Annotated in this window: 22 protein-coding genes and 2 pseudogenes (1 of these 24 running past the window's edge); 3 read left to right on the top strand and 21 right to left on the bottom strand. The window is 73.7% G+C overall.

The features are described 5' to 3' along the window. The 8 genes and pseudogenes from ACWCQK_RS33695 to ACWCQK_RS33660 form a co-directional block, all read right to left on the bottom strand. Positions 1 to 2140: the 5' portion of a non-ribosomal peptide synthetase gene (locus ACWCQK_RS33695; RefSeq protein ID WP_451161598.1), read on the bottom strand. It extends 1106 nt beyond the left edge of the window; only the first 2140 of its 3246 coding nucleotides appear in the window; it begins with the start codon at positions 2138 to 2140; the stop codon falls past the left edge of the window. 186 nt (positions 2141 to 2326) lie between these two features. Next, a complete protein-coding gene (locus ACWCQK_RS33690; RefSeq protein ID WP_451161596.1) occupies positions 2327 to 5476 on the bottom strand; it encodes a type I polyketide synthase in 3150 nt (1049 codons plus the stop codon). A 5-nt stretch (positions 5477 to 5481) separates the two neighbouring features. Continuing rightward, a complete protein-coding gene (locus tag ACWCQK_RS33685) occupies positions 5482 to 12153 on the bottom strand; it encodes a type I polyketide synthase (RefSeq protein ID WP_451161594.1) in 6672 nt (2223 codons plus the stop codon). A gap of 9 nt (positions 12154 to 12162) precedes the next feature. Then, positions 12163 to 17913 (bottom strand): annotated as a pseudogene (locus ACWCQK_RS33680) (SDR family NAD(P)-dependent oxidoreductase); the annotation flags it as partial. Between the two features lie 84 nt (positions 17914 to 17997). Then, the gene (locus ACWCQK_RS33675; protein ID WP_451161592.1) at positions 17998 to 21105 is read right to left on the bottom strand and encodes a type I polyketide synthase; all 3108 of its coding nucleotides are present in this window, start codon (positions 21103 to 21105) and stop codon (positions 17998 to 18000) included. Between the two features lie 58 nt (positions 21106 to 21163). Then, positions 21164 to 21898, bottom strand: coding sequence for a thioesterase II family protein (locus ACWCQK_RS33670; protein ID WP_451161590.1), 735 nt, complete (start codon positions 21896 to 21898; stop codon positions 21164 to 21166). Beyond that, entirely contained in the window at positions 21895 to 23145 is a 1251-nt protein-coding gene (locus tag ACWCQK_RS33665; protein ID WP_451161588.1) for a cytochrome P450, read from the bottom strand. The genes ACWCQK_RS33670 and ACWCQK_RS33665 overlap by 4 nt, the downstream gene beginning before the upstream one ends. Then, on the bottom strand, positions 23142 to 23453 hold the full coding sequence (locus ACWCQK_RS33660) for a phosphopantetheine-binding protein (RefSeq protein ID WP_451161586.1): 312 nt from the start codon (positions 23451 to 23453) through the stop codon (positions 23142 to 23144). The genes ACWCQK_RS33665 and ACWCQK_RS33660 overlap by 4 nt, the downstream gene beginning before the upstream one ends. Before the next feature lie 406 nt (positions 23454 to 23859). Between ACWCQK_RS33660 and ACWCQK_RS33655 the strand changes: the two genes are divergently transcribed. Continuing rightward, positions 23860 to 25392 (top strand): FAD-dependent monooxygenase, encoded by a 1533-nt coding sequence (locus ACWCQK_RS33655; protein WP_451161584.1) that lies wholly within the window; start codon positions 23860 to 23862, stop codon positions 25390 to 25392. Positions 25393 to 25815: 423 nt separating this feature from the next. Here ACWCQK_RS33655 and ACWCQK_RS33650 read toward each other — a convergent pair whose 3' ends face one another. The 11 genes from ACWCQK_RS33650 to ACWCQK_RS33600 all read right to left on the bottom strand — a co-directional run bounded on the left by ACWCQK_RS33650 (position 25816) and on the right by ACWCQK_RS33600 (position 52906). Then, entirely contained in the window at positions 25816 to 26577 is a 762-nt protein-coding gene (locus tag ACWCQK_RS33650; RefSeq protein ID WP_451161582.1) for an ABC transporter permease, read from the bottom strand. Then, positions 26574 to 27587, bottom strand: a complete 1014-nt coding sequence (locus ACWCQK_RS33645) for an ATP-binding cassette domain-containing protein (RefSeq protein WP_451161580.1) — start codon at positions 27585 to 27587, stop codon at positions 26574 to 26576. Before ACWCQK_RS33645 ends, ACWCQK_RS33650 begins: the two co-directional genes overlap by 4 nt. 120 nt (positions 27588 to 27707) lie before the next feature. Beyond that, complete coding sequence (locus ACWCQK_RS33640; protein ID WP_451161578.1) at positions 27708 to 28385, bottom strand: thioesterase II family protein; 678 nt, start codon at positions 28383 to 28385, stop codon at positions 27708 to 27710. Positions 28386 to 28536: 151 nt separating this feature from the next. Then, on the bottom strand, positions 28537 to 32439 hold the full coding sequence (locus ACWCQK_RS33635) for a non-ribosomal peptide synthetase (RefSeq protein WP_451161576.1): 3903 nt from the start codon (positions 32437 to 32439) through the stop codon (positions 28537 to 28539). Between the two features lie 4 nt (positions 32440 to 32443). Then, complete coding sequence (locus tag ACWCQK_RS33630) at positions 32444 to 40273, bottom strand: amino acid adenylation domain-containing protein (protein ID WP_451161574.1); 7830 nt, start codon at positions 40271 to 40273, stop codon at positions 32444 to 32446. Between the two features lie 10 nt (positions 40274 to 40283). Further along, positions 40284 to 48035 (bottom strand): amino acid adenylation domain-containing protein, encoded by a 7752-nt coding sequence (locus ACWCQK_RS33625; protein WP_451161572.1) that lies wholly within the window; start codon positions 48033 to 48035, stop codon positions 40284 to 40286. Between the two features lie 41 nt (positions 48036 to 48076). After that, the gene (locus ACWCQK_RS33620; protein WP_451161570.1) at positions 48077 to 49264 is read right to left on the bottom strand and encodes an NAD(P)/FAD-dependent oxidoreductase; all 1188 of its coding nucleotides are present in this window, start codon (positions 49262 to 49264) and stop codon (positions 48077 to 48079) included. A gap of 232 nt (positions 49265 to 49496) precedes the next feature. Further along, a complete protein-coding gene (locus ACWCQK_RS33615) occupies positions 49497 to 49727 on the bottom strand; it encodes a phosphopantetheine-binding protein (protein ID WP_451161568.1) in 231 nt (76 codons plus the stop codon). 49 nt (positions 49728 to 49776) lie between these two features. Then, positions 49777 to 51363, bottom strand: a complete 1587-nt coding sequence (locus ACWCQK_RS33610; RefSeq protein ID WP_451161566.1) for an amino acid adenylation domain-containing protein — start codon at positions 51361 to 51363, stop codon at positions 49777 to 49779. A 362-nt stretch (positions 51364 to 51725) separates the two neighbouring features. Continuing rightward, positions 51726 to 52481 (bottom strand): LmbU family transcriptional regulator, encoded by a 756-nt coding sequence (locus ACWCQK_RS33605; RefSeq protein WP_451161564.1) that lies wholly within the window; start codon positions 52479 to 52481, stop codon positions 51726 to 51728. A 209-nt stretch (positions 52482 to 52690) separates the two neighbouring features. Next, complete coding sequence (locus ACWCQK_RS33600) at positions 52691 to 52906, bottom strand: MbtH family protein (RefSeq protein ID WP_451161562.1); 216 nt, start codon at positions 52904 to 52906, stop codon at positions 52691 to 52693. 752 nt (positions 52907 to 53658) lie between these two features. Here ACWCQK_RS33600 and ACWCQK_RS33595 point away from each other — a divergent pair. Both ACWCQK_RS33595 and ACWCQK_RS33590 read left to right on the top strand, forming a co-directional pair. Further along, positions 53659 to 54405 (top strand): thioesterase II family protein, encoded by a 747-nt coding sequence (locus tag ACWCQK_RS33595; protein WP_451161560.1) that lies wholly within the window; start codon positions 53659 to 53661, stop codon positions 54403 to 54405. Between the two features lie 794 nt (positions 54406 to 55199). Continuing rightward, positions 55200 to 56405: a serine hydrolase domain-containing protein gene (locus tag ACWCQK_RS33590; RefSeq protein WP_451161558.1), complete on the top strand. Its 1206-nt coding sequence runs from the start codon at positions 55200 to 55202 to the stop codon at positions 56403 to 56405. 31 nt (positions 56406 to 56436) lie between these two features. Here the strand turns inward: ACWCQK_RS33590 and argB are convergent, their stop codons facing one another. Both argB and ACWCQK_RS33580 read right to left on the bottom strand, forming a co-directional pair. Next, positions 56437 to 57408 carry an acetylglutamate kinase gene (argB, locus tag ACWCQK_RS33585; protein WP_451161556.1) on the bottom strand — a complete coding sequence of 324 codons (972 nt, stop codon included), beginning with the start codon at positions 57406 to 57408 and terminating at the stop codon, positions 56437 to 56439. Positions 57409 to 57467: 59 nt separating this feature from the next. Further along, a pseudogene (locus tag ACWCQK_RS33580) lies at positions 57468 to 57596 on the bottom strand (bifunctional glutamate N-acetyltransferase/amino-acid acetyltransferase ArgJ); the annotation flags it as partial. Positions 57597 to 57671 lie beyond the last annotated feature (75 nt).

Below are 57671 nucleotides of genomic sequence, written 5' to 3'. Positions count from 1 at the left end.
CCGTGTGTGCCTCGGCGAGGGTGGCGGTGTCCAGGTCGCCCGCGGGGGCGACGATCACCCGGCCGCCGCCCAGCAGCGGCGCCCACAGTTCGAGGGCGAGCGTGTCGCCGGTGGGCGGGGTGTGCCACAGCACGGTGTGGGGGCCGTGCTCCTGCCAGTGGCGGTCCATGACGAAGCGCTCCATGGCGCGGTGGGTCACGGCGACGGGCGTATCGGCCGGCGCACCGGGCGCGCCCGGTGCGGGGCGGTGCAGGACGGCCAGCAGGCTGTCCGGCCGGGCCTGCGGCGCACCGGTGAGGTCGGCGCCGTCGGTGGTGTCGGCGTCGGTGGTGTGGGTGGGGAGGTCGTCGAAGACGGTCACCGGGATGTCCAGGTCACCGCAGAGCGCGTCGGCGGTGGCCGCGTCGGTGAGCAGGGCGCGTGCCGCGCTGTCGGCGATCCGTGAGCGGATCCGCTGGGCGGGGAGGGCGGGGTCGAGGGGCAGGTAGGCGGCGCCGGCCTTGACGACTGCGAGCAGGGCGGCGGCCAGGTCGGCCGAGCGGGGCAGTGCGAGTGCCACGACCGTCTCGGGCCCGATGTCCCGCCGTCGCAGCGCCCGGGCCAGGTGGCCGGAGCGTTCGTCGAGTTCCCGGTAGGTGAGCGTCGTGCCGTCCGACACGAGGGCGACGGCGTCGGGGGTGCGCCGTGCCTGGCGGGTGAACAGCTGCCCGAGTGTCAGTCCCGGCAGGGGTGCGCGGGTGTCGTTCGGCGCGGTGAGCACCCGCTCGCGTTCGGAGGCGTCCAGTACGTCCAGCGCGCCGACCGGGCGGCCGGCGTCGGCGATCACGGCGCGGATGTGGGCGATCAGTTCGGTGCCGATGAAGCGCAGTTCGGCGCGGGAGTACAGGGCGGCGGGGGCGTCGAGGCGGATGAACAGGTCGCTGTCGGGGCTGCCGTCGGTGTAGACGCCGATGGCCAGTTCGTCGAAGGCGCCGGTCGTGCCGCCGAGGTAGCGCGCGGGGCTGTCGGCGAAGTGGAGCTGCTGGACGAACTCGACGACGTTCATGACGGCGCCGAAACTGCCGCGCTCGCTCAGGACGGTGCCGCTCGCGCGCTGGATGTCGGAGTAGTGGCAGGCGGTGTGGCCGAAGACCTCGTACGTCTCGTCGACGAGCGTGTCGGCGATCTCGGTGAAGGTCGCGCCCAGCGGCACGGCCACGCGCAGCGGCACCACGTTGACCGCGAGGCCGGGGGTCCTGCTCGCGACGCCGACCCGGTTGCCGACGGCCAGCGACAGCAGGAACTCCGGGCGGTCGCAGCGGTGCCGCAGGAAGACCGCGGTGGCCGCGGTGAGCAGGGTGGACATCCACACGCCCAGGGACTTCGCGGTCTCGGTCCAGGTGTCCGCCTCGGCGCGCGCGACGGTCAGTGTCCGGCTGACCATGCCGATGGGTTCGGTCAGCTCGCCCCAGCGGTCGGCGCTGTTCATCGGTTCGCTCAGCGCGGCGCGCATCGTCTCGGTCAGGGCGACGCGCGGGATCCGCGCGGGTGCGGGCGCGTCGGCGAGGTAGTCGCGCCAGAACGCGGTGTCCTCGGTGAACGCCGGGGAAGCCTGGTAGCCGGTGGCCTCGGCCGCGAAGGACTCGGCGTCCCACGGGTGCGGCAGGTGCGCCGGCCGCTCGCCCCGCGTGAGCGCCGTGTACACCTCGGCGAGGCGGCGCGAGAGCAGGCCGCCGGTGCCGAACCCGTCCGAGATGAGGTGGTGGTAGGCGATCACCACGAGGGAGCGGGCCGGGGCGAGTTTGACGACGCCCATGCGGAACAGCAGGTCGCGCTTGAGGTCGAAGGGGGTGCGCACCATGGCGGCGAGCGCTTCGCGGGCCGCCTGCTCGGGGTCTGTCTCGGTGCTGAAGTCCCATGAGAACGGGCGCCAGTCGCCCAGTTCGCGCGGGGTCAGGCGCAGTCCGCCGCCGTCGTCGGCGAAGGTGACGCGCAGTACCTCCGCTTCGTCCATGACGTGCAGGAACGCGGACTCCATGACGGCCGCGTCCAGTTCGCCGTCCACATCCCACATGGTCAGCGCATGGTTCAGCGTGTCCGCGGAGACTTCCTCCGCCAGCCACAGTCCTTGATGCGCAGACGACGCGCCGAACGAACGCACACGGATCAACCCCTCGAATGAACAGGTCCGGAAATCGGAGGAATTCGCAGATCGCCCCACCGTCACGGACGGTGGATCAGCCGGTCAAGACAGGTCGGTGCCGGGGCGGGACGGGCCGTTGTGGGGCTTGCGGTGTCCTGCCGGCGGGACATTCCCGGGCCGCGAGAGCGCCCGGGACAGGTGGGTTCAGTGCGCGCCGCGCGGGGGGAACGAGGACGTGATGTGCGCGGCGACCAGGCGGGGTGAGGGGTGGCGCAGGACCAGGTTCGCCCGCAGTTTCAGTCCGCTCGACGCGGTCAGGCGTTTGCTCAGCTCGACCGACAGCAGCGAGTCGAATCCGAGTTCCTTGAAGCCGTGGTCGGGGTTGATGGACGCGGTGGAGGGGTGTCCGAGGACGACGGCGACCTTCTCCAGGACGTGCTGGAGGACGAGGGCCCGGGCGTCGTCGTCGGGGAGGCCGGCGAGCCGCTCCGCCAGCGGGACGAGGGTGTCGTCGTCGGCCGGCGGGCCGGCCTGCGGCAGTTGCGCCTCGGCGGCGGTGTGCGTCGAGTTCAGCCAGTACCGCCGGCGCTGGAAGGCGTACGTCGGCAGGTCCACCCGCCGGCGCGTGGTGAACAGGGCGTCCCAGTCCACCGTCCCGCCCTGGACGTGGAGTTGGGCCAGTGAGCCGAGTACGGCCTGTGCCTCGCCCCGGTCGCGCCGTGCCGAGGACAGGACCAGCGCGCCGTCCACGTCCTCGGTGATCTCCTGTACCGGGACGGTCAGCACGGGGTGCGGGCTCATCTCGATGAACACGCGCAGGCCGTCCTCGGCCAGCCGGCGCACGGTCGGTTCGAAGAGGACCTTCTCGCGCAGGTTGGTGTACCAGTAGTCGCCGTCGAGCCGTGCGGTGTCGATGATCTCGCCGTACAGGGTGGAGTAGAAGGGCAGTGCCGAGGTGGTGGGGCGCAGGTCGGACAGCGCGCCGATGACCTGGTCGCGGACCCGGGCCACCTGGTGGGAGTGGGAGGCGTAGTCGACGGAGATCCTGCGGGCCTGGGCGCCGTCGGCCTTCATCTTCTCGACGAATTCGTCGAGTGCGTCGGGTTCACCGGACACCACCACGGAGCGGGGGCCGTTGACGACGGCGACGCTCACCCGTTCGCTCCACGGCAGCAGGCGCTGCGTCACGACGTCCGCGGACTCCGCGACCGAGGCCATCCCGCCGTGGCCGATCAGGTCCACCAGGGCCTTGCTGCGCAGTGCCACGGTCTTGGCGGCGTCCCTGAGCGAGAGTGCGCCGCAGACGTGGGCGGCGGCTATCTCGCCCTGGCTGTGTCCGATCACCGCGGCCGGCTGCACGCCCCAGGAGCGCCACAGGGCGGCCAGGGACACCATCACCGAGAACAGTGCCGGCTGGACCACGTCCACCCGGTCCAGGGTGGGCGCTCCCTCGGTGCCGCGCACCACGTCGAGCAGCGACCAGTCGACCCACTCGGCGAGGGCGGCCGCGCACGCCTCCAGGCTGTGCGCGAAGGCGGGGAAGGTGTCATACAGCTGCCGGCCCATGCCGACCCACTGCGAGCCCTGGCCGGGGAACATGAAGACGCAGCCGCCGAGGCCGGCGGCGGTGGCGCGCACCACGGCGGCGGAGTCGGTGCCCTGGCTCAGCGCGCTCAGGCCGTCCAGCAGTTCGTCGCGGCCGCGGCCCAGGACGACCGCGCGGTGCTCGAACCGTGACCGGCTGGAGACCAGCGACCAGCCGATGTCGGCCGCGTCGGTGTCCGGGTCGGCGGCGGCGAAGTCGCGCAGTCGGGCCGCCTGTTCGCGCAGGGCTGCCTCGCTCTTGCCCGACACCAGCCACGGCACCAGGCCGCCGGCCACAGCGGGGGCGGGGGTGGGGGCGGGGGCGGGGATGGGGGTGGGGGTGGGCGGGCCGGCCGGTTCCTGGGGGGGCTGCTCCTCGAGGATGACGTGTGCGTTGGTGCCGCTGACGCCGAAGGACGACACCCCGGCCCGGCGCGGGCCCTCCGCGGGGCTCCAGGGGCGTCCTTGCACCAGCAGTTCGATGCCGCCCGAGGACCAGTCCACGTGCGGGGAGGGTGTGTCCACGTGCAGGGTCTTGGGCAGGTAGCCGTGGCGCAGGGCCAGCACGGCCTTGATGACCCCGGCGACGCCGGCGGCGGCCTGGGCGTGGCCGATGTTCGACTTCATGGAGCCCAGCCACAGCGGCCGGTCCTGGGCGCGGTCCCTGCCGTAGGTCGCCAGCAGGGCGCCCGCCTCGATGGGGTCGCCCAGCACGGTTCCGGTGCCGTGGGCCTCGACCAGGTCGACGTCGCGGGCCGCGACGCCCGCGTTCGCCAGCGCCTTCAGGATCACCTTCTCCTGGGCGCGGCCGTTGGGGGCGGTCAGTCCGTTGCTGGCGCCGTCCTGGTTGACGGCGCTGCCGCGCACGACGGCCAGCACCGGGTGGCCGTTGCGGCGGGCGTCGGACAGGCGCTCCAGGAGCAGCACGCCGACGCCTTCGGCCCAGCCGGTGCCGTCGGCGGCCCGGGCGAAGGACTTGCAGCGGCCGTCGGCGGCCAGGCCGCGCTGGCGGGAGAACTCCACGAACAGTTCGGGCGTCGACATCACCAGCGCGCCGCCCGCGAGTGCGAGCGAGGACTCCCCCGCGCGCAGCGACTGCACCGCCAGGTGCAGGGCGACCAGCGACGACGAGCACGCGGTGTCCACCGACACCGCCGGTCCGGTCAGGCCCAGTTCGTAGGCCACCCGGCCGGAGGCGACGCTCAGCGTGCTGCCGTGCAGCAGGTAGCCCTCCAGCTCGTTCTTGGCGCCGTCCAGGAAACGCGAGCCGTACTCGGTGGAGCTCACCCCGGTGAACACGCCGACGTCGCTGCCGCGCACGGTGGCGGGCACGATGCCCGCCCGTTCGAAGACCTCCCAGGACGTCTCCAGCAGCAGGCGCTGCTGCGGATCGACCGCCAGTGCCTCACGCGGGCTGATGCCGAAGAAGTCCGCGTCGAAGCCGGCCACGTCGGTGAGGAACCCGCCGTGCCGTACGTACGAGCTGCCGGCGGTGTCGGGGTCGGGGTCGTAGACGTCCCGCCATCCGCGGTCCGCCGGGAAGGTGTCCACGGCGTCGCGGCCCTCGCGCAGCATGTCCCACAGGTCCTCGGGCGTGGTGACGCCGCCCGGGTAGCGGCAGGCCATGGCCACCACGGCGACCGGTTCGCCGCGGCCGGCCTTGAGGGCGTCGTTCTCCTGCCGGAGGCGGTCGCGTTCCTCCAGCAGGGTGCGCAGCGCCCGCTGGACGCGTTGTGCGCCGTCCGCCGTGTGGTCCGCGGAGTTGCTCACGCCGCTCACCTCTCCTCCAGAGCCAGGTCGACCAGTGCTTCCAGGTCCATGTCCGACAGTTCGTCCGCACCGGTGTCCGTGTCCGTGGTCTGGGCCGCGGGGCCGGGCTGCGCTGGGGCGGCGCAGGCCAGGACCAGTTCCAGCAGGCCCGCCTCGCGCAGGCGGTCGACCGAGACGGTGTGCAGCAGTTCCCGGATGTGTGTGTCCTGGTCCGGGCCGGTGTCCGGGGCGGGTGCGGGGCGCAGCAGGCCGGCGAGGTGTGCGCCGAGTTCGGCCGGTGTGGGGTAGCTGAAGACGAGGGTGGTGGGCAGGCGCAGTCCGGTCGCGGCGGCCAGCCGGTTGCACAGTTCGACGGAGGTCAGCGAGTCGAATCCGAGCTGGGTGAAGGCCTGTTCGGCGTCGACGGCCGTGCCGGAGGGGTGCCCCAGGACGATGGCGACCTGGTCGCGGACCCAGTCGAGGACGGCGGCTTGTGCCTCGTCCGGTGCGAGGGCGGCCAGTCGGGCGGACAGGGCGGGTGCGCCGGCGTCGCCGGCGGCGGGGGCCCGGCCGCGGCGGGGGCGGGCGCTGTCGGCGAGGTCGCGCAGGAGCAGCGGCAGTTCGCCGGCGGCTGTGGTGCGCAGTGTGGTGGCGTCCACCCGGGCCGGGATGAGGACCGGGCCGCCGTTCGCGCACGCGGCGTCGAACAGGGCCAGTGCCTCGGCGGTGGGCATCGCGGCGATGCCCATCCGCCGCAGCCGGGACAGGTCGGCGCGGTCGAGGTCCTCGGTCATGCCGCTGCTCTGCTCCCACCAGCCCCAGCACAGCGAGGTGCCGGGCAGGCCGGAGGCGGTGCGCTGGGCCGCGTGTGCGTCCAGGAAGGCGTTCGCCGCGGCGTAGTTGGCCTGTCCTGCGGTGCCGAGCGTGCCGGCGAGGGCGGAGAAGTGGATGAACGCCGACAGGGTGTGTTTCCTGGTCAGTTCGTGCAGGTTGAGGGCTCCGCCGACCTTGGCGCGCAGTACCTGTTCGAGGCTTTGCGCGGTGAGGGACTCGACGGTGGCGTCCGCCAGTACGCCCGCCGCGTGCACGACCGCGGTCAGCGGGTGGCGGGGCGCTATGCCGGCGAGCAGGTCCGCGACGGCCGCCCGGTCGGCGACGTCGCAGGCCGCCACCTGGACGTGCGCGCCCGCGGCTTCCAGGTCCGCCACCAGTTCGGCGACCCCGTCGGCTCCCGGCCCGCGGCGGCCGGCCAGCAGCAGGCTGCGCACGCCGTGTTCGGCGACGAGGTGGCGGGCCAGGAGTGATCCCACTCCCCCGGTGCCGCCGGTGACCAGCACGGTGCCGCCGCCGAAGCCGCCGCCGACGTCGAGGACGATTTTGCCGGTGTGGCGGCCCTGGCTCATCTCGCGGAACGCCTTGCGCGCGTCACGGATGTCGCGCACGGAGACCGGGTTCAGCCGCAGCGGGCCGTCGGTGAACAGCCGCATGACGTTCTTGAACATGTCGTGGATCGCGTCCGGGCCCGCCTCGTAGAGGTCGAAGGCCTGGTAGTCGACGCCGGGGTGGTCGGCCGCGACCTGGCGGGGATCGCGGATGTCGGTCTTGCCCATCTCGATGAAGTGTCCGCCCTCGGGCAGCAGCGTCAGCGAGGCGTCGACGAAGGTGTGGGCGAGGGAGTTCAGTACGACGTCGACACCGCGGCCGCCGGAGGAGCCGAGGAACTTGCCGGCGAAGTCCAGATCGCGGGAGGAGGCCAGGTGCGCGTCGTCCAGGCCCAGCGCGCGCAGGGCGGGCCACTTGGCCGGGCTCGCGGTGGCGTAGATCTCGGCGCCTACGTGCCGGGCGAGCTGTACGGCGGCCATCCCGACGCCGCCCGCCGCGGCGTGGATGAGGATGCGCTGCCCCTTGCGGAGTTGGTGGACGTGGAAGAGCGCGTGGTAGGCGGTGAGGAAGGTGCTGGGGACCGACGCCGCCTCGGCGTGGTTCCAGCCGTCGGGGACGGGCATGAGCAGGCGGTGGTCGGCGACGGCGACGCGGCCGAAGGCGCCGGTGAAGATGCCGGTCACCCGGTCGCCCGGTGCCAGGCGGGTCACGTCGTCGGCGACCTCGAGGACCACTCCGGCGCCCTCGCTGCCGAGTCCGGCGTCGATCGCGGTGCGCTGCACCAGTCCCAGGGCGATCGTGACGTCCCGGAAGTTCAGGCCGGCGGCCTGGACGGCGATGCGGACCTGTCCGCTCGTCAGGGGTGCCTGCACCTGCGGGCACGGCACCCAGGTCAGGTTCTCCAGCGTTCCCCGGGTCACGATGCCCAGCCGGTGCGGGCCGGGCGCCGGCGGCTCCAGGCGGTGTGCGGCCGGTGCGGCGGGCGCCATGCGCGGGACGAGGAAGGCGCCGGCGCGCAGGGCCAGCTGGTCCTCGCCGGTGGCCAGCGCCTGCGGCAGGCGCGCCCAGGAGGTGTCCTCGTCGTCGAGGTCCACCAGCCGCAGCCTGCCGGGGTGTTCGGTCTGCGCGGAGCGGATCAGGCCCCACACGGACGCGCCGGGCAGGCTCTCGACGCTGTCCCCGCCTCCGGTGTCCAGGGCCAGGCGGGTGAGGACCACCAGTGTGGACGCGGCGAGTGCCTCCTCGGCGAGGAAGCGCTGCACCTGCTCCAGTACGTAGGTGTCCGCGCCGCCGACGGCGGCGAGCGTGCCGGTGCCCGGGGCGGCGGCGTCGTCCGGGCACAGCACGAGGTGGCGGGGGGCCTGTTGCGCGGGGACGGCGTCCGGGGCGGCGTAGCACTCGGCGCTCTCCTTGGCCGCCTCGCACAGCCGGGCGGCCAGGCCGTGGCGGGCGCCCAGAACGGCCCACTGTCCGCGGGCGGTGTCCGTCGCGTCGTGTTCGAGGGGCCGCCAGCGCAGTGCGTACAGCGACTGCGGCCGGCCGTGTGCCGAGCGGACCTGTTCGGCGCTCGCCGGGCGGAACGTCAGCGTCTCGACGTGCGCGACCGGGCGGCCGTGTCCGTCGGCGACGCTCACGGACACGACGCCTTCGCCGGCCGGGGTCAGCCGGACCCGGGCGGTCGCACCGCACGCGCCCGTGCGGTGCGCGCCGGCCCAGGAGAAGGGCATCCAGCCCTGCTCGCCCGTCACGTCGATGACACCGCCGGCCACCACCGCGTGCAGCACGGTGTCGAGCAGTGCCGGGTGCAGGGCGAAGGTGGCGCCGGCCGGGTCCTGGGCGCTGTCGGGCAGGGTGGCGAGGGCGAAGAGGTCCTCGCCGCGCCGCCACACTTCGCGCAGTCCGCGAAAGGCCGGCCCGTAGTCGAAGCCGCCGTCGGCGAGGGAGTCGTACAGGGTGTCGATGGCGATCGGGGTGGCCCCGGCCGGGGGCCACACGGCGAGCGGGCGGCTGTCGTCGTCCCGTGCGGCCGTCCGCGCGGTGGCCGGGGACAGGGTGCCGCGGGCGTGACGCGTCCAGCCGGCCGCGCCCGGGCCGTCCTCGCCGGGACGCGCGTACACGTCCAGGCCGCGGCGTCCGCTCTCGTCGGGCGCGCCGGCCACGACCCGTATCCGCACGTCGCCGGTGTCGGGCAGGATCAGGGGGACTTCCAGGGAGAGTTCCTCGAGCGCGGCGCACCCGACGTGTTCGCCCGCCGCCAGCGCGAGGTCCAGGTAGGCCGTCGCCGGTACGACCGCCGCGCCGAACACCGTGTGGTCGGCGAGCCAGCCGTGGGTGTTCAGCGACCACAGGCCGCTGAACGAGACCTCGTCGGTGGCCGGGTGGTCCACCACGGCGCCCAGCAGCGGGTGCCGGGGGGCCGACAGGCCGGTGCGGGAGAGGTCCGTCGTGCGCATCGCGGCCAGGAAGTCCAGCCAGTACCGCTGCCGCTGGAACGCGTAGGTGGGCAGGTCCACCCGCTCGCGTGTCCCGAACAGGGCGTCCCAGCGCACCGACTGGCCCCGCACGTGCAGGTGGGCGAGCGCGTCGAGCAGTGCCCGCGGGCCTTCGCGGTCGCGCCGTGACGCCGACAGGACGAGCGCGCTGTGGCCGCCCGCGCCGGCGAAGGCCTCCTGGGTGATGCTCGCGAGGGTCGATCCCGGGCCCACTTCGAGGAAGACGTCCGCGCCGGCCGTGCGGGCGTGCTCGACCGCGTCGAAGAAGCGGACGGGTTCGCGCACGTGCTGCACCCAGTGCGCGGCGGACGTCAGTTCCTGGAGCGTGGCCTCGCGGCCCAGCCGGGTCGAGACGACCGGGATCGTCAGCTCGCCCGCGGGCAGCTCGCCGATCGCCTGCGCGAACTCGTCCAGGATCGGGTCCATGAGCGGGGAGTGGAACGCGTGGTCGACCGCGAGGAGTTTCGCCGATGTGCCGTCGGCGACGAGCCGTTCGCGCAGCTCGTGGACCGCCTCGCGCAGGCCCGAGACCACCACCGACTCCGGGCCGTTGACGGCGGCGACGCCGATCCGGTCGTAGGAGGCGAGCAGGGGGCTCACGTCGGCGTGCGAGGCGCGCACCGCCAGCATGGCGCCGCGCTCGCGGACCGTCCGCATGATCCGGCCGCGGGCGGCGACGAGCCGGGTCGCGGCGTCCAGGCCGAGGGCCCCGGACACGTGGGCGGCGGCGATCTCGCCGACCGAGTGACCGATGAGGTGGCTGGGCCGCGGAGCGTAGCGCGCCATCAGCCGGTACAGGCTGACCTGGAGGGTGAACAGCGCCGGCTGCGCGATGTCCGTGCGTTCGGGCTGTGCGGGGTCGTCGGCGAGGAGCAGCGGTTTGAGGGCGAAGGGGAGGTGGGTGTCGAAGTGGGCGCAGATCTCGTCCAGGCTGTGGGCGAAGGCGGGGAAGGTGTCGTACAGCTGCCGTGCCACGCCCGCCCACCGCGAGCCCTGGCCGGGGAACATGAAGACGCAGCCGCCGGGTTCCGCTGTGGTGGCGCGCACCACGGCGGAGGATTCCGTGCCCTGGCTCAGCGCGTGCAGGCCGGCCAGCAGTTCGTCGCGGTCGCGGCCCAGGACCACCGCGCGGTGCTCGAACGCCGCGCGGGTGGAGAGCAGCGACCAACCGATGTCCGCCGCGTCCGTGTCCGGTTCGGCGGCCGCGGCCTGGCGCAGTCTGTCCGCCTGGGCGCGCAGGGCCGCTTCCGAGCGTGCCGACACGGTCCAGGGCACCCACCCGCCCGGCATCGGGGCGGGCGTGGCGGGCGCTGCCGCGTCGGCGGGGGTGGTGCCGTCCCCGGACGCCGTCCCGTTCCCGGAGGTTGCCGTCCCGTTCCCGGGGGTTGCCGCGTTCCCGGGGGTTGCCGTGTCGTCGGGGGTTGCCGTGTCGTCGGGGGCCTGTTCGAGGATGAGGTGCGCGTTGGTGCCGCTGGCGCCGAAGCTGGACACGCCGGCCCGCCGCGGGCGTCCCGGCGCGCTGGGCCACGGCCTGGCCTCGGTCAGCAGCTCGACCGCCCCGGCCGACCAGTCCACATGCGTCGAGGGGCGGTCCACGTGCAGCGTCCGGGGCAGCACACCGTGCCGCATCGCCATGATCGTCTTGATGATGCCGCCGACGCCGGCGGCCGCCTGGGTGTGGCCGATGTTCGACTTCAGCGAGCCCAGCCACAACGGGCTGCCGGGGTCGCGGTCCTGCCCGTAGGTGGCCAGCAGCGCCTGCGCTTCGATGGGGTCGCCCAGCGTGGTGCCGGTGCCGTGCGCCTCCACCAGGTCCACGTCGCCCGCCTGGACCCGGGCGTTGGCCAGCGCGGCGCGGATCACGCGCTGCTGGGCCGGCCCGTTGGGCGCGGTCAGGCCGTTGGAGGCGCCGTCCTGGTTGATCGCCGAGCCGCGGATCACCGCCCAGATGCGGCGCCCGTCCCGCCGCGCGTGCGAGAGCCGCTGCAGGACCAGCACGCCGGCGCCCTCGGAGAAGCCGGTGCCGTCGGCCGCGTCGGCGAACGCCTTGCACCGGCCGTCCGCCGACAGGCCCCGCTGGCGTGACATCTCCCGGAACACCTGCGGGGTCGCCACGACGGTGACGCCGCCGGCCAGGGCCAGAGAGCATTCGCCCTGCCGCAGCGACTGCACCGCCTGGTGCACCGCCACCAGCGACGAGGAGCAGGCGGTGTCGGTGGAGAGCGCCGGGCCCTCCAGGCCCAGCGCGTAGGCGACGCGGCCGGACGCGACGCTGAGCAGGGAACCGGTCTGCGCGTAGCCCGAGATGGTCTCGGGGGTGACGAAGTGGTTGCCGTAGCCGAAGTAGGCGAGGCCGGCGAAGACGCCGGTGTCGCTGCCGCGCAGGGTGTGCGGGTCGATGCCGGCCCGCTCCAGCGACTCCCACGAGGTCTCCAGCAGCAGCCGCTGCTGCGGGTCGGCGGCCAGCGCCTCGCGCGGGTTGATCCCGAAGAAGTCGGCGTCGAAGTCACCCGCGTCGTCGAGGAAGCCGCCCGAGCGGGTGGAGCAGGTGCCCGGCCGCTCCGGATCCGGGTCGTGGAGGCTGTCCAGGTCCCAGTTGCGGTCCTGGGGGAAGTCGGACACGACGTCCGCGCCCGCCGCCACCAGCTCCCACAATGCCTCCGGGGACACCGCGCCGCCGGGGAAGCGGCAGGCGACGCCCACCACCGCGATGGGCTCGGCGGCGGCGTCCGTCACCTCCTTCAGGCGCCGGCGGGTCTCGATCAGCTCGATCGATGTCCGCTTGAGGTAGTCGAGAACATCGGCGTTCTTGTCGTTCGTCATCGCTCTCCCCTAGCCGAGCTCTTGGTCCAGCAGCGAGAGAAGCTCTCCAGCCGAGGCGGAACTGATCTGGTCGGCGATGCCGAGCGGTGCTCCGGCGTTCGCCAGTGAACGGATGCGGCCCTGCAGGTCGCCGAGCAGAGCGGTGAGGGTGGCCTGGTCGTCGGCGGCGCATTCGGCGAACGCCGCTTCCAGGCGGGCGCCCAGTCCTTCGATCTCCCGGGCCAGGTGAGCGGCCGGGGACGGCGGGCCGCTCCCGGTGCCGGGGGCCAGGCCCGCGTTCAGGAACTGCGCCAGGGCGCTGGGGCTCGGGTGGTCGAACACGAGGGTGGCGGGCAGTTTCAGGCCGGTCACCGCCGCCAGTTTGTTGCGCAGTTCCAGCGCCGTGAGCGAGTCGATGCCCAGTTCCTTGAAGGCGGCGCCGGGACCGATCCTGGCGGTGTCGGCGTGGCCCAGGACGATCGCGGTCTGTGTCCGGACGGCGTCGAGCAGCAGGGCCTGCGCCTCGGCCGGCGCCAGCGACCTCACCTGCTCGGCCAGGTCGGGGCCGGCCGCCTGCCCGCCCTGCGCGCTGCCGGGCCCGGCGGGTGTCCCGCGCAGGGCGCGCAGCAGCGGCGGCCCCGCGGTGGCGGCCTCCGGCGCGCCCGGCGCCGGCAGGTCCAGCCGTGCGGGCACCACGACCGGCGCGTCGAGGGTGAGCGCCGTGTCGAACAGCGCGAGTCCTTCCTGCGACGACAGCGGCAGCACGCCCTGGCGTCGCAGGCGTACGACGTCCGCCTCGCCGATGCCGGCGGCCATCTCGCTGCGTTCGGCCCAGAACCCCCAGCACAGCGACGTGGCGGGCAGGCCTTCGGCGCGGCGGGTCTGGGCGAGCGCGTCGAGGAAGGCGTTGGCGGCGGCGTAGTTGGCCTGGCCCGCCGTCCCGAGGACGCCCGCGATCGAGGAGAACAGCACGAACGCGGACAGGTCCAGGTGCCGGGTCAGCTCGTGCAGGTGCCAGGCGCCGCGGGTCTTCGGCGCGAGGACCGCGTCCACGCGGTCCTCGCTCAGCGCCTCGACGACACCGTCGTCGAGGACGGCCGCGCAGTGGATCACGGCCGTCAGCGGGTGCCCGCCGGGCACCGCGGCGATCAGTTCGGCGACGGACTCGCGGCGAGTGACATCGCAGGCCACGATGTCGGCGTGGGCGCCCGCGCGTTCCAGTTCCGCCCGCAGTGCCGCGGCCGCCGGAGCCGCGGGTCCGCGCCTGCTGCTCAGCACCAGCCGGCGCACCCCGTGCCGCCGCACGAGGTGGCGGGCGAGCATCGCTCCCAGGCCGCTGGTGCCGCCCGTGATCAGTACCGTCCCGGATCCGGCGGCGGGAGCGTCCTGCGCCCCGCCCAGGGGAGCGCGGCCGGCCGACGCGGCGCGGGCGGGCGCCAGGTGCGGTACGGCCAGGGCGCCGGCCCGGATCGTGAGCTGGGGCTCCGCGGTCGCGGCCGCCGCCGGGACGCGGGCCCACGAATCGGGCCGGCCGTCGGTGTCGACGAGGGTGAAGCGGCCCGGGTTCTCCGTCTGCGCGGTGCGCAGGAATCCCCAGACCGCGGCGGCCGCGGGGTCGGGGCGGGACACGTGCTCGTCGTGGACCGCCTCCCGCGTCACGACGACCAGGCGTGAGCCGGCGAACCGCTCGCCGCGCAGCCAGTCCCGCGTCCAGCGCAGCACCTGGTGCAGGGTGTGCTCGGCGTCGGCGGGCGTGTCGTCGCCGTGCGTGGTGGCCCGGCCGACGGCGGCGATGACGAGCGGGGGTATCTCCGCGCCGGACGCGGCGAGTTCGTCGAGGCCGGCGAAGAGCGTCGCGCCCGGCGCAAGGGCCGCGGTGAGCGGGTCGGGCGCTCCCAGTACGGCGTGGCGGGCGCCGTCCTGCCCGGGCGGGGCCGCAAGGGGCGTCCAGTCGACCTGGAACAGGGCGTCCTGGTGGTCGAAGCTCAGCTCGGCCAGCTTCCCGGTGTCCGCGGGCCGCAGGCGCAGCGACGCGATGCCGCCGACGGGTGTTCCGTGCCGGTCGGCGAGGGTCACGGACAGGGTGTCCTCGCCCGCGGGCGCCAGCCGCACGCGCAGCGCGCCCGGCGCGGCGACGGGCAGGCGCAGGCCCGTGCAGCGGTCCGGCAGCCAGCCTTCGGGGCGGGAGTTGTCGACGAGGTCGCCCAGGCCGACCGGGACCAGCGCGGCCTGCAGCAGCGCCGGGTGGACCGCGAACCGGCCCTGCGCGGCGCGCTCGTCCGCCGGCGGTTCGACCTCGGCGAACAGGACGTCGCCGCGGCGCCACACCTCCTTCAGGGCGCGCGAGCGGGGTCCGTGGCCGACGCCCAGCGCGGACAGGCGGGTGTACTCGTCCGCGAAGGGCACAGGGGCCGCTCCCGCGGGAGGCCAGATACGCAGGTCGTCCGGCGCGGGGGGTGCGCCGGTGTCCGGGCCGCCGGTGCCGACGGCGTTGCGCGTCCAGCCGGGTTCGCCCGCGCCGCGCGAGTACACGCTGATCACCCGCTTGCCGTCGATGACGACGCGGATCTCCCGCTCGGCGGTGCGCGACAGCACCAGCGGGGTCTCCAGGGTGAGTTCGTCGACGACGTCGCAGCCCGCCCTGCGTGCCGCCCACACCGCCAGCTCCGCCAGCGCGGTCGCGGGCACCAGGACGGCGCCGTGGACCACATGGTCGGCGAGCCACGGATACCGCTCCAGCGACAGGCGCCCGCTGCCCACCACCGCGCCGTGCCCGCCGTCGTCGGGCACGTCGATCACGGCGTCGAGCAGCGGGTGGTCCGAGGTGCTCGCGGTGGTGCCCTCCTCGGGGGTGTTCAGCCAGTAGCGCCGGCGCTGGAAGGCGTACGTGGGCAGGTCCACCCAGCGGCCGTCCCAGTCCGGCAGCGCCGCCTGCCACGACACCGCGGCGCCCGCCACGAACGCCTCGGCCGCCGACCGGTACAGCCGTGCCAGGCCGCCCTCGCCGCGGCGCAGCGAGCCCACCACGAACCCGGTGGCGGCGGGGGTGTCGTCGAGCATCTCCTGGATGTTCATCACGAGCAGCGGGTGCGGGCCGACCTCGATGACCGCGCCGCCCGGCTCCTGTGCGATGAGGCGCCGCATGGCGGCTTCGAAGCGGACCGGTTCGCGCAGGTTGCGGAACCAGTAGGCGGTGTCCAGGCGTGCGGGGTCGATCGCCTCGCCGGTCACCGTCGAGTAGATCGCCACCGGTGTGGGCGCGGGGGTGATGGTGCCCAGTCCGTCCTTGAGCCGCGTCTCGAACTGGTCCATCAGCCGCGAGTGTCCGGGCACGCTCGACTTGATCAGCCGTGCGCGGGCGCCGGCGGCTTCGCAGGCCGCGACGAGTTCCTCGACGGCCGTGCTCTCGCCCGAGACGGTCGTGGAGTTGGGTCCGTTGACCGCGGCGATCCCGGCCCGGTCCGCCCACGGCTGCATGAGGTCACGCACCCGCGCTTCGGGCAGCAGGATCGCGGCCATGCTGCCCTGTCCGGCGGCGGTGGCCAGCAGCCGGGAGCGCAGGGCGACGATCCTGGCCGCGTCCGGCAGGGACAGGGCGCCCGCGACGCAGGCCGCGGCGATCTCGCCCTGGGAGTGGCCGATCACCGCGTGCGGTGTCACTCCCAGCGCCTGCCACACCCGGGCCAGCGACACCATCACCGCGAACAGCACCGGCTGGACGACGTCGATGTCCTCCAGGTCGGCGGCGTCCGGGCCGCCGCACACGGTGTCGATCAGCGACCAGGACACCCACGGCTCCAGCGCCCGCGCGCACGCGCGCAGTTCCTCGGCGAAGACCGGGCAGGTCTCCCACAGTTCGCGCCCCATCTGGGCCCACTGGCCGCCCTGGCCGGGAAAGACGAACACCGTGCGGTCCGTCGGGCGCGCGACGCCGGACACCACGGCGCCAGGAGCGTCGTCCTCGGCCCGGGCGACGGCGGCCAGGGAGGCGAGCAGGTCGTCGCGGCCGGCGCCGATCACCACCTGGCGGTGCTCGAACAGCGACCGCGTCCTCAGCAGTGCGTGGCCCACGCCGGCGGCCGGCAGGTCCGCGTCCGCGCTCACGCTCTCGTGCAGCCGCAGCGCCTGCGCGCGCAGTGCCTGCGCGGACCGCGCCGACAGCACCCACGGCACCGGGCCGCCGCCGGCCGACACCCGGCCGGCGAGGTCCTCGGCCGCACCGGCCGGGGCCCGCTCCCCTTCGCCCGCGACGGCCGGCGCCCGCACGACGGATGCCGGCTGAGCACCCTCGGGCGCGGACTCACCTGCCTCGGGGGCTATTTCAGCGGTCCCGGGGGCGGACTCACCAGTCCCGGGGGCAAGTTCACCGGTCACAGGGGCGGACTCGCGTGCCTCGGAGGCAAGTTCGCCGGTCCCGGAGACGGGCTCAGCTGTCTCGGGGGCCTGTTCGAGGATGAGGTGCGCGTTGGTGCCGCTGATGCCGAAGGACGACACCCCGGCCCGCCGGGGCCGTCCCGGCGCGCCGGTCCACGGCCTGGCCTCGGTCAGCAGCTCGACCGCCCCGGCCGACCAGTCCACGTGCGTGGAGGGGCGGTCCACGTGCAGCGTCCGGGGCAGCACACCGTGCCGCATCGCCATGATCATCTTGATCATGCCGCCCGCGCCGGCGGCCGCCTGGGTGTGGCCGATGTTCGACTTCAGCGAACCCAGCCACAACGGGCTGCCGGGGTCGCGGTCCTGCCCGTAGGTGGCCAGCAGCGCCTGCGCCTCCATGGGGTCGCCCAGCGTCGTACCGGTGCCGTGCGCCTCGACCGCGTCGACCTCGCCGGCCGACAGCCCGGCATCGGCCAGGGCCGCCCGGATGACCCGCTGCTGCGCCAGTTCGCTGGGCGCGGTCAGCCCGTTGGAGGCGCCGTCCTGGTTGATCGCCGAGCCGCGGATCACCGCCCAGATCCGGCGCCCGTCCCGCCGCGCGTGCGAGAGCCGCTGCAGGACCAGCACGCCCGCGCCCTCGGAGAAACCGGTGCCGTCGGCCGCGTCGGCGAACGCCTTGCACCGGCCGTCCGCCGACAGGCCCCGCTGGCGGGCGAGTTCCACGAACATCCCCGGCGTCGGCAGCGCCGACACCCCGCCGGCCAGCGCCAGCGTGCACTCCCCCGACCGCAGGGACCGCACGGCCTGGTGGACGGCGACCAGCGACGACGAGCACGCGGTGTCGGTCGACACGGCCGGCCCGTGCAGGCCCAGCACGTACGCCACCCGGCCCGAGGCCACGCTGGTGTAGGTGCCCGCGATCGCGAATCCCTCCACGTCGCCGGCCGCGCCGCCGCCCATCCGCGGGCCGTAGTCGACGGCGTAGAGCCCGGTGAACACGCCCGTCGCCGATCCGCGCAGCCCGGCCGGGTCGATGCCCGCCCGCTCCAGCGCTTCCCACGACGTCTCCAGCATCAGCCGCTGCTGCGGGTCCATCGCCAGCGCCTCGCGCGGGCTGATCCCGAAGAACGGCGCGTCGAACTCCGCGAGGCCGGGCAGGAATCCGCCCGAGCGTGTGTACGTCCTGCCGTGCGCCTCGGGATCCGGGTCGTACAGCGCCTCGACGTCCCACCCGCGGTCGCGCGGGAAGTCGCCCATCGCGTCCACGCCCCCGGACACGACGTCCCACAGCCCTTCGGGGGACGTCACCCCGCCCGGGAAGCGGCACCCCACTCCTACGACCGCGATGGGTTCGCGAGCGGACTCCTCCAGCTCGCGCACCCGCTCCCGCAGCTCCTGCGCATCGCCGACGGCGCGTCGCAAGTAGGAGCGGAGCTTGTCGACATCCTCCACCAGGGCCTCCCCCAACGATTGCTTGGACGAACGGTGTTGCTACACGTATCCGCGGTCGATCAGTGCGTAGAGATCGTCGTCACTGCGGTTCTCCACCTCGCTCTCCCGCGCCGCCGGTGCCGGCGCCGCGGGCGGTGTCTGCGGCCGCAGCAGGGAGAAGAGGTGGCCGGCGAGCGTCTGCGGCGTGGGGTAGGTGAACGCGACGGTGGCCGAGAGCCGCACGCCGGCCGCGGTGGTGAGCCGGTTGCGCAGGCGCACCGCCGTCGAGGAGTCGAACCCCAGGTCCTTGAAGGTCTCGGCCGACCGTGCCGCGACAGCGGCGGCCGTCAGCTCCGGGTCCTTGGCGCGCAGCAGCGCCGCCGTCTCGGCGCACACGAGCGTCAGGACCGACGACGGCGAGGTCAGCTCCGCCGCACCCGCGCCCGCGCCCGGCACCGCGCCGGGGACCGTGACGGCGTCGGCGGTGGTGTCGGTGTCGTCGGGGGCGCTCAGCCAGTACGGCTGCCGCTGGAAGGCGTAGGTCGGCAGGGCGATCCGGCGCGGGCGGTGGCCGGCGAAGGCCGCCTCCCAGGTCACCGGCACGCCCCGCACGTGCAGTTCGGCCAGCGAGGCCAGGACCCTGGCCTCGCTCCCGTCGTGGCGGTGCAGGGTGCTCACCACCAGGGGCGGGGCGGGCCTCGCGTCGGCGGCCTCCTCCATCGCGACCTGGAGCACGGGGTGCGGGCTGACTTCCACGAACACGCCGCCGCGCTCGCGCATCAGGCCGTCGACGACATCGCCGAAGCGCACCATCGAGCGCAGGTTGTCGTACCAGTACGAGCCGTCCAGGGCACGGGTGTCGAGCGGTGCGCCGGTGACCGTGGAGTGGAACGTCACCGCCGACTCGCGCGGCGAGAGGGCCGCGGTGTCCGCGAGCAGCCGTTCCCGGATGCGTTCGACATGGTGGGAGTGGGAGGCGTAGTCCACGTTGACCCGCCGTACCCGCACGCCGTCCGCGGCGGCCGCCGCGGCGAACTCCTCCAGCGCCTCGTCGTCCCCGGAGATCACCACCGATGCCGGGCCGTTGACCGCGGCGAGCGAGAGCCGCCCCGGCCACCGCTGGAGCCGGTCGCGGACCCAGGCGCCGGGCGCGGCGACCGCGCTCATCCCGCCCAGGCCGGCCAGGCCGGTCAGCGCCCGGCTGCGCAGGGCGACGATCCGGGCCGCGTCCTCCAGACAGAGCGCGCCCGACACGTGGGCCGCGGCGATCTCGCCCTGCGAGTGTCCCACCACGGCCTCGGGGACCACGCCCAGCGAGCGCCACACCTGTGCCAGCGACACCATCATCGCGAACAGCGCGGGCTGTACGACGTCCACCCGCTCCAGGGACGCGGCCGACTCCGCGCCGCTCACCACGTCCGCCAGCGACCAGTCCACCCACGGTGCCAGGGCCCGCGCGCACGCGTCGATGGAGCGGGCGAAGACCTCCGAGCGCGCGTACAGCTGCCGGCCCATGCCCGGCCACTGCGATCCCTGGCCGGGGAAGACGAAGACGACGGGGCCGGCCGGCGCGGCGGCCGCTCCGCGCACCACGCTCGCCGGGTCGCCGCCCGCCGCGAGCAGGCCGAGGCCGGCCAGCGCCTCCTCGCGGTCGGCGCCCAGGACCACCGCCCGGTGCGCGAACTGTGTGCGCGTGGACACCAGCGAGTGCCCGACGTCGGCCGCCGACAGCGCGGTGTCCGCGGCCACGAGATCCCGCAGCCGGGCGGCCTGTTCGCGCAGGGCCGCCTCGGTGCGCGCCGACAGCAGCCAGGGCAGCACCCCGGGGCCGCCGGCGCGGGCCGTGTCCTCGCCGGCGGGCCCCGGTGGGGTCCGCTGTCCGGCGGGGGCCTGTTCGAGGATCACGTGCGCGTGGGTGCCGCCCATGCCGAACGCCGACACGCCCGCCCGCCGGGGCCGCTCCGGTGCGCCGGGCCAGGGCCGCGCGGTGTGCGGGACCTCGAAGTCGCGCCGGAAGTCGGCGATGGCGGGGTTGGGCGTGCGGAAGTTCAGGCTCGGCACCAGTTCGGCGCGCTCCACGCACAGCGCCGCCTTGACGAAGCCGGTGATGCCCGCGGCCGGCTCCAGGTGCCCGACGTTCGTCTTCACCGAGCCGATCACCAGGGGGCGGCTGCGGCCGCTCTCGCGCAGCACCTCGCGCAGCCCGGCGATCTCGGCCGGGTCGCCCAGGCGGGTGCCGGTGCCGTGGGCCTCGACGTAGTCGACCTCGTCGAAGGCGAGGGCCGCGCGGCGCAGCGCGCTGTGCACGGCCGCCGCCTGCCCGCCGGGGCTGGGGTCCGGCATCCGGGTGGTGGCTCCGCCGCTGCCCACGCCCCAGCCGCGTACCACCGCGTAGATGTGGTCGCCGTCGGCGAGGGCCAGGTCGAGGCGTTTGAGCAGGACGAACGCGCCGCCCTCGCCGCGGGCGAAGCCGCTGGCCCGTTCGTCGAAGGTGAAGCAGCGGCCGTCGGGCGAGAGGGCGCCCAGGTTCGCCAGGCCGGCTCCCGCTTCGGGATCGACGATGAGGTGCACGCCGCCGGCGAGCGCCATGTCGATGGCGCCGGCGGCGATGCGCTCGCAGGCCAGCGCCAGCGACACGAGGGAGGAGGACTGGCCCGAGTCCGCGCAAAAACTCATGCCGCGCACGTCGAACAGGCTGGAGATGCGGTTCGCGATGAGCGCGCCGCTGGAGCCGAGCGCCGTGTAGTGGTCGTCCTGGTCGCTGCCGGACAGCTTGCGCAGCAGTTCGTAGCCGGAGGGCGCGGCGCCGACCACGACGTCGATCTCGCGGCCCGCGAGCGCGGACGCCGGGACGCGGGCGTCCTCGACGGCCTCCCAGGCCAGTTCCAGGCCCAGCCGCTGCACGGGGTCCATGGCGGCCGCCTCCGCGGCGCCGGTGGCGAAGAACTCCGCGTCGAAGCCGTCGACGCGGTCGAAGAACGACCCCGCGTCCAGGGTGGCGGCGTCCGGGTGGGACAGGTGGTGTGCGTCGGCCGCCCGCTGCGCGGGGAACGTGGCCACGGTCGAGCGCCCCTCGTGCAGCAGGCGCCAGAACTCGCCCAGGCCGTGCACACCGGGGAAACGGCACGACATCCCGATGACGGCGATACCGGTGGCTGCGCCACTCATTACGAAGTCCTTCCGGTTGCCTCGGCGTTCGGCTCTTGCGGTCTGCTCCGGGCCGGTGTCACCGCCAGCCGGCCAGCACCGTGCGCAGTTCGTCCGGCGCGTCCATGAAGTCGTAGTGACCGCCGTCGAGGACCCGGAACTCGACCGAGTCCGCGTACCGGCGCCACCCCTGCAGTTCGTCGAGGCTGACGTCGGGGTCGTCGCGCCAGTGCAGGACGACGATGGGGCACCGCACCGCGAGCGGCTCGGTCCGCCGGTAGGCGCCCGCGGCGGCGTGGTCGCGCAGCAGCACGGTCAGGCCCAGGTCGACCATGTCCGGGCGCGGCTCGATCCCCCGGCTGCGGACGAACGACTCGACCTCGGCGCGCAGTTCGGGCCGGCTCATGGTGAGCATCCGGTCGCGGGAGGCGTCGTGCGGTGCCGGCTGGCCGGACACGAAGAGGCAGGCGGGAGCGGGCAGGCCGAGTGCGTCGAGGCGCAGCACGCTCTCGTAGGCGGGCAGTGCGCCCGCGCAGTGCCCGAAGAACGCGAACGGCCGGTCCAGCAGCGGCGCCAGGGGTTCGGCGAGGCCGGCGGCAAGGTTCTCGTAGGTGCCGTAGTGGGGGTGGGCGAGGCGGTTCTCGCGGCCGGGGAACTGCACCGGGCAGATCTCGATGTCGCCGAGCGCGGCCGGCCAGGCGCTGAAGGCCGAGGCGCCGGAGCCGGAGAAGGGGAAGCAGAACATCCGGGCGGGGTGATCGGAGGGCTGCCGCACGAACCACGGCGACGCGGTGAGGGTGGGGCCCGAGGTCATGGCGTCCGCCGTTTCTGGGCGACGATGGGCAGATGGGTCATGCCGGCGATGAAGTAGGAGCGCAGGTGCTGCGGTTCGCCGGCGAGGTCGATCGAGGCGGTGCGCTGGAGCAGTTCCTCGAAGAAGACGCGCAGGGTCATCCGGGCCAGCGGTCCGCCGATGCAGAAGTGCGGCCCGAACCCGAACGCGACCTGGCGCTTGGCGCCCGCGCGGGTGATGTCGAAGGTGTGCGGGTCGGGGAACTGGGCGGCGTCGCGGTTGGCGGAGCCGATCCAGGCGACGACCGCGCCGCGGGCCGGGACGGTGCCGCCGCCGATGTGGACGTCGTCGACCGCGTAGCGCATGAAGTTGCAGGCGGCGGAGGTCCAGCGCAGCCCTTCCTCGACGAGGTTCGGGATCAGGGTCGGGTCGGCCTGGGCCTTCTCGAACTGCTCGGGCCGCTCGATGAGGGCGTGCACCGTGCCCGAGACGGTGTGCGGTGTGGTGACGTTGGCGCCCAGCAGGATGCTGTAGCCGTCGAGGGCGATCTCCTCGTCGCTCAGCGGCGCGTCTCCGACGCGCACGCTCATGAGGTGGTCGAGCAGGCTTCCGTCCTCGCCCCCCGACGCCCGGCGCCGTTTGACCCACTCGGTGACGTAGGTGACGAGTTCGTGGTGGGAGATGGCCAGCGTCGCGGCTTCGCTGCCCTGCTGGAAGTGCGGGTCCGAGGGGGCCGTCACCATCGCGGTCAGCTGGACGAGTTCGTCCCAGTCCCGCTCGGGGATCCCCAGCAGCGGGCCCGTGATGACCGCCGGCAGGCGCAGCGCCTGCTCGGCCAGGTCGAAGGGCGCGCCGTCGAGGGCCGGTTCGAGGAAGCGCACGATCGCCTGCCGGGTCCGCTCCTCCCACGCCGCCACCGCCCGCGCGGTGAGCTGGGCGCCGATCGCCCGGCGGACCTGGGTGTGCCGGGGCGGGTCGGTGGACGTCAGCAGCTTGCCCGCCGCGACGTCGTCCTGGCCGAGGTGGGTGACGACCGTGCCGCGCTCCGAGGTGAACTCGCGGTGGTCGCCGAGCACGCGGCAGACGTCCTCGTAACGGGTCACCGACCAGAACTCGCGGCCGTCGGGCAGGACTTGGTGGTGCAGGGGCGCCTTCGCCCGCATCACGTCCCAGATCGGGTGCGGATCACCGGAGGTGTAGAGGTCCAGGTCGAACAGGTTGAGGCCCTCGAGGTCGACGTCGCTCGCGGCGCCGGGCGTCAGCCTCACGTCCCGGTCCTCGCCTGCTCGACCAGTTCGGCGACCCGGGCGGGGGTCTGCGCCAGGTAGAAGTCGCGCACGGACAGGGTGACGCCGTACTCCTGCGACACCCGGTCGATGATCTTTATGCCGGTCAGCGAGTTGCCGCCGAGCGCGAAGAAGTCGTCATCCGCCCCGACCTCGGGGCAGTTGAGGTGTTCCCCCCACAACCGGGCGATGTCGCGCACCAGTGCCGCCGGCGCGCCCGGGGGCACCGCTCGCGGTGATGCTGCCTGTGTGTGTCCACCTCGCTGGTGGACCTGCGGCGACGATTCCATTGCCAGTCTTTCCTTCCTCCGCCGACCGGGAGTGCCTGCTCGCGTCGTTGCGGCCCCTTGCCGGGGCCGTCACCGCCATCACGGCCCACCGGGGCCCGGTGCGCTGTCCCGCCGGCGAGACAAATTCTGTGAATGGCCGGATCGAGTGTCCTGTGAACGCGGCGCCGGACACACCGTGTCGCCGGCCCGCGGTGCGCGCCAGCCGGTGGGGTTGAGAGGGGGCCCGCCGGCCTGCATGCTGACGCCCCCGGAACGTCCGCTGTCCGTGGGACCGTCCCGCCGGCGGGACAGGGCGAGCGCGCCCGGGCGCGCCCCTGGTGGCGGCGCCGGCGTCTGTTGACCGGCTGATCCGCGCCGCGTGAGCGCGCACGCGGCGGCGATGTGACGACGTGGGAGACGCGAGGACATGAAGGAAAACGACGTGGAACACACGGGCGACGACGCGGACGTGGTGATCGCGGGCGCCGGGCCGACGGGGCTGATGCTCGCCTGCGAGCTGCGGCTGGCGGGCGTCGACGTGGTGGTGCTCGAACGGCTCGACGAGCGCACGGGCGAGTCACGGGCCGGCGGGATGCACTCGCGGACCCTGGAGGTGCTGGACCAGCGCGGCATCCTGGAGCGCTTCCTGGAGGCCGGCGAACTGCAGCCGGTGGGCCACTTCTCCGGCCTCTACGTCGACTTCGACGAGTTCGAGTCCCGCCACCCCTACCCGCTGATGATCCTTCAGTCCGCCATCGAGCGGCTGCTGGAGGAGCGGGCCGCCGAGCTCGGCGTGCGGGTGCGCAGGTCCTCGCAGGTGAGCGGGGTGCGCCAGGACGCGGCCGGCGTGACGGTCGAGGTGCGCACGGACCGGGCGGAGCCCGCGACGCTGCGCGCGGGCTACCTGGTGGGCTGCGACGGCGGGCGCAGCACGGTGCGCAAGCTGGCGGGCATCGGCTTCCCCGGCACCGAGGCGACGATGACCGCCCTGATCGGCGACGTCGAACTGCCCGGCCTGCCCGAGGACTACATCTGGGTACGGCGCTGCGCGGGCGGTGACTTCTCGGCGATCGCCTTCGAGCCGGGCTGGTACCGGGTGATCACCTCCGAGTACGACCGCGTCGCGGACCGCGACGAGCCGCCGACGTTCGAGCAGCTGCGGGAGTCGCTGGTCAGGCTCGCGGGCACGGACTACGGCATGCACAGCCCGCGGTGGGTCTCGCGGTTCAACGACGCCGCCCGGCAGGCCGACCGCTACCGGCAGGGCCGGGTGCTGCTCGCGGGCGACGCGGCGCACATCCACTTCCCGGCCGGCGGGCAGGGGCTGAACATGGGCGTGCAGGACGCGGTCAACCTCGGCTGGAAGCTCGCCTCGGTGGTGCGCGGTCACGCCCCGCAGAGCCTGCTGGACAGCTACCACGCCGAGCGCCATCCCGTCGCCGAGCGCGTCCTGCACAACACGCGGGCGCAGTCGGCGCTGGCCCGCCCCGGCGCGCAGACGGACGCGCTGCGCGAGGTGTTCGGCTCGCTCATGGTGTTCGACGACGTCAACCGGTATCTGCGCCACCTGCTCACGGCGCTGGACATCCGCTACCCGCTCGGCGGCGGCCATCTGCTGACCGGCCGCCGGGTCCCCGACGCCGACCTCAAGACGCCCGACGGCGCCACCCGCGTCCACGCGCTGCTGCACGCCGGTCGCCCCGTCCTGCTCGACCTGCTCGGCAGCGCCGAGGTCGCGGCCACCGCCGCGAACTGGTCGCAGCGCGTCGACCTCGTCGAGGCGCGCAGCGAGGACGAGCACTGGCCCGTCCCGGCCGTCGGCGAGATCCCCGCCCCCACCGCGCTCCTCATCCGCCCCGACGGCCATGTCGCCTGGGCGGCGGCCGCCGACACCGCGCCCGACCTGCCCGCGCTGCGCACCGCCCTCACCACCTGGTGCGGGCCGGCCCGGCGGAGCTGAGACCCCGCCCGCGACGACCCGGCCCGCGCCACGGCGGGCCGGACCCCGCGGGCTCGCCTGACGGCGGCTGCCACGGCCCGATGAAGGCCGTGACAGCCGCCGTCGTCGTCGCGGGCAGGCTCTGGACACGGATGCCCACACCGCCGGGCGGACCGGGCCCGCCCGGCGGGCCGGGGGCCGGGCGGGTGCACCGCCCGCCGGGCGGGGTCCCCGGCCGCCGTGCGAGACGCACCTCACCGGGCCGCCGTACGGGAGGGCCTCAGCGGCCTGTCTGCCGTACGGGAGGGCACCGCATCGCCCTCTCCTCGCGCGGGTTGCCGTGGCCCGGGCGGGCGCGGGGGCGCGCGAAAGCCGCCTCGGCGACGTGGGGTTCGCCGAGGCGGCTCGAAAAGGGGGGCCGGGCCGGCCTTGGCCGGCCCGGGTTCAGGCGCGTTTCTTGAAGGTGGAGACGGCCCATACGTAGCCGAGCAGGGCGATTCCGAGGCACCAGGCGACGGCCGCGATCGCGTCGCCGCTGGACGGGTCGCCCGCCAGCAGTCCGCGCAGCGTCTCGATGATCGGGGTGAAGGGCTGGTACTCGGCGAACTGCCGCACTCCGGCGCCCATCGAGTCCGCGGGCACGAACGCGCTGCTGAGGAACGGCAGCATGATCAGCGGCACGGCGGACATGCCCGCCGACTCGGCGGTCTTGGCGGCCAGGCCCATGGCGACGGTGAGCCAGCCGGCCGCGAAGCCGAGCAGCAGGACGACACCGATCACACCGAGCCAGTCGAGGGCGCTCGCGGCCGGGTCGAAGCCCAGCGCGAAGGCGACCGCGACGATGGCCGCGCAGCCCGCCAGGGAGCGCACCGCGGTGATGACAACGTGCCCGGTCAGCATGGCGCCGCGGGAGACGTCCATGACCTTGAACCGGTTGATGACGCCCTTGGTCATGTCGGAGTTGACGGCCGTGGCGGTGGCGCCCAGCCCGTAGCTGACGGCCATCACGAGCAGGCCCGGCGTGACGTAGTCGATGTAGGCGTCGCCGACGCTGAACGCGCCGCCGAACACCTTGACGAACATCAGCATGATCACGATGGGGAACAGGACCGCGTTGAACATCGTGACGGGGTTGCGCACGTTGTGCTTGAGGTTGCGGCGCAGCATGATCGCCGAATCGGCCAGCGGCGTGGAGACAGTGCTCACTGTGCGATCGCCTCCTTGCTCGTGTGGTCGATGCTGGTGCGGTCGGTGCCGGTGCCGTCGGTGCCGGTGCGGTCGGTGCCGGTGCGGTCGGTGCCGGTGGTGCCGGTCAGGGCGAGGAAGACGTCGTCGAGGTCGGGGCGGTGCACCGAGAACTCCTGGGCGTCGATGCCGTGTCCGGCGAGCCGGCTGAGCAGGTCCAGCAGCGACTTCGACTCGCCGTCGCTGGGCACCCGCAGGGTCAGTTCCTCGTCGTCGCGGGTGGAGCCGGCCAGGACCCGTGCCGCCGCGTCGAGTTCGTGCAGGTCGGTGAAGCGCAGCCGGACGTGGGTGCCGGGGATCTGGCGCTTGAGTTCCTCGGGGGTGCCCTGGGCGACCAGGCGGCCCTGGTCGAGGACCGCGATGCGGTCGGCGAGCTGGTCGGCCTCCTCGAGGTACTGGGTGGTCAGGAAGATGGTGGTGCCCTCGGCGACCAGTTCGCGCACGATGCCCCACATGGTGCGCCTGCTGCGCGGGTCGAGGCCGGTCGTGGGCTCGTCCAGGAAGATGATCCGCGGGTCGCCGACCAGCGTCATCGCCAGGTCGAGCTTGCGGCGCATGCCGCCGGAGTAGGTGGCGGCCAGTTTGTCGGCCGACTCCACCAGGTCGAAGCGCTCCAGCAGCCGGGTGACGACCTGGTCGCCGGGGCGCACCCGCTTGAGGTCCGCCATCAGCTGGAGGTTCTCGCGGCCCGAGAGCAGTTCGTCCACCGCGGCGAACTGGCCGGTCACGCCGATCGCCGCGCGGACCTGCCGGGTCTCGCCCGTCACGTCGTGCCCGGCGACGCGGACCGTGCCGGCGTCGGCTTTCATCAGGGTCGTCAGGATGTTCACCGTGGTCGTCTTGCCCGCCCCGTTCGGGCCGAGCAGGGAGAAGATCGATCCCGCGGCGACCTCGAAGTCGATGCCGTCGAGCACGATCTTGTCGCCGTATGCCTTGCGCAGCCCTGCCACTGCGATCGCTGAACTCCTCATGCCTCCACTTTCCTCTCCGGGCCTGTCACGCACCTGAGGCCTGTCACGAACCTGTCATTTGTTGCGGTGGGCCGCTCGCGCCGCCCCCGGGCCGGGGACGGCGCCGTTGCCGCCGGGCCGTCAGCGGCCGGCGGACTGCGTCTCGATCACGTCCAGCACCTCCCGGCCGAGGTCGACCAGGTACATGTGGTCGCCGGGGAACTCCCGGTAGGTGAATCCGGCCGTGGTGGCCGCCTGCCACTGCCGGGCCTCCTCGGCGGTGACCAGGCCGTCGGACGCGCCGCGCAGCGAGCAGATCGGCACCGGCAGCGGTTCGTCGGTGCTCGGGACGTAGTTCTCGTGCATCTCGCAGTCGGCCTGCAGCACGGGCAGGATCAGTTCACGCATCTCCGGGTGGTCGAGGGCCTCGTGCCGAAAGCCCGCGAACTCCTCGACCCGGGCGAGGAACTCCTCGTCGGGCAGTCCGGTCGCGCGCCGCTCGCGCTGGGTCCACGGTCCGGGCGAGCCGCTGACGACCAGCCGCTCGACGGGCACGCCGCGCCCGCCGAGCAGGTGCGCCAGTTCGTAGGCGAGGACCGCGCCCAGGCTGTGCCCGAACAGCACGGTCCGCGTGCCCTCGCCGAGGTCGGCGACGATGTCGTCGAGGGAGTTCTTGGCGGCCTCGACGACGTTGCGGTACGGCGTCTGAAGGATCCGCCGTTCCCTGCCGGGCAGTTCGACCGAGGTCACCCGCCACCGGCCGGCGGACAGTTCCCGCCACGGGTGGAAGAACGACGGTCCCGCTCCCGCGAACGGCACGCACAGCAGTGTTGTCCGGTCCCCGCCCCGCGCGGACCCGCCGGGTTCTGTCACCCCGATCAACCCCCATCATCCAGTCGTCGTCGTGTGTCGTTCGTCGTTCGTCGTCTGTCGTGTGCCGAAGCGGTTGTGAGCGGGCGGTGTCGCGCCGTCAGGCCAGCCTGGGGTGGACGACCTCGAAGAATTCGGCCACGGGTGCGGGCATGTGCATCTCGTGGTGGGTGGCGTGCACGCCGTGCACCTCGAGGGAGCCCGTGACGTAGGGCCGCCACAGGTGGGCGTACGACGTGTCCTCGAGGGTGGCGTCGAAATAGAGCACGTCGCCGCGGTAGGCGGGCGAGGCGAAATCCATCATGAGGGCCGTGTTGTTGGCCATGACCTTCGCCATGGTGTCCAGGAAGCCCTGCCGGTTGCCGGTGCGGATGTACTGGCTGAAGTCGTCCTCGAGTTCGGCCCGGTAGTCGGAGGACTCCTTGCCGGCGTGGACCTCGGTGAAGCCGTGGCCTCCCGGCTGGGCGTCCAGGACGGCGACCAGGGCGACCTCGTGGCCGCGCAGGGCGAGGGCGTGTGCGACGGCCTGCACGACCGTGCCGCCGTAGGACCAGCCGACCAGGTTGAAGGGGCCGTGCGGCTGGATCTTCAGCATCTGGGTGACGTAGTCGTCGATCATCTCCTGGACGGAGGCGGCCGGGGTGTCCACGCCGTCGGAGCCGCGGGACTGCAGGGCGTAGGCGGGCCGGTCCTGCAGGTGCACGGCGAAGCTGTAGTACGCCCAGCCCAGGCCGCCGCCGCCGTGGAAGAACCACACCGGCGACTTGCCGGTGCCGGGGTCGCTGTTGAGGGGCAGCACGACGGCGAAGGAGTCGGCGTCGTCGTCGGGGACGCCGCCGGCGAGCATCAGCGCGGCCAGCTCGGCCACCGTCGGGTACTTGATGATCGTCCTGATGGGCATGTCGATGTCGAACCGGTCGCGGATGCGGACGCTGAGCCGGGTGGCCAGCAGCGAGTGGCCGCCGAGCGCGAAGAAGCCGTCGTCGACGCCGACCCGTTCCAGGCCGAGCAGTTCGGCGAACAGGGCGCACAGCTGGTGCTCGTAGGCGTTGCGCGGCTCGCGGCCGGCCGCCGCGGCGGCGGCGGTGTCCGGATCGGGCAGCGCCCGCCGGTCGAGCTTGCCGTTCGAGGTCAGCGGGATCGCGTCGAGCGCGATCACCGTGGCGGGCACCATGTAGGCCGGCAGGCGCTCGCGCAGGTACGCGGTCAGCTCGGTGAAGGCGGCGTCGGCCGGGGCGCCGGGCTCGGGCACCACGTAGGCCGCCAGGCGCTTGTCGTCCTCCTGGCCCTCGCGCACCACGACCGCCGCCTCGGCCACGTCCGGGTGCGCGGCCAGCACGTGCTCGATCTCGCCCAGTTCGATCCGGAAGCCGCGGATCTTGACCTGGGTGTCGGAGCGGCCCACGTACTCCAGCTGTCCGGCGGCGCTCCAGCGCACCAGGTCGCCGGTGCGGTACATCCGCTCCCCCGGCTCGCCGAGGGGGCAGGCCACGAAGCGGCCCGCGCTCAGGCCGGGCCGGCCGTGGTATCCGCGGGCCAGGCCGTAGCCGGCCACGTACAGCTCTCCGGTGACGCCGGCCGGGGCCGGGGTGAGGGCGCCGTCCAGGACGTAGGCGCGCAGGCCCGCGATGGCCGGGCCGATCACGCTGGCCCGGTGGCGGGCCGCGAAGTGCGCGTCGAGGTCGACGCGGGTGACGTGCACGGTGGTCTCGGTGATGCCGTACATGTTCACCAGCACCGGCGCGTCGTCGGCGTGGCGTTCGTACCAGTCGGCGAGGCGGCCCAGGTCGAGGGCCTCGCCGCCGAACACCACGTAGCGCAGCGCCAGGTCCTGGCCGGGGTCCTGGGCGTCGGCCTGGATCAGCTGGTAGAACGCCGACGGCGTCTGGTTGAGGACGGTGACGTGCTCGCGGGCCAGCAGCCGCAGGAAGTCGGCCGGGGAGCGGGAGACGTCGTAGGGGACCACGACCAGGCGCCCGCCGTACAGCAGCGGTCCCCACAGTTCCCACACCGAGAAGTCGAAGGCGTAGGAGTGGAAGAGGGTCCACACGTCGTCGGGGCCGAAGCCGAAGCCGTCCTGGGTGCCGCTGAACAGGCCGACGACGTTGCGGTGCGGGATCAGCACGCCCTTGGGGCGGCCGGTCGAGCCGGACGTGTAGATCACGTACGCCGGGTGCAGGGGGCGCAGCGGGGTGCGGCGTTCGGCGTCGGTGAGGTCGCCGGTGCTGTGCCCGGTGAGGTCCCGCGCCTCGTCGAGGTGGAGCAGGGGCAGCTGCGGGGGCAGGTCGTGGACGGCGTCGGTGGTGCTGGTGGTCAGCAGCAGGACCGGGTGGGCGTCCTGGACCATGTAGGCGATGCGGTCGGCCGGGGAGTCGGGGTCGATGGGCAGGTAGGCGCCGCCGGCCTTGAGCACCGCGAGCAGGGCGACGACCAGGTCGGCGGAGCGTTCCAGGCAGACGCCGACCAGGGACTCCGGGCCCACGCCCCGTTCCACGAGATGGCGGGCGAGGCGGTTGGCGCGGGCGTTGAGCTCGCCGTAGGTGAGGGTGGTGGTGTCGCAGACGACGGCGACGGTGTCGGCGCGCCGGGCCGCCTGGCGTTCGAACAGCTCGACGAGGGTGGTGTCGGGGATGTCGTTGCGGGTGTCGTTGACCTCGTGCACCAGGCGCCGGCGTTCGGCCTCGCCGAGCACGTCGACGTCGCCGACGCGCAGGTCGGGGCGGTCGGCCAGCTGGCGCAGCACCCGCACGAGGCGGGCCGCGATCTCTTCGGCCGAGGCGCGGTCGAAGAGCTGGGTGGCGTACTGGAGGTCGCCGTGCAGGGCGCCGGTGGCGTCGACGGTGAGGCTGAAGAACAGGTCGACCATGGCGGTCGAGGGGATGGCCTGCTCGAACCTGACCTTCAGGCCGGGGATGTCGAGGTCGGGTTTCTGGTAGCTCTGCCAGGCGAACATCACCTGGAACAGCGGCTGGTAGGCGGCGGAGCGCTCCGGGTTGATGGCCTCGACGAGCAGGTCGAAGGGGACGTCCTGGTGTTCGTAGGCGGTCAGTGCCTTGTCGCGTACCTGGGCGAGCAGGTCGGTGAAGGCGGGGTTGCCGGCCAGGTCGGCGCGCAGCACCTGGGTGTTGACGAAGAAGCCGATCAGGTCGGCCAGTGCCTCGTCGGTGCGGCCGGCGATCGGGCTGCCGATGCTCACGTCGTCGCCGGCGCCGAGCTTGTGCAGCAGCACCGCGAGGGCGGCTTGCAGGACCATCGACATGGTCGCGCCGCGCTCCTCGGCCAGCCGTTGCAGGCCGGCCGCCACCTGCGCGTCCACCCTGAGGTCGACGGTGTCGCCGCGGGAGTCGGCGACCGCGGGCCGGGGGCGGTCCAGCGGCAGGCTGATCGGCTGCGGCACCCCGGACAGCTCGCCCCGCCAGTAGGCGACCTGTGCCGCGGCCAGGCTGTCGGGGTCGGTGCTGTCGCCGAGCACCTCGCGCTGCCACTGCGCGTACTCCTTGTACTGCACGGGCAGCGGTTCCCAGGCCGGTGCCCGGCCGTCCTGGCGGGCGGTGTAGGCGGTGATGAGGTCGCGCATCATCGGCGCGCTGGAGCTGCCGTCGGAGGCGATGTGGTGGATGACCATGACCAGCACGTGTTCGTGCGCGGAGCAGCGCAGCAGGACGGCGCGCAGCGGGAGTTCGGCCTCCAGGTCGAAGCGGTGGGCGACGGCCTCGGCGATCGCGTCCGCCACCTCGTCGGGTGCCACCTCGCTCACCCGCACGGGGGTGGCCGCCTGCGCGGGCGCGAGGATCCGGGAGCGGGGTTCGCCGGTGTCGTCGGTGGTGTAGGTGGTGCGCAGGATCTCGTGGCGTTCGACGACGTCGCCGATCGCCGCGACGAGGGCCGCCTGGTCGAGGGATCCGGTCAGCCGGAACGCCGCCGAGATGTTGTAGGTCGCCGCTCCCCGCTCCAGTTGGTGCAGAAGCCACATACGGCGTTGGGCAAATGACAGCGGAACCACTGCTTCACTCCTTCACGATCGTCTGGCGCAGACTGGGGCGGCGCGGCGCGGCCGACTCCTGCGACCAGGCGGCGAGCGCGGCCACCGTCGGCAGGTCGAAGATCTTGCGGATGGGTATCTCGATGCCCAGTTCGGCGCGGGCGCGGCTGATGAGCCGGGTGGCGAGCAGGGAGTGCCCGCCCAGTTCGAAGAAGCCGTCGTCGGTGCCGACCCGGTCCGCGCCGAGGACCTCGGCGAACAGGGCGGCCAGGGTTTCCTCGCGGGGGGTGGCCGGTGCCCGGTAGGCGGTCGTGGTGAACTGCGGTTCGGGCAGCGCGGCCCGGTCCAGTTTGCCGTTGGGGGCCAGCGGCAGCCGCTCCAGCACCATGAACGCGCAGGGCACCATGAACTCCGGCAGCCGCTCGGACATAAAGCGGTGCAGGACCGCGCTGTCGAGGCTCTCCCGGTCCTGCGGGCTGTCAGCGCTGTGCGGGGGGCGGTCGGCGGCGGGGACGACGTAGGCGATGAGTTGGCGGCCGCCGCCGGGGGCCTCGCGGGCGATGACGGCCGTCTGCGTGACGCCGGGGTGCGCGCCGAGCACGGCCTCGACCTCGCCGGGCTCGACGCGGAAGCCGCGCACCTTGACCTGGGTGTCCGCGCGGCCGGCGTACTCCAGGCGGCCCCGTTCGTCGACGCGGGCCAGGTCGCCGGTGCGGTACATGCGTGAGCCGGCCCGGCCGAAGGGGTCGGCGACGAAGCGTTCGGCGCTGGCCGCGGCCCGCTGGTGGTAGCCGCGGGCCACGCTGCCGCCGACGTACAGTTCGCCGACCGTGCCGGGCGGCACCGGGGCCAGGCCCGCGTCCAGGACGTAGACGCGCATGTTGCCCAGCGGGGCGCCGATGGGGGTGGTGCCGGCCCGTTCGCGGATGTCGCCGGTGACGGTGAAGGCGGTGGCGTAGAACGACTCGCTCTGTCCGTAGGCGTTGACGATGCGTACGCCGGGCAAGGCGTCCTGGGTCCGGGCGACGAGGGAGGCGGGCAGGGCCTCGCCGGCGAAGACGACCGTCTCCACGCGGGTGCGGCCGGCGATCTGGTCGACGAGTTCGGCGAAGGCGGAGGGGACGGTGGAGACGATCTCGCCGCTCCAGCCCTGGCGTTCGCCCAGGACCAGGACGTCGCGGACCATGTCGACGACGCCGCCGGCGGCGAGCGCGGTGAAGATCTCGAACACCGAGACGTCGAAGTTGACGGAGGTGCCCGCCAGCAGCCGCTTGCCCGGTTCCATGCCCACCCGGGAGGCCAGTTGCAGCACGCCGTTGACGACGGTGGCGTGGGTGATGGCGACGCCCTTGGGCTTGCCGGTGGAGCCGGAGGTGTACATGACGTAGGCGAGCTGTCCGGGCAGGGGCGGCCGGTGCGATCCGGTGCCGGCGCCGGCGCTGGAGAGGTCGAGGGTGTCGAGCAGGATGTCCGGGGCGTGGTGGGCGGGCAGCACGCCGGTGGTGGCGGAGTGGGTCAGGACGAGGTGCGGGCGGGCTTCGTCGAAGATGGCCCGCAGGCGGTGGCTGGGGTACTTGGGGTCGAGCGGCAGGTAGGCGCCGCCCGCCTTGAGGACCGCGAGCAGGGCGACCACCAGGTCCGCCGAGCGCGGCAGGGACACCGCGACCAGCGACTCCGCCCGCACGCCGCGGGCGGTGAGTTCGCCGGCCAGCCGTTCGGCGCGTTCGTCGAGTTCGCGGTAGGTGAGCGAGGCGCCGTCGGCGGCCACGGCTGTCGCGTCGGGGGTGCGGGCCGTCTGCGCCTGGACGAGGGCGGCGACGCTCGCGGGTTCGACGGGCACGGCGGTGTCGTTGAACTCCGAGAGCAGCCAGTGGCGTTCGGCCGGGTCCAGGACGTCGACCTGTGCGGCCCTCAGGTGGGGGGTGGCCGCGAGGCGGCGCAGCACGCGCACCAGGCGGGCCGCGAACGTCTCCACGGTGGCCCGGTCGAAGGCGCCGCGGGCGTACTGCAGGGTGAGCTGCAGGTGCGGGTCGGCGGCCGCCATCAGGGTCAGCGGGTAGTTGGTGCCGGTGCACGGGCGCAGGCCGGTGAAGGCGATGCCGTCGGCGGCCTCGGTGGCGGCGCTCAGGCCGTCCTGGTCGACGGGGTAGGACTCGAAGACCACCAGGGTGTCGAAGAGCGAGGGCAGTCCGGTGGCCTGCTGGATCTGGGTGAGTCCGTAGTAGTGGTGGTCCAGCAGGCGGGCCTGGCGGTCCTGGAGCCGGGTGAGGATCTCGGCGAGGGTGTCGCCGGGCGCGTACGCGACGCGTACGGGGAGAGTGTTGATGAACATGCCGACCATCGACTCGACGCCGGTGACCGCGGGCGGGCGTCCGGAGACGGTGGCGCCGAACACCACGTCCTGGCGGCCGGTGAGCCGGCCCAGCAACAGTCCCCAGGCGCCCTGGACCAGGGTGTTGATGGTGATGCCCAGCTCGCTCGCGTGCCGGGTCAGGGCGCGTGCCTCCTCGGCGGGCAGGGCGACGTCGACCTGGTCGAGGCCGTCCTCGACGGCCCGTTCGGCGCCGGGGGCGAGCAGGGTGGGTTCCTGGACGCCGTCGAGTTCGGCCGCCCAGGCCCGCGCGGTCTCCTCCTCGTCCTGCGCGGCGCGCCAGGTCAGGAATTCGCCGAAGTCGCGGGTGGCGGGCAGTGCGCCGGCGTCTCCGCCGGAGGCGTACAGCAGCAGCAGGTCCCGCATGAGCAGGGGGGTGGACCAGCCGTCGAGCAGGACGTGGTGGGCGGTCAGGACGAGTTCGGCGTGGCCGGGTTCGAGGACGACGAGCGCCATCCGGATCAGCGGCGGGGTGTCGACGTCGAAGTGGGTGTCGCGGTCGGTGGCGAGGAACTCCTCGAAGATCTGGGTGCGTTCGTGTTCGCCGAGCGCGCTCAGGTCGTGGTACTGCCAGGGCAGGGTGACGTCGCGCGGGATGACCTGGACGGCTTCGCCGTCGGCCCGGTCGGCGAACGCGGCGCGCAGGTTGGCGTGCCGGCTCAGCAGTGCCTGTGCGGCGCGGTGCATGCGGTCGGGGTCGACGTCGCCGGACAGGTGGAAGTCCAGCTGCATGTGGTAGGCGTCGAAGGCGGAGCCGGCCAGCAGGGTGTGGAAGAGCATCCCGGACTGGACGGGGGTGGTCGGCCAGGCGGTGGTGAGGCGGCCCAGGCGGGCCTCCCAGGTGTCGATCTCGTCCTGGCGCAGGGCGAGCAGGGGGGCGTCGCTCGGGGTGAGGCCGCCGGCGCCGGGGGTGGCGGCGTGCCGGGCCAGGGCGGTGAGCGCCTCGACCCACAGGGCGGCGAGTTCGCCGACCTCCTCGCGGGTCAGGACGCCGGTGGCGAAGCCGAACCAGGCGCTCAGTTCGTCGCCGGCGCCCGAGTCGGCGGCCACCGCGTTGATCTCCAGTGCGGACAGCACCGGCATGTCCGCGTCGGGGGCGGCGATCAGGTCGCGGCGGGTGGTGTCCGGGGCCCAGCCCAGGCCGCGCAGCTTCTCGGGGAGGTCCGCGCCGGAGGAGCGGCCCAGGTAGTTGAAGCCGATCTGCGGCTGGGGCCGGCCGGCCAGCACGGGGGCGGTCTGCGGGTTGAGGTGGCGCAGCAGGCCGTAGCCGATGCCGTGGTCGGGCACTGCCCGCAGCTGTTCCTTGACGGCCTTGACGGCCCGTCCGGCGGCCGGCCCGGCGGCGAACGCGTCGGCCACGTCGATGCCCGTCACGTCCAGGCGCACCGGGTACATGGCGGTGAACCAGCCCAGGGTGGAGGACAGGTCGGCGCCGGGCACCACGTGTTCTTCGCGGCCGTGTCCCTCCAGCCGTACCAGGGCGAAGGAGGCGGGCCGGCCGCGGGCGGCCCGCCAGCGGGCCAGCGCCAGCGCCAGCGCGGCGAGCAGGGTGTCGTCGGCGCCGCCGCCGAACAGTGCGGGCACCGTGGTGAGCAGGGCCCGGGTGACGTCGGCGGGAACCTGGACGCGGACGGTGTCGACGGTGGCGGCGACGTCCCGCGCGGGGTCCACGGGGCGGGCGCCGAGCGGGGGTTCCTCCTCGCGCAGGATCTCCTGCCAGCGGGGCAGTTCGGCGGTGCGGTGTTCGGTGAGGGCCTCCTCGGCCAGGGCGTGCGCCCACCGGCGTGCGGAGGTGCCCGCGGGGGCGGGCGCGGGGGCGCCGGCGTCGCGGGCCCGCTGCCAGGCGGCGACCAGGTCGGGCAGCAGGATCCGCCACGACACCCCGTCGACGACCAGGTGGTGCAGCACGATCAGCAGCCGGTCCGGCTGTGTGTCGCAGGTCAGCCGCACGAACTGGGCCATGGTCCCGGCGTCCGGGTCGAGGCGGCCGGCCGCCGCGTCGAGTTCGGCCTGCAGGCGGTCGCTGTCGTAGGGGGCCTCGCGCAGCAGCGGGCCGGCGTCGCTGTGGCCGGCGGGCTGTGTCCACAGGCCGGGGGTGGTGCGGTCCAGGCGGGAGCGCAGCACGTCGTGCCGGTCCAGGACGGTTTGGAGGGTGGCCAGCAGGGTGGGCCGGTCGATGGTGTCGGGCAGGGTCAGCAGGGCCGACATGCAGAACCGGCCGATATTTCCGCCGAGGGCGAGGACGTGGGCGGCGGTGGGGGTCAGCGGTGCCCAGCCGGCGCCGCCGCCGGGCAGTTCGGGCAGGCTCACGCGTTGCTGTCCGGCGCGGGCGTCGGCCCGTTCGGCGAGCCGGGCGACGGTGCGGTGTTCGAAGACCTCGCGGGTGCTGACGAGGACGCCGCGGGCCTTGGCCCGGGCGACGACCTGGATGGAGCGGATGCTGTCGCCGCCGCCGGTGAAGAAGTCGTCGTCGATGCCGGTGCGAGTGTTGTCCAGGACGTCCGCGAACACCTCGGCCAGGACCTGCTCGGTCGCGGTGCGCGGGGCCCGGTAGGCGGTCGTGGTGAACTGCGGCTCGGGCAGGGCGGCCCGGTCGAGTTTTCCGCTCGCGGTCAGCGGCAGCCGCTCCAGGACCACGAACAGGGCGGGCACCATGTAGTCGGGCAGCCGTTCGGCGGCGAAGTGGCGCAGTTCGGCGACCGGTAGGCCGCTGCCGTGGCCGGCCGTGCCGTCGGCGCCGGTGGCGGGGGCGACGTAGCCGACGAGGCGGGTGGTGCCGGTGTGGTCCTCGCGGACGGTGACCGCGGCCTGGCCGACGGCCGGGTGGCGGGCGAGGACGCTCTCGATCTCGGTCGGTTCGACGCGGATGCCGTTGATCTTCGCCTGGGTGTCGGCGCGTCCGGCGTACACCAGCCGGCCCTCGTCGTCGCGGCGGGCCAGGTCGCCGGTGCGGTACATGCGGGTGCCGGGCGGCCCGAAGGGGTCGGCGACGAAGCGCTGGGCGCTGGCCGCGCCGTTGCGGTGGTAGCCGCGGGCGAGCAGGCCGCCGACGTAGAGTTCGCCAATCACGCCGGGCGGGAGCGGGGCGAGTTCGGGTCCCAGCACGTAGGCGCGCAGGTTGGCCAGGGGCTGTCCGACGGGTATCGCGCCCTCGGGCGGTGTGTCGTCGGGCAGGGTGTGGGCGGTGGCGTAGAAGCTCTCGGTCTGTCCGTAGGCGTTGACGACGCGGACGCCGGGCAGGGTGTGGCGGACCCGGGCGGCGAGGTCGGCGGGGAGCGCCTCGCCGGCGAAGACGACGGTGCGCACGTCCAGCGGCGGTGTGCCGGCGGTGCCGGGGGCGGGGGTGATCTGGTCGAGGAGGGCGGCGAACACGGTGGGCACGGCGCTGATGGTGGTGCCCGACCAGGGGCCGCGTTCGGCGAGTTCGAGGACGTCGCGCACGAGGTCGACGCTGGCTCCGGTGGTGAGCGCGGTGAAGATCTCGAAGACGGAGACGTCGAAGTTTATGGAGGTCGCGGCGAGCATCCGCGAGCCGGGCTCGACCTGGGTGATGCGGCGCAGGTCCTGGAGGCCGTTGGTGACGCCGGCGTGGGTGACGGCGACGCCCTTGGGGGTGCCGGTGGAGCCGGAGGTGAACATCACGTAGGCGAGGTGGTCCGGGCGCACGCCGCTCTCGGCGAGGTCGCGGGCGGGCCCGTCCGGGCTCAGGCCGTCCGGGTGCGGGTCGTCCGGGTGCAGGTCGTCCAGGTGCAGGAGCGGCGGCCGGCAGGCGGCCAGGGCCGGTGCGGTGCGGTGGTCGGTCAGGACCAGGGCGGGTTCGGCCGCGGTGAGCAGCAGGTCGATCCGGGCGGCCGGGTAGGCGGGGTCGATGGGCAGGTAGGCGCCGCCGGCCTTGATCACTCCGAGGAGGGCGACGACCAGGTCCGCGGTGCGCGGCAGGGCGACGGCGACCAGGACGTCGGGGCCCACCCCGTGGGCGCGCAGGACGGCGGCGAGCCGGCCGGCGCAGGCGTCCAGTTCCCGGTAGGTGAGGGTGGTCTCGCCGCAGGTCACGGCGGTGGCGTGCGGGGTGCGGGCGCTCTGGGCGGCGAGGAGCTGGTCGAGGGTGGCCTCCGGCTGCGGCGCGGCGGTCTCGTTCAGCCGGGCCAGCCGCGCGCGTTCGGTGTCGGTGAGCACGTCGATGCGGCCCAGGCGGGTGGCGGGGTCGGCGACGACCTGGCGCAGGACGCGGACGTAGCGTTCGACGAGGCCGCGGGCGGTGCGGTGGTCGAAGAGCTCGGTGGCGTACTCCAGGCGTCCGTAGGCGCCGCCGGAGGGGGTGGGGACGATGTTGAAGAACAGGTCGAACTTCGCGGTGTCGGTGCCCGCCGGGACGGGGGTGAGGTGCAGGCCGGGCATCTCGATCTGCGACCACTCGAACTGCCAGGCCAGCATGGTCTGGAACAGCGGCTGGTAGGCGGTGGTGCGGTCGGGGCTGAGGAGTTCCACCAGGCGTTCGAAGGGGACGTCCTGGTTGTCGTAGGCGGCCAGGGCCCGTTCGCGGACCTGTTCCAGCAGGTCGCCGAAGGCGGGGTTGTGCGACAGGTCGACGCGCAGCACCCAGGTGTTGGCGAAGAACCCGATCAGGTCGTCGAGCTGTTCGTCGGCGCGGCCTTCGATGGGGCTGCCGATGGTGAGGTCGTTGCCGGCGCCGAGGTGGTGCAGGAGCACGGCGAGGGCGGCCTGCGCGACCATCGGGGCGGTCGCGCCGTGCTGGGAGGCGAGTTTCCCGATCCCGGCGAGGAGGTCGGCGTCGAGGGCGAAGTCGGCGTGGCCGCCGTGGTGGCCGGCGACGGCCGGCCGGGGCCGGTCCAGCGGCAGCTGCACCGGCTGCGGCACGCCGGCCAGTTCCCGGCGCCAGTAGTCCAGTTGTCCGGCGGCGACGCTGTCGGGGTCCTCCTCGTCGCCGAGGACCTCGCGCTGCCACAGGGTGTAGTCCTTGTACTGCACCGCAAGCGGCGCCCACCGGGGGGCTTCGCCCTGGTGGCGGGCGGTGTAGGCGGTGATGAGGTCGCGCAGGAACGGTGCCATCGACGCGCCGTCGGCGGCGATGTGGTGGAAGACGAACACCAGCACGTGGTGGTGCGGGCCGACGCGCAGGACGGTGGTGCGCAGGGGCAGTTCGGTGTCCAGGTCGAAGCTCTCGCACGCCGCCCGCCTGATCGCGGCGTCCACGCCGTCGGCGCCGGTGTCGAGGATCCGCAGCGGCGGGTGTGCCTGCTGCGGGGGCAGGATGTGCTGGCGCGGGGTGCCGTCGGTGTCCTCGGCGACCAGGGTGCGCAGGCTTTCGTGCCGGGCGGTGACGTCCCCCGCTGCCGCGGCCAGGGCCGCCGTGTCCAGCGGCCCGTCCACGCGCAGTACGAAGGGGATGTTGTAGGTCGCGGACGGGCCTTCCAAGCGGTGGAGGAACCACAGCCGTCGCTGGGCGAAGGACAACGGGATCATCGACGCACTCCTACACGTTCATCGGGCGCAGCTGGGGGCGGTTGGAGGTGGCGAGCTGGTCGATCCGGGCCGCCAGCTGGGCGACGGTGGGGCTGCGGAAGACGGTGGTGACCTTCACGTCGACGCCCAGTTCGTTGCGGATGCGGCCGGTCAGCCGGGTGGCCAGCAGCGAATGCCCGCCGTGGTCGAAGAAGTCGATGTCGATGCCGATCTCGTCGACGCCGAGGAGTTCGGCGAACAGCCGGCACAGGATTTCCTCGCGCTCATCGCGCGGTCCGCGCCCGGCGGCGGTGGCGCTCTGCTCGGGGGCGGGCAGTGCGTTGCGGTCGAGCTTGCCGGACGGGGTCAGGGGCAGCGCGGCCAGTTCCACGACCGCCGAGGGCACCATGTACTCCGGCAGGTGCGCGCGCAGGCGGCCGGTCAGGGCCTGCGTGTCCAGGGCGGCCGCCTGCGCGGCGGGCACCACGTAGGCGACCAGGCGCTGGTCGCCGGGGGTGTCCTCGCGGACCACGACCACCGCGGTGTCGATCTGCGGCTGGGCGCGCAGTGTCTGCTCGATCTCGCCGAGTTCGATGCGGAAGCCGCGCACCTTGACCTGGAAGTCGGAGCGTCCCAGGTACTCGACCTGCCCGCCGTCGTCGAAGCGGGCCACGTCGCCGGTGCGGTACATGCGGGTGCCGGGGGCGCCGAAGGGGCAGGCGACGAACCGGGCGGCGCTCAGGCCGGGCTGTCCCAGGTAGCCGCGGGCCAGGCCGGTCCCGGCGAGGTAGAGCTCGCCCGCGACGCCGGGCGGGACCGGGCGCAGTGCCGCGTCCAGGACGTACACCTGGGTGTTCCATACCGGTGCGCCGATCGGTACCCGGTCGGTGCCGGGCACGTGCTGCCAGGCGGTGACCTCGACCGATGCCTCGGTGGGGCCGTAGAGGTTGTGCACGCCGCAGCCGGGCAGCACCTGGGCGGCGCGGTCGGCGAGCGCGGGCGGAAACGCCTCGCCGGCGACCTCGATCCAGCGCAGGCTGGTGCACTGCCGGGCGGTGGGTTCGGCGGTGAACGCCTCCAGCAGGGAGGGCACGAAGTCGGCGCCGGTGACGTGTTCGCGCTGGATGAGGGCGGCGAGGTAGGCGGGGTCGCGGCGGCCGTCCGGGCGGGCGACGACGACGGCGGCGCCTGTCTGCAGCGGGGCGAACAGTTCGGGCACCGACACGTCGAAGCTCGCCGTGGTGCTCAGCAGGACCCGGTCCTCGGTGCCGACGTCGAAGTGGTGAAGGCCCCAGGCGAGCCGGTTCATGATCGAGCGGTGGGAGACCTGGACGCCCTTGGGGCCGCCGGTGGAGCCGGAGGTGTAGATGACGTAGGCGGCGTTGTCCGGTGACAGGGCGCGCTGCGGGTCTCCCGCCGGGTGGGTGTGTGTGTCGGGCAGGTCCGGGTCGAGGACCAGCAGCGGGCGGGCGCTGTCCAGGATGTGCCGTACCCGGTCCGGGGGCAGGTCGGTGTCGATGGGCAGGTAGGCGGCGCCGGCCTTGACGACGGCGTAGATCGCCACCATCAGGTCCACCGAGCGCGGGATGCGCACGGCGACGAGCTGTTCGGGGCCGGCGCCCTGCTCTTGCAGCCAGTGCGCCAGCCGGTTGGCGCGTTCGTTGAACTGCGCGTAGGTCAGGCGCTGCTGTTCGCCGATCACCGCCGGCCGGTCGGGGGTGCGGCGTACCTGTGCCTCGAACGCGTCCGCCAGGGTGGTCGCGGCTACCGGGCGGGCGGTGTCGTTGACCTCCCGCAGCAGGTGGTGGCGTTCGTGCGCGGACAGGACGTCCAGGGCGCCGACGGGGGTGGCCGGGTCGTCGAGGATCTGTTCCAGGACCCGTACCAGGCGGGCGGCGATGGCCTGGGCGCCGTCGCGGTCGTAGAGGTTGTTCTGGTAGTCGAGGGACAGGCGCAGGTAGGGGTCGGAGGCGTTGAGGGTGAGCGGGTAGTGCGAGCCGGCGAACGGGCGGATGCCGTCGATGGTGAAGCCCGCGGAGGCGTTCGCCTCGACGATGCCCGCGCGGTCGATCGGGTAGTTCTCGAACACGACGATGGTGTCGAACAGGGCGGGCAGGCCGACGCCGCGCTGGATGTCGGCCAGGCCGTAGTAGTGGTGGTCGAGCAGGGAGATCTGCCGGTTCTGCAGGTCGGTGATGACCTCGCCGGCGCTCTGCGCGGGAGCGCAGCGCACCCGGGTGGGCAGGGTGTTGATGAACAGGCCGACCATCTCGTCGGAGCCGGCCAGGTCCGCGGGGCGGCCGTTGACGGCGGCGCCGAAGACCACGTCGTGCCGGCCGGTCAGCTTGGACAGCAGGATCGCCCAGGCGCCCTGCAGGAGGGTGTTGAGGGTGACGCCGAGTTCGGCGGCGCGCCGGGCGAGTTCGCGTCCCTGGTCGATGGTGAGCGGCACCTCGATGCGGCCCAGGGCGGACGCCTCGCCGGTGAGGGGGGTGTCGGGGGCGATGAGGGTGGGCTGGTCGAATCCGGCGAGTTCGTCCTTCCACCGCTGCGCGGACGCCTGCCGGTCCTGGCGTGCCAGCCAGGCCAGGTAGTCGCCGTAGCCGCGTACCGGGGGCAGGTCGGGTGCCTGGGCGTAGAGCCGGATCAGGTCCTTGATGACCAGGGGTGAGGACCAGCCGTCGAAGAGGGTGTGGTGGGCGGTCAGGACGAGTTTGGTGTGCTGCGGGCCGCAGGTGAGCAGGGCCAGGCGCAGCAGCGGGGGCCGGGTGGGGTCGAGCTGGTCGGCGCGGTCGGCGGCGAGGGCGTCGTTGAGGGCGGCGTCCTGTTCTTCGGGGCTGTGGCCAGCCAGGTCCAGGTGCCGCCAGGGCAGGGCGACGTGGTCGGCGACGATCTGGACCGGGTCGCCGCCGTCGGCGGTCAGGAACGCGGAGCGCAGGTTGGGGTGGCGCTGCAGCAGTGCCTGTCCGGCGGCGCGCATGCGGTCGGGGTCGACGTGTCCGGACAGGTGCAGCACGAACTGCATGTGGTAGACGTCGAAGGTGCCCTCGGCGAGGGCGGCCTGGAACTGGATGCCGGACTGGCCCGGGGCCTGCGGCCACACCTGCCGCAGCCGGCCGTAGCGCTGCTGCCAGGTGTCGAGTTCGTCCTGGCGGACGGTGACGAGGGGGGCGTCGCTGGGGGTGAGGCCGCCGGCGTCGGGGCGGGCGGCGTGCCGGGCCATGCCGTGCAGGACGCGTACCCACAGGTCGGCGAGTTCGGCGGTGCGCTCGCGGGTGAGGACGGTGGTGGGGAACATGAACGCGGCCTGCAGCCGGGTGCCGTCGGGGCTGTCGGTGGCGACGGAGTTGACCTCCAGCGCGGACAGGGCGGGCAGGTCCCCGTCGGGTGCCGGGATCAGCTCGGCGGACCAGGGTGTCGGTCCCCAGCCGTGGGCGCGCAGCTGCTCGGGCACGTCGGTGTCGGAGATGCGGCCCAGGTAGTTGAAGCCGACCTGCGGCACCGGGAGTTCGGCGAGCTGGTCGGCGCTTTCGGGGTTGAGGTGGCGCAGCAGTGCGTAGCCCAGGCCCTTGTCGGGGATGGCGCGCAGCTGTTCCTTGACGCGTTGGATCGCCCGGCCGGCCGCCGGGCCGCCCGCCAGGATGTCGGCCAGGTCCAGTGCTCCGGCGTCGACGCGGGCCGGGTACATGCTGGTGAACCAGCCGACGGTGCGTGAGAGGTCGGCGCCTTCGATGGCGTCCTCCTGGCGGCCGTGGCCCTCCAGGCGCACCAGCAGTGAGCTGCCGGCGCCGCGCCAGTGCTCCACCGCGACGGCGAGCGCGGCGAGCAGGACGTCGGCGGCGGTGGCGCGGAACGCGGCGGGCAGCCGGGTCAGGACCGCCTCGGTGACCGGGGCGGGCAGCTGCACGCGCACGGTGTCGAGGGTGGACATCACATCCACTGCGGGGTCGAAGGTGCGGGTGCCCAGCGGCGGGTTGGGGGCTTCGAGCACGTCGCGCCAGTACGCCGTCTCCGCTTCCCGGTGTGCGGTGAGTGCTTCGTCGGCGAGTGCGGCCGCCCAGCGGCGGGCCGAGGTGCCGACGGGGGCGAGCTGGGGGGTGCGGTGGTGGCGCACCTGCTGCCAGGCCTCGGCGAGGTCCGACATCAGGATGCGCCAGGAGACGCCGTCGACGACCAGGTGGTGCAGGACCACCAGCAGCCGGCCCTCGCCCGAGGGGGCGGCGAACCAGACGAAGGCGGCCATGGTCCCGGCGCGCGGGTCGAGGCGGCCCACCGCCTCGTCGAGGTGGGCGCGGGCGGCCTCAAGTGCGGCCGGGTCCTGCCAGTGGCCGTCGCAGTCGACGCGGTGGATCAGGCCGGCCGCGCGGACACTGCCCGCGGCGGGCACGGTGAGAACGTCCCCCTCCTCGCCGGGGACGAGGCGGGCGCGCAGCAGGTCGTGCCGGTCGAGGACGGCGTCCAGGGTGGCGGCCAGGCCGGCCGCGTCGATGTGGTCGGGCAGCTGGAGCACCATCGACATGGCGAAGCGGTCCAGGCCGCCGCCGTGGGCGAAGACGTGCCGTGCGACCGGCGGCAGCGGGAGGGTTCCCAGGCCGCCGTCGGCGTCCTCGGCGAGGACGGGCACCCGGCCGCGGCGGGCGGCGGCGGCCTCGGCCAGCCGGGCCGCGGTGCGGCATTCGAAGATCTCCCGGGTGGTGAGGTCCAGGCCGCGGGCGCGGGCGCGGGCCACCACCTGGATCGAGCGCAGGCTGTCGCCGCCGACGGCGAAGAAGTCGTCGTCGACGCCGACCTGTTCCACGCCCAGGACGTCGGCGTAGGCGGCGGTGATGACCGCCTCGGCCTCGGTGCGCGGGGCGCGGTAGGTCTCGCCGGAGAACTCCGGCTCGGGCAGTGCCGCGCGGTCCAGTTTGCCGGAGGGGCCCAGCGGCAGCCGGCCCAGCGCCACGAACGCGGAGGGGACCATGTAGTCGGGCAGCCGTTCGGCGACGAACGCGCGCAGTTCGGCGGCCGAGGCGCCGGACTGCACGTCGACGTCGCCGATGCCGCCGGCGCCGTCGTCGCCGACGGCGCCCTCACCGGTGTGCACCACGTAGGCGACCAGCCGGCGGCCGCCGGCGGGCACCTCGCGGCTGATGACCACGGCCTCGCTGATGCCGGGGTGCGCCGTGATCGCCGCCTCGACCTCGGCGGTCTCGATGCGGAAGCCGCGTACCTTGACCTGGCCGTCGCCGCGCCCGACGCACTCCAGGTCGCCGTCGGCGTTCCAGCGGGCCAGGTCGCCGGTGCGGTACATCCGCTCGCCCGCGGGGCCGTAGGGGTTGGCGACGTAGCGTTCGGCGGTCAGGGCCGGCCGGCCCTGGTAGCCGCGGCCCAGGCAGGCGCCGACCACGTACAGTTCGCCGATCACGCCCTGCGCGACCGGGGCCAGGCCCGGGCCCAGCACGTAGGCACGCATGGTGCCCAGCGGGGTGCCGATGGGCACCGTGTCGGTGTCGGCCCACTCCCGGGACGCGGCGGGGCTGAAGGTGGTGGCGTAGAAACTCTCGCTCTGTCCGTAGGAGTTGACGATCTGGGCGGCGGGCAGCGCCTCGCGTACCTGGCGCACCAGGCGGGCGGGCAGGACGTCGCCGGCGAAGACCACCGCGCGGACGTCGGTGGTCTTGTCCAGGTGGCCGACCAGTTCGGCGAGCACGGAGGGGACGGCGCTGATGACGTGGCCGTCCCAGCCGTCGCGGTCGGCCAGTGCCAGCGCGCTGGGCACCATTTCGGCCGAGCCGCCGGTGGACAGGGTGCTGAGCAGTTCGAAGACGGAGACGTCGAAGTTGACGGAGGTGCCCGCCAGCATCCGCCAGCCGGGCGGGGCGTCCAGGACGCGCACGAGTTCGCGGACCCCGCTCACGACGTTGGCGTGGGTGACGGCCGCGCCCTTGGGGGTGCCGGTGGAGCCGGAGGTGTACATCACGTAGGCGAGGTGGTCTCCGTGGAGCGGCGTGGTGCGGTCGCTGTCGCCGGGCGCGCCCGGGGCGGGCTGCCAGTGGGCGCGCTGGTCGAGGTCGACGGCGGTGATGCCGCTCTGCGGCAGCTCGCGCCAGGTCGCGGTGTCGGTGACGGCGAAGCGCGGCGCGGCCTCGGCCAGCACGCCGGGGGCGCGTCCGCGCAGGTACTGCGGGTCCAGCGGCAGGTAGGCGGCGCCGGACTTGAGGATGCCGAGCAGGCCCGCCACGAGGTCCTCGGTGCGCGGCAGGGCCAGCACCACCAGGTCCTCGGGGCCGGCGCCGTGGCGGATCAGTTCCCAGGCGACGGCGTTGGCGCGTTCGTCGAGTTCCCGGTAGGTCAGGGTGCGGTCCTCGCACACCACCGCCGGGGCGTGCGGGGTGCGGGCGGCCTGGGTCTCGAACAGCTGCGGGATCGTCTGGGCGGGCACCTGGGCGGCGTCGTCGAAGCGGTGCAGCAGCAGGGCGCGTTCGGCCGGCTCCAGGACGTCGATGGCGCCGACGGGGCGTCCGGCGTCGGCGACGAGGCGTTCCAGCACGCGCACGAAGCGCTGCGCGAGGCGTTCGGCTGTGGAGCGGTCGAACAGGTCGGTGGCGTACTCCAGGCGTACGCCCGCGCCGCCGCGGCCGTCGGGGATCATGTTGAAGAACAGGTCGAACTTGGCGGTCGCGGTCTCCAGGGTCTGCGACTGGACGGCCAGGCCCTCGAAGTCCAGCTCCCCCAGGGGTTCCTGCCAGGCGAGCATCACCTGGAAGAAGGGGTGGTAGGCGGTGGAGCGGTCGGGGTTGAGGAGTTCCACCAGCCGCTCGAAGGGCATGTCCTGGTGGTCGTAGGCGGCCAGCGCCCGTTCGCGCACCCGTCCCAGCAGTTCGCGGAAGGTGGGGTTGTGCGCGAGGTCGACGCGCAGCACCCAGGTGTTGACGAAGAACCCGACGAGGTCGCGCAGTTCCTCGTCGGTGCGGCCGGCGATCGGCGTGCCCAGCGGGATGTCGTCGCCGCATCCGAGGTGGTGCAGCAGCACCGCGAGCGCCGACTGCATGACCATCGAGACGGTGGTGTCCTGCTCCGCGGCCAGTTTCTCCACGCCCTCCAGCAGGTCGGGGGCGAGGGGGAAGCGGACCAGCGCGCCGCGCGAGCTCATCACGCGCGGGCGCGGACGGTCGGTGGGCAGGGCGAGCGGCTGCGCCAGGTCGGCGAGCGCCTCGCGCCAGTACGCCAGTTGCCGGGCGGCCAGGCTGCCGGGGTCGCTCTCGTCGCCCAGGACGTCCTGCTGCCACAGCGTGTAGTCCGCGTACTGCACCGGCAGCGGCTCCCAGGCCGGGACGGCGCCGTGCCGGCGCGCGGAGTAGGCCGTGCTCACGTCGCGCAGCAGCGGTCCCAGGGACTCGCCGTCCAGGGCGATGTGGTGCACCACCAGGACCAGGGTGTGCTCGCCCGGCGCGCACCGCAGCAGGCGGGCGCGCAGGGGGATGTCGGCGGCGAGGTCGAAGGTGCGCCTGGCCTCCTCGTCGACGGCCGCCTCCCGCTGCTGGGGGGTGACGTCGACGACCGGCAGGTCGAAGGGGGGTGCGGGCAGCACCTGCTGGTGCGGGACGCCGTCGCCGTCCTCGACGATCACCGTGCGCAGGACCTCGTGCCGGCCGATGACGTCGCGCAGCGCCGAGCGCAGCGCGTCCACGTCCAGCTCGCCGGTCAGCCGCAGGGCGAACGCGCCGTTGTAGGTCGGCGAGGGGCCTTCGAACCGGTCCACGAACCACAGCCGGCGCTGCGCGAACGACAACGGGATCATGCCATCTCCAAATTCGGCGGAACCAGGGAGCGGGTCGTCTCTCAGCTCTGGTCGAGCAGGGTCAGCAGTTCGTCGTTGTAGAAGTCGTCGATGGAGCACGCCCCCGACAGCGTCGAGAAGTAGCGGTCGATCAGCTCCTGGTGGCCGACGAGTTTGCGCAGCATCTCGGCGCGTCCCTCGGGCTTGAGCTCGGCCACGTTCAGCGCGCCCTGGTAGTGGTTGAGGGCCTCGTCGCCCAGGTCGCTCTCGTAGCGGCGCAGCGCCGACTTCAGGGCGGCATCGTCGTGCAGGCGCGGGCCGATGTGGTCGGTGAGCGACTGGGCCTGCACGAACGCCTCGGTGATACCGCGGGCGGTGATGGAGTCCTTGTGGGTGACCGCGTCGCCGACCAGCGCCCAGCCGGGGCCGTAGGCCTTGCGGAAGTAGTTCTCCTGGTGCCCGGTGCCGTACAGCTGCTCCACCCGTTCGCCCGCCTGCATCCGCTCGTACAGTTCGGGCGCGGTGGTGCGGAAGGCGTCGAGGTAGGCGGGCTCGACGGCCTTGCGGACCTGGCCGAAGTCCTCCTGCGGGAAGTAGGCCATGAGCAGCGTGAGGTCGTCGTTGGTGGGCAGCACACCGATCCAGCGGCCGGGCCGCTCGTACAGTTCGAAGTGCGCGGGCACACCCGCCCAGTAGCTGTAGTAGGTGCAGGTCATCCGGGGGTGCTCGATGACGTTGGGGGCGCCGGTCTTGCGGGCCACCAGCGAGCGCATGCCGTCCGCGCCGACGACCAGGCGGGCGCGCTCGCTCGTCTCGGTGCCGCCGGGCGTGGTGCAGCGCACGCCGGCCACCCGCCCGTCCTCGAAGATCAGGTCGTTGACCGCGCAGGAGTCGCGGAACTCCACGCCGGCCGCGACCGCGCCGTCGGCGAGGATCGGGTCCAGGACGTAGCGCCGGGGCGCGTACGTGGTGCGCAGGCCGTCGATCGGCAGGGAGAAGCCGTCGATGCGCACGCCCGGGCCCGAGTAGCTCTGGCGGGTGATGGGCCGGCAGCCCGCGTCACGCAGCCGCTCCAGCAGCCCCCACCGGTTGAGCAGGGCCACGCCCTGCTGGTGGATGTAGTGCGAGGACAGCGTGTCCTGCGGGAACCGCGCTTTCTCCAGGAGCAGAACGCGATAACCCTGCCGCGCGAAGAGCATGGCCGTCGGCGATCCCGCACAACGGGCACCTATGACAATCACGTCGTACATGGCGCCTCTCTAACCCAGATAGTTTTTTGACCCGACGCCGCCGTAACCGGAGAACAGGCGTGGTAGATAAGCGCAATTCGGCGCAGCGGGTGAATTGGCCGCTGCCGGGCGCGCATTCGATGCTAGTGGATCCCAACGGGCGGCAGAAACCTCACCGTTGGACGGAACCGCACGTCGGCGCCGTGCCGCGTCCCGCCGGCGAGACACGGCACGGCACCGTCCGGGCCGCTCGTCACGGGGCCGCCGCGCCCAGGGATTCGATGTACGCGGAGATCGACGCCACCGTCGGGTTGAGGAACATCTGGTCCATCGGGACTTCGGCGCCGAGTTCCTCGATAAAGGCGTCCTGAATCTTGACCATGATCACGGAATGGCCGCCCAGGGCGAAAAAGTCGTCGTCGACGGATATGTCGTCGCGCTGGAATTCGCGGCGCCATATGGCGTGCACGCTGTCGGCGATCATCACAGTCCTCTCGGTTGTCATCCTGGTCCGCCGGCCGTCCGTCCGCCGGTCAGTGCCTCACTGCGCTGTCGGCGAGCTGCTCGCGCAGTGAGGCGGCCAGCGCCTGCCGGTCGACCTTTCCGTGCGGGCTGAGCGGGATACGGGCGATGGTCACGAAGCGGGCCGGGACCATGTTGCGCGGCAGGGTCCGCAGCAGGCCGGCGCGTACGTCGTCCTCGGCGACGCCGTCCTCGCCGGGGACGAGGAACGCGGTCAGCTCCACCTCGCCGGAGTCGGTGGGGGTGACCACCACGGCGGCTTCCACGATGCCCTCCAGGCGGCCGAGCGCGCGCTCGATGTCGGTGGGATCGATGCGCATGCCGCGCACCTTGACCTGCGCGTCCATCCGGCCGGCGACGACGAGGTCGCCGTGCTCGTCGACGTAGCCGCGATCGCCCGTGCGGTAGATCCGCAGCGGTGTGCCGTCGGCGTCGATCGTGGTGAACTTCCGCGATTCGGGGCCGCTGCCGTTGAGGTATCCGGCGCCGACGCTGAGCCCGGCAATGCAGATCTCGCCGTACTCCCCCGCCGCGACCGGCAGCAGCCGCTCGTCGAGGAGGTGGATGTCGGTGTTGTAGGCCGGCCGGCCGACCGGGGCGATGTCCTGCTCGCCGGGCCGGTGCCCGGCCAGGTCGTAGGAGGTGGCGACGTCCGTGCACTCGGCGACGCCGTACTGGTGCAGCAGGGTGCACCGGTTGCCCTCGCGCCGCGCCCAGCCGGTGAGCCGTTCACTCTTGAGCGGCTCCCCGCCGAACAGCACGTAGTCCAGCCTGCTCAGCGCGTCGCCGCCGCGCGCGTTCTCCCAGTCCACCAGCACGTACAGGGTGCTGGAGGCGCAGTGCACGGTGCGGATGTCGTGCTCGCTCAGCAGGCGGTAGGCGAGCATGGCGTCGAAGTTGCGGCTGGCCATCAAATACTGGGTGGCGCCGCAGAACAGCGGTGTCATCAGGGCGCGCTGGGAGAGGTCGAATCCGAACGCGCTGACGACCAGGTTCGCGGACCCGGCGTCGAGGCCGTATTCGAGCCGCAGCCAGTTCATCAGGTTGAACCAGCCCTCGTGCCGTACCGCGGTCAGCTTCGGGGTGCCGGTCGAGCCGGAGGTGAACACCGCGTAGCACACGTCGTCGCCGGTGACGCGGATGCCGGGCGCGCTCGCCGGGAAGCCGTCCAGCACACCGGACAGCTGCTCGAGGTCGACGGTCTCGGCGGCCGACGACTCGACCATCGCGGCCGTCGCCGGGGACGCCACGATCAGCGCGAGGTCGGGCACCTGGCCCAGCAGCAGCTGGAGCCGGGCCGCGGGATAGGCCGGGTCGAAGGGGACGTAGGCCGCGCCGGCCTTCAGCGTGCCCAGGATGGCGACCAGCAGGTCCACGGAGTAGTCCAGACAGACGCCGACCTTCGCGCCCCGGCCGTGCCCGCGCGCGGCCAGGAAGTGCGCGAACCGGTTCGCCCGCACGTCGAGTTCCGCGTACGTCACCTGCCGGCCGGCCCAGTGCACGGCGACGGCGTCGGGGGTGGCCGCGGCGTGCTCCTCGAACCGTGTGTGGACGACGGGCGCCGGGGGCAGGGCGACCCGCTTTCCCTGAAGGATCATCAGCTGACTCCGATGTGAGAGGTGTCCGGCCGCACGGGCCGCCGGCGCACCACGGGGAAGACGGGCAGGCGGGCGCCACGGGGGCGGGCCGGGGCCTGTTCGGGCGGGCCGGGGCCTGGGCTTGGGCGGGCCTGTGCTCGGGCGGATCTGGGCTCGGGCGGGCCTGGCGGGCCAAGGTCTTGGGGCGACCTCGGGCCTGGGCCTGGGCCCGGGCTTGGGGCGTGCGCCGTGAGGGGCTGTCGCGGAGACAGGCGTGGGGGGCCGTGCCGTGAACGGCCGTGGGGGGGGCCGTAGGGCGCTGTCGCGGTGCGTGCGTGCGTATGTGCGTGTGTGTGTGGGGGGGGTGCCGGTGGGTCGTGGTGTCAGGCGGTGCGCCGCTCAGCGGTCTCGAGCAGCTGGGCCACCCACTTGTCGACGGGCAGACCATGCGCGGCGGCGGCTTTGGAGTAGCACTCCAGCTGGCCCGCCGACAGTTCGATGGTGAGCGTGGTGACCTTCTGCCGGCGCTTGTCGGCGGCCGCCGACTCCGCCAGCCGGGACACCTCCCGCGGCCCGCCGCCACTGCCGGCGCCCTCGGCGCTCTCGTGGTGTTCGGCGCTCTCGTGGTGCTCGGGGCTCTCGCTCTGCACGGCCAGGCTGGCGCGCACCGCACGGCGCAGTTCGTTGCGCGACCACTTCTGCTGCTCGGCCTTGCGCAGCCAGTAGTCCTGCTCCGGCGGCGACAGGCGGGTGACCTCGGCGTGGTGGGCGAAGCTGAGGCTGTCCCGCCTGCGGTGGTGCTCGAACCGGCGGGCCACCCACGCGTAGTTGCGCAGCGTCTGGTAGTCGAGGCCGGTGCGCTCGACCGCCTCCTTGTAGCGGCGCCAGCCATAGGTGCTCTCGCCGTAGAGGAGCCAGTCGGCCAGCCACCACGCGGAGGAGTTGACGAGTTCGCGCAGGTTCGTCCCGATCCGCTCCCAGGACCGCTCCGACAGGTTCTGCGGGAAGATCATCCCCGACTTCTGCACCTGGGCCTGCGATCCCACGAAGGACAGGACCACATCGCGTTGCGCGGGCCCGCCGCCCTTGCCCGCCAGGGCCGCCTTGTCACCGCCGGCGGTTCTCACAGCGCCGCTCACAACCTTCATCTCCCCACGTCAGAGTGTGTCGTCCCGGGTGCGCCGGTCACTGGGGCCCGCTGCCCGGGCGGCGGTCACCGTCCTCGTGCTTCACCCCGCCCCGGACCGGCGCGCTCGGCGCGGGTGCCGTCCGGGGACCGGGGATGTCTTCACCGGCGGTCCGGCGGGCCGCGCCACGCCGGACCGCCGGAAAAAGGAGGGGGCGGCGTTCAGTCGGCCGCCATGGCCTCGCGCAGGCTCCGGGGGCGCAGGTCGCTCCAGTTGTGCTCGACGTACTCCAGGCACTCGGCCCTGGCCGCCTCACCGAAGACCACCCGCCAGCCCGCGGGCAGCTCGGCGAACACCGGCCACAGGGAGTGCTGCTCCTCGTCGTTGACCACGACGAAGAAGCGGCCGTCCTCGTCATCGAAGGGGTTCGTGCTCAACTGGCACCATCCTTAACCGTCATGGGTGACTCGGGATGCGCAACGGCCGGACCGGGCGCAAGAGGGCACCGGGCGCAGAGGCCGGCAGCCGGTGTTGTCCGGTCGACAGGACACCCGGGGCTCCGGCCGGCGGGACACCCGGCACCGGCAGCGACCCCGGCGTTGCCACGTCACCGTAAGGACTGGACCGCCGGAGCTTCAAGGGCCGCAGGCGCACCGGTCCCCCGGGCGCCCGGCGCGGACCCGCACCCGGCCCGGGTCCTCTGTACCCCCCTGCACCGCTGTGCCACGATGCCGGTCTGCGGCCCGCGCCGACGGGCCTGACAGCGGCCCCGGCCAGGGGCCGGCCCGCATCCGGACACACGCCGCCACCTCCCCTTCCTTCCTCGGCGGCCCGGAACGCGGACGGCAGGGCCGGGCCCGCCCGCAACGGGCCCGCCCCACGCCCCTCCCCCGCTCCCCCCTTCTTCTGCCTGCCGCTTCCTCTCTTCTTCCTGCCGCTTCTTCCGGCTTCTGCATTCCTGCTTCTTCTTCCTGCTTCCTTCCTGCCGCGTCCTTGCCGGCGTGCGCCCGCCGTGGGCACCGAATCCCGGCGCCGCCACCCGGACGGGTGAGCCGCCCCCTTCGCGTCCGGGGGCCCGCGAGCGGGCCGCTGTAGCGTGAGCCGGGCAGAGCCCCGCCGTCGGACGAGGGCGAGCGTCACCCCCCGGCGGCGCCATGAGACGCCGGGCGGCCCGACCCGAGGGAGAGCGATGGACAGCACCCGACCCGCCCTGCGCCTGTTCGTCCTGCACCACGCGGGCGGCTCGCACCTGCTGTACCGCAACTGGCCGGCGCTGCTGCCGGACACCTGGGACGTACGGCTGCTCGACGCCCCGGGCCACGGTCTCCTGCTCGACCTGCCGCAGATCCCCGACGCCGGCCGTCTCGCCGACTGGCTGCTGCACTCCATCGAGCCCGAACTGACCTGCCCCTACGCCTTCTTCGGGCACAGCATGGGCGCCCTGGTGGCATACGAGATGACCCGGCGGATCGTGGCGCGGGGCCTGCCGCTGCCGGTGTGGGCGGGCCTGTCCGCGCGGACGGCACCGCAGCTGGCGGGGCAGGGCAACCACTACCACGAGCTGTCCGACGCCGAGCTGAGCACCCGGCTCAGGCTGCTCGGCGGCACACCCGACGGGATCTTCGACGACCCCGAACTGTGGGCCCTGTTCAACCCGATCATCCGGGCCGACCTGCGCCTGGTGGAGACCTGGCGGCCCGCTGTCGACACCGCTCCCCTGCCCGTGGCGCTGTCGGCGTACGCGGGCGGCGCGGACCATTCCGCCTCACCCGCGCGGATGGCCGGCTGGCAGGAGTACTCCGAACACTTCCTGGGCCTGCGGGCCTTCGAGGGCGGTCACTTCTACTTCCAGGACGATCCCGCGCCGCTGCTGCGGCAGATCGAACGGGACGCGGCCACCGCGCTCGACACGGCGCGCGCGACGCGCTCCGGCTGAAGCCCGCCCACGGCCGGGCGGTCACCGCACACCGCGCCCGTACCCCCTGCCTCCACGCCCTGCCCTGACGCGCCCTGCCTTGCCCTGCTCTGCCGTGCCTGAGCGAGCCGGGCCGTGCCTGCGCGCTGTCCGTCGTCGCCCTGCCGTCACGCGTCCCGGTTACGCGTCCCGGTCGCGGGCTGCGGGCTGCGGGCTGCGGGCTGCGGGCTGCGCTGACCGTCGACTCCCCTGTTCCGTAACGGACTTCCCGCCGGGGCTGGCCGTCCATGCCGCCTCCCCGCCCGCCCGTCGTGTGCCGGTCTGCCGGTCTGCCGGTCTGCCGGTCTGCCGGCTCACCCTCGTCGTGCCGTGCCGTGCCGGCTGCCGGTACCGGAGCATGACATTCAGCCACGGGCCGTCGCGGGGTGCCGGCGCGGCGGGCGTGCGACTGCTGTCCGCCGTGGCCTCGCGCGCGGCGCGCGGGGCCTGCTTCCCGCCGTGGCCGGCGGTGTATCCCCCCGTCCGGGAGGCGGTGTCCGCCCGGGCCCGCGGCGGCGGCGAGTTGACCCGCGCCCGCCCCGCGTGACCCCCCGCGACCTGCACGGAGAGGGAATGGCACGTGACGTGCTCGCCGTCAACTCGACCTCCCTACAAGGCTGTTGGCGTGCCCGGCGAAGCGACGACGGCGGCCTTGGCGCTGCCGATCCGCGCCGCTGTCTGAGCTATCCGCGGCCGACACGGGTGACCTACTCTCTGGCCACACCGCACAAGTACGTCATCAGCCAAGTGCGGACGACTCTCAGGAGAGCGGGGACATGACCACAGCAGCGACGAGGAGCACGGCGAGGAGACCGAGGGCCGGCGTGGTCGGTCTGGCGGTGGCCCTGATCACGGCCGCCGCCTTAACGGGTCCCGCCCGGGCGGCGCAGGACACGGCTCCCACGGCGGCCGGCCACCAGGCGACGCAGCGCGCGATCGACGCGGCCGTCGCGGCCGGTGTCCCGGGGGTGAGCGCGGAGGCACGCGACGCGGACGGAACCTGGAAGTCCGCATCGGGCGTGGGGAATCTGGAGACGGGCGCGGCGCGCGGCGCGAACGACCGGTTCCGCGTCGGCGGCATCACCGACACCTTCGTGGCGACCGTGCTGTTGCAGATGGAGGCGGAGAAGAAGCTCAGCCTCGACGACACCGTCGAGCGGTATCTGCCCGGCCTGGTCACGGGCAACGGCAACGACGGCAGCAAGATCACCGTGCGGCAGCTGCTCAACCACACCAGCGGCCTGTTCGACTACTTCGCCGACCCGGACTTCGGGCGGACGTACCTGATGGGCGACGGCTATCTGCAGCACCGTTACGACACCCTGACGCCGCAGACGCGGGTGGGGGTGGCGCTCGCGCACGCGCCGCTGTTCGCGCCCGGTGCCCGGCACTGGTTCTCCAACACCAACGACGTCCTGGCCGCGCTGGTCGTGGAGAAGGCCGGGGGGCGGTCGTACGAGGACGAGGTGCGCCGGCGGATCATCGAGCCGCTGGGGCTGAAGGCGACGTCCCACCCTGGCACGGGGGTGCGTCTGCCGCGGCCCAGCAGCCGCGCCTACTCCCGGCTGTTCTTCGAGCAGCCGCAGCGGGTCGACGACGTGACCGAGGTGAACGGGTCGCAGAACTGGGGCAACGGCGACATCATCTCCAGCGCGGGTGACCTCAACCGGTTCTACGGGGCGCTGATGCGCGGGAAGCTGCTGGCGCCGCGGCAGTTGAAGGAGATGAAGTCGACCGTCGACAATCCCGATTTCCCGGGTTCGTCGTACGGGCTGGGCATCGAGCAGCTGACGCTGGGCTGCGGTGTCACCCTGTGGTACCACGACGGGGGCGCGGTGGGGTGGCTGACGCTGGCCGCGTTCACCGACGACGGCCGCCATCAGCTGACGTTCAACTACAACAGCAACTGGGGTGCGGAGACGCTGCTGCCGGTGCTGGACGCCGAGTTCTGCGCGGCGGGCACGCCGTCCGCGAAGCGCTGAGAAACAAAAAAGGGGCGCTCTGCGGCGGGGTTCAGGCTGTCGCGGGCGCGGGGCCGGCGTCGTCGGGCACGATCACGGTGCCGGCGCCGTCGTCGGTGAAGATCTGCTCGAGCAGGGCGTGTTCGACCCGGCCGTCGAGGATGCGGGCGGTGCGCACTCCGTGGGTGACGGCGTGCAGGCAGCCCTCCATCTTGGGGATCATCCCGGAGGCCAAGGCGGGCAGCATGGCGGTGAGTTCGGGGGCGCTCAGGCGCGGGATGACCTCGCCGCTGTGCGGCCAGTCGGCGTACAGGCCCTCGACGTCGGTCAGGATCAGCAGGGACTCGGCGCCGAGGGCGGCGGCGAGGGCCGCGGCGGCGGTGTCGGCATTGACGTTGAACACCCCGCCGCCGGCGGCGTCCTTGGCGTCCTCGGGGCGGGCGATGGAGGAGACGACGGGGATGCGTCCGTCGTCCAGCAGGGTCCGCACAAGGGTCGCGTCGACATGGGTGACCTCGCCGACGCGGCCGATGTCGACGGGCTTGCCGTTGCGGAGCGCGTAGCGTCTGGCGGCCGTCATCAGGCGGGCGTCCTCGCCGGTCATGCCGACCGCGTGCGGGCCGTGTTCGTTGAGCAGGCCGACGAGTTCGCGCTGGACCTGCCCGGCGAGGACCATGCGGACGACGTCCATGGTCTCGTCGGTGGTCACGCGCAGGCCGTCCTCGAACCGGGCGGGCAGGCCCAGGCGTTGCAGCTGTGCGCTGATCTGCGGGCCGCCACCGTGCACCACGACGGGGCGCACGCCGGCGTGGCGCAGGAACAGGACGTCTTTGGCGAAGGACGCCTTGAGGTCGTCGTCGACCATGGCGTTGCCGCCGAACTTGATGACGACGGTCTTGCCGTGGTGGCGTGCCATCCAGGGCAGCGCCTCGATGAGGGTGTGGGTGCGGGGCGGGGCCGTGCGCCGGGGGGCGGCGTCCGGTGGGGGGTGCGGGGCGGGCGGGGCGGCGGGTGATGCGCTCATGAGGCGTTCTCGCTGTTCTCGTGGACGTATGCGGCGCTCGGGTCGTCGGCCCGGATAACAGTGGTGCCGGTGCCGGCCGCGGCGCGGCGCGGCCCGTGGCCGACGACGGCCGGGCCGAGGTCGCCGTCGGGTCTGATTCCTGCGGCGATGGCCGCCGCCGTGAAGCCTCGTGCTGCGGTGACACTCACGGGGGAACTCCGATCGTGGAAATACCGCTGGGGCCGCGGCCTGCCGGCGGGATGTCCTTCCCGGCGGGAAGGACA

It is taken from the genome of Streptomyces sp. NPDC002306 (genome assembly GCF_053593435.1).
This window is presented reverse-complemented; position numbering and strand designations above follow the sequence as displayed.

Bases quoted from the DNA above. Each gene is read 5' to 3' on its own strand.
- ACWCQK_RS33685 (WP_451161594.1), bottom strand. From the start codon at position 12,153: ATGACGAACGACAAGAACGCCGATGTTCTCGACTACCTCAAGCGGACA.
- ACWCQK_RS33675 (WP_451161592.1), bottom strand. From the start codon at position 21,105: ATGAGTGGCGCAGCCACCGGTATCGCCGTCATCGGGATGTCGTGCCGT.
- ACWCQK_RS33670 (WP_451161590.1), bottom strand. From the start codon at position 21,898: ATGACCTCGGGCCCCACCCTCACCGCGTCGCCGTGGTTCGTGCGGCAG.
- ACWCQK_RS33660 (WP_451161586.1), bottom strand. From the start codon at position 23,453: ATGGAATCGTCGCCGCAGGTCCACCAGCGAGGTGGACACACACAGGCA.
- ACWCQK_RS33655 (WP_451161584.1), top strand. From the start codon at position 23,860: ATGAAGGAAAACGACGTGGAACACACGGGCGACGACGCGGACGTGGTG.
- ACWCQK_RS33645 (WP_451161580.1), bottom strand. From the start codon at position 27,587: ATGAGGAGTTCAGCGATCGCAGTGGCAGGGCTGCGCAAGGCATACGGC.
- ACWCQK_RS33630 (WP_451161574.1), bottom strand. From the start codon at position 40,273: ATGATCCCGTTGTCCTTCGCCCAGCGACGGCTGTGGTTCCTCCACCGC.
- ACWCQK_RS33625 (WP_451161572.1), bottom strand. From the start codon at position 48,035: ATGATCCCGTTGTCGTTCGCGCAGCGCCGGCTGTGGTTCGTGGACCGG.
- ACWCQK_RS33620 (WP_451161570.1), bottom strand. From the start codon at position 49,264: ATGTACGACGTGATTGTCATAGGTGCCCGTTGTGCGGGATCGCCGACG.
- ACWCQK_RS33615 (WP_451161568.1), bottom strand. From the start codon at position 49,727: ATGATCGCCGACAGCGTGCACGCCATATGGCGCCGCGAATTCCAGCGC.
- ACWCQK_RS33610 (WP_451161566.1), bottom strand. From the start codon at position 51,363: ATGATCCTTCAGGGAAAGCGGGTCGCCCTGCCCCCGGCGCCCGTCGTC.
- ACWCQK_RS33595 (WP_451161560.1), top strand. From the start codon at position 53,659: ATGGACAGCACCCGACCCGCCCTGCGCCTGTTCGTCCTGCACCACGCG.
- ACWCQK_RS33590 (WP_451161558.1), top strand. From the start codon at position 55,200: ATGACCACAGCAGCGACGAGGAGCACGGCGAGGAGACCGAGGGCCGGC.
- argB (WP_451161556.1), bottom strand. From the start codon at position 57,408: ATGAGCGCATCACCCGCCGCCCCGCCCGCCCCGCACCCCCCACCGGAC.